Origin of the sequence: Amycolatopsis sp. A133 (assembly GCF_031082405.1) — a bacterium.
Taxonomy (GTDB): Bacteria; Actinomycetota; Actinomycetes; order Mycobacteriales; family Pseudonocardiaceae; genus Amycolatopsis.
This window is the reverse complement of the sequence record NZ_JAVHJU010000054.1, coordinates 23,776-80,411: the sequence shown is the minus strand read 5'-3', so window position 1 is coordinate 80,411 and position 56,636 is coordinate 23,776. Positions and strand designations below refer to the sequence as shown.

The following is a 56,636-nucleotide window of genomic DNA, read 5'->3' as shown; positions in this document are numbered from 1 at the left end:
CGTGAGTGGTAAAGCGGGTTAGAACCCGCTTTACCACTCACGACAGCTGCGGCAGACCCGGAACGTCAGGTGGCCCGGAAGCAGCCCGCGACGTGGTCGTCGACCATGCCGGTGGCCTGCATCAGCGCGTAGCACGTCGTCGGGCCGAGGAAGACGAAGCCGCGCTTCTTCAGCTCCTTCGCCATCGCCTTGGACTCGTCGGTGATGGCCGGGACGTCGGCCATCGTCGCGGGACGCCGGTGCGCAGCGGGCGCGAACGACCAGAGCAGGTCGTCCAGCGGCCGGTCCAAGACCGCGATGGCCTGCGCGTTCTTGATCGCGGCCAGGATCTTCGCCCGGTTCCGCACGATCGACGCGTCCTGCATGAGCCGCTCGACGTCGGCGTCGCCGAACTTCGCCACCTTCGCCGGCTTGAACTGCTTGAACGCCTTCCGGAAGCCCTCGCGCTTGCGCAGGATCGTGATCCACGACAGCCCCGACTGGAACGACTCGAGGCAGAGCCGCTCGTACAGCTCGTCCTGCCCGTGCAGCGGCGTGCCCCACTCCTTGTCGTGGTAGTCGGCGTAGTCCGGGGCCGAATTGCCCCAGCTGCACCGCGCGACGCCGTCGGCGCCGATCAGCTCACTCATCCCCACCCACCGAATAGTTCTCCGCGAACCGCGCGAACCGCCGCAGCGACTGGCGCACCCCCAGCGCGAACGCCGGCCGCACGACCGGCCAGCCGAGCCGGCCCAGCGGCCCGAACGGCAGCCGCAGGTGCTCGGCCCAGACGAACGTCGAGCGCGTCGCGCCCTTCGGGACCACTTGGAACACGCCGGTGCCCTGCACAAAACTGCCGAGGTGCCGGACGCCGCACCGCAGCGGCGGCTCCCAGCTGGTGATCTCCATGGTGTCGGTGAACCCGAGGCCGGCCACGCCGGTGAACGCCGACAGCCGCGACCCGACGCTGCGGCCGTTGCCCTCGACCACCGCGACCTCGGTGCCGAGCATCCACTCGCCCTGGCGCGCCCAGTCCGTCAGCGCGAGCCAGGTCGTCCCGGCCGGGGCGCGGACCTCGACCGAGAGGATCAGGTCCGTCACGGGGAAGCCTCGGGCGAGCTCTCCCGCTCGCGCTCCCGCTGCTCCAGCTCGGCGACACGGGCGCGCAGCTCGTCCAGCTCGACGCCGAGCCGCCGCATCACCCAGTCCACTTCGGACATCTTGTAGCCGCGCAGCACCAGCTGGAAGCGGACGTCGGCCAGATCCTCGCCGGTGATGTCCTCGGCGGGCAGCCGCGTGGGCGAGCTGCCCGGCGGCAGCGGGGCGAGCTCCTCACCCCGGCCGAAGACCACGGCGGCGAGCAGGAACACCACGGCCGCCACCAGCAGCATGACTACGAGGTAGATCAGCGCGGTCGTCACGCGACGATCGTGGCATACCCACCCCAGGAACGTCTCGCGAGCACGACGAGCCGGAGGGAAAGCAGCACCCAGGCGACCATCAGCAAGGCGCACGGGACGCTCAGGAACAGCCGCGAGACGTCGACGAACCCGGTCGCCGAGATCAGCAGCCCGACCGAGGCGAGGTTGACGCCGACGGCCACGGCGATCAGCACCCCGCAGAACCGGGCCAGCCCGGTGCCGTCCAGCCGCCGGCTCAGCCAGCGGATGCCGAGCAGCGCGAGCAACCCGATGACCGGCACGACGAACACCGCGCCGTGGGCGGCGTGGGTGACGACCTTGTACCACTCCGGCGTCGGCGTCGAGAGCCGCGTCCACTCGCCGAAGGTGAGGATCCTCGCGTAGTCCCACGCGGTCTGCATCGCCGGGACGCCCAGCACCAGCTTCCACAGCGTGCGGACGCCGCTGAGCATGCCCAGTTCGGCCTGGTAGTCGCGGGCGACGACCGCCGCCGGGCCGAAGTCGGCGACGGCGCGACGCTCGGCTTCCTCGTCGGTCCACCCGCCCGCGCGGTACGCGTCGGCGGCGTCGTGCAGCCCGTCGCGGGCCTCGGCCAGCAGGTCGGCCTTGAACCGGCCGCAGCCGTGCAGCCGCCGGTCGAGGTCCCCCAGGTACGCGTCGATCATGCTTCCAGCACTCCCCCGATGACCGCGGTGAACTCCCGCCATTCCGTGCGTTCGGCGGCCAGTGCCTGCTCGCCGGAGCGGGTGAGCCGGTAGGTGCGGCGCTTGCGGCCGGACACGACGTCCCATTCGCTGGACAGCCAGCCGGCCCGCTCGAGGCGGCGCAGCGCCGGGTAGACGGTGCCGGTCGGCAGGTCGAGCGCGCCGTCGCTGCGCAGCTGGAGCGCCTCGATGATCGCGTAGCCGTGCAGTTTCCGGCCGTCGAGCACGGCCAGCAGCAGCGCGTCGAGGTGTCCGCGCAGGGTGTCCGCCTTCATGGGTAAGCAGTCTACACGTCGCCTTGCTACATGTAGCCAGTCTATGTGTAGCCTGCCTACATGAACGCTCTTCCGATCGCGAGACTCCAGTTCGCGACGACGACATCGCTGCACTTCCTGTTCGTGCTGCTCACGCTGGGGCTGGTCACGCTGGTGGCCGTGATGCAGACGCGCTGGACGCTCGGCGGCAAACCCGAGCTCCTGCGGATGACGCGGTTCTGGGGCCGCCTGTACGTGATCAACTACGCGCTGGGGATCGCCACGGGCATCGTGATGGAGTTCCAGTTCGGGCTGACCTGGACCGGGCTCTCCGCCTTCGCAGGCGACGTCTTCGGTGCGCCGCTGGCCATCGAGGCGCTGGTCGCGTTCTTCCTGGAGTCGACGTTCCTCGGTCTGTGGATCTTCGGCTTCGGGCGGATGAACAAGTGGCTGCACCTGACGCTGCTGTGGCTGGTCACGCTGACCGCGTACGCGTCGGCGCTGTTCATCATGCTGGCCAACTCGTTCCTGCAGAACCCCGTCGGCAGCCACGCCGAGGGCGGCACGCTGCGCCTCGACGACTTCGGCGCGCTGTTCGGCAACCCGGCACTGGCGGCTTCGCTGCCGCACATCGTCGGCGCGGCCGTCCTGACCGGCGGGTTCTTCGTGGTCGGCGTCAGCGCCTGGCACTTCCTCAAGCGCACGCCCGAGGTCGAGTTCTTCCGCCGGTCGATGCGCGTCGGCGTGGTGGCGGCGCTGCTCGGCGCGATCTTCGTCGTCAACCAGGGCTTCGCGCAGTTCGGTGAGCTGCGGAAGTACCAGCCCGACAAGCTCAAGGACAGCGCGGTCGGCCTGCCGCTCGGCCTGATGATCGTGCTCGGGTTCGTCATGCTCCTCTGCGCCCTGCTGGGCGCGCTGCTGCTGATCCGGAACCGGGTCACCAAGGCGCGGTTCCTGCACCACCTGATGGTCGCGGCGATCCCGCTGCCGTTCGTGGCCGCGATCCTCGGCTGGCTGGTGCGCGAGCTCGGCCGCCAGCCGTGGCTCGTCTGGGGCGAGCTGCGCACCGCCGACGCGATCGCGGACGTCCCCGCCGGCCAGATCCTGTTCTCCTTCATCGCTTTCTCGCTGCTGTTCGCCGCGCTCGCGGTGGCCGACTGGGTGCTCATGGCGCGGGTCGCCAAGCGCGGCCCGGACCCGGCCGACGAGCCCGCCGAGCTGCCCGTCCTGAGCGGAGTCTGACCGTGGTGACCTTCTGGTGGTGCGTGCTGGGCCTGCTGACCTGCGGGTACTTCGCCCTCGCCGGCTACGACTACGGCGTCGGCATGCTCCTGCCCGGTTTCGAGGCCGGCGAGCGGCGGCGACGGCAGACCCTCGGCGCGCTCGGGCCGTTCTTCCTGGCCAACGAGGTGTGGCTGGTGGCCGCCGTCGGCCTGCTCTTCGGCGCGTTCCCGCACCTGGAGGGCAAGGTGTTCGCCGGGGCGTACGTCCTGGTCGTCACGCTGCTGCTCGGCCTGGTGACGTTCACCGCGTCGATGCAGCTGCGCAGCCGCCGCCCGGACGCGCGGCGCGGGGCCTGGACGGCGGGCATCGTCGGCGGCGCGCTGGTGACGGCGCTGTCGTGGGGCCTGTTCCTCGGCAACCTGGTGCTCGGGCTGCCCCTGTCGCCCGACGGCTCGCCTTCGGGGGACGTGCTCGCGTTGTTCGGTCCGTACCCGGTGCTGTGGGGGCTGGGGTTCGTCGCGCTGTTCTGCCTCCAGGGTGCGGTGTTCCTGGCCGTGCGGGCGCCGGCGGAGCTGACCGGCCGCGCGGTGCGGCTGGCCCGCGCGTTCTCGGCGCCGGCGTTCGCTTTCCTGGTGGTCGCGACGGCCTGGGGGTTCTTCGCGCTCGACGGCGGTTCCGTGCTCGGCGGGGTGGTGGCCGGGCTGGCCTTCTTGGCTTTCGCCGTCACGCGGGCCGGGCTGGCGGTGCGGCGGTACCGGGTCGCGCTCGCCGGTTCGATGGTGCTGTCCGCCTGCCCGGCCCTGCTCGCCGGCACGCTGCGGTTCCCGCAGGTGCTGGTGTCGCCGCACTACGCGCTGACCGTCGACCAGGCGGCGACGGCGCCGGGAACGTTCGCGGTGCTGGCCTGGTTCGCCCCGCCCGCGGTGCTGGTGCTGCTGGTGGTGCAGTGGCTGACCTGGCGCGCGCACCGCCGTCCCGTCGACCAGCGCTCGCTGCTGCACTTCTAGGGGGACGCCGTGCCTGCGCTGCCCGGACTCCGGCGGTACCTCTTCGCTTTGGCCCTGCTCGCGGTGCTGACCGCGGTTTCGGTGCTCCTCCAGGCCGAAGGGCTCGCCACCCTGCTCACCGGTGGCGGTGTTTCGCTGTTCCTGGCCGTGGCCATCGCGGCGCGGGTGGCGCTTTCGTGGGGCCACGGCGTCCTCAGTGGACGGTTCGCGGCATCGGTGCGCGGTGCCTTGCGCCGTCGGCTGCTCGGCTCGGCTTCGGACCGCGCGGGCGTCGTCGCGACGCAGGTGACGCGCGGGGTCGACGCCACCGACAGCTACTTGACGGGGTACCTGCCGTCGCTGGTCGTGTCGGTGGTCGTGCCCGCGGCGGTGCTCGTACGGCTGGGCACCACGGACCTGGCCTCGGCGCTCGTCGTGGTGGCCACCTTGCCGCTGATCCCGGTGTTCGCGGTCCTGGTCGGGAAGCACACGAAGGCCTCCGTCCAGTGGCAGCTGCTGACGAAGCTCGGCGGCCACTTCCTCGACGTCGTGCGCGGGCTCGGGACGCTGAAGGTGTTCGGCCGGGCGGCCGCGCAGGCGTCGACGGTCCAGGCGATGGCCCGGGCGCACGCCGACGCGACCATGAAGACGCTGCGGGTGGCGTTCCTGTCGGCGCTGGTGCTGGAACTGGTGGCGACGATGTCGGTGGCGCTGGTCGCGGTGCCGATCGGGTTCCGGTTGCTCTCGGGCGGGCTGGACGCGCGGACGGCGCTGCTGGTCCTGCTGTTGACGCCGGAGGCCTACCTGCCCCTGCGGGCGGCCGGCGCGAAGTTCCACGCGGCGGCGGAAGGGCTGGCCGCGGTGCGGGAGGCGCTCGCCGTGCCGGTGGTTCCGGTGCCGTCCGGGGCGCGGTGCCGGCGGCGGGGCGCGCCTTCCGTGGTCTTCGAACGGGTCTCGGTGTCCTACGACGGGGTGCCCGCATTGTCCGAAGTGGACTTCTGTGTGCCTGCCGGTGCCCGCGTGGCGCTGACCGGACCCAGCGGGGCGGGGAAGAGCACGGTGCTGGCGGTGCTGCTGGGGTTCGTGACGCCGTCGTCGGGACGCGTGCTCGTCGACGGCGTCGACCTGCGTTCGCTGTCGCCCTCCGGCTGGCTCGCCGACGTGGCCTGGGTGCCCCAGCGGCCGACGCTGTTCCGCGGATCGCTGGCGTCGAACATCTCTCTCGGCGTTCCCTCGGCCGACGTGCCGTCGGCGGCCCGGGCGGCGGCGTTGGACGCCGTGGCCGCGGGGTTGCCTGCGGGGTACGCCACACCGGTGGGCGAGCTGGGTGCGGTCCTGTCGGCCGGGCAGCGGCAGCGAGTGGGCCTCGCGCGGGCGCTGGCCCGGACTTCGGCGGGGCTGCTGCTGTTCGACGAACCGACCGCCCGGCTGGACACCAAGACGGAGGAAGCGGTGCTGTCGGCCACCCGGCGGCTGCTGCCCGGGCGGACGGCACTGCTGGTGGCCCACCGCCCCGCGATGGTTTCGCTGGCCGACCGGGTGCTCGAGCTCCGCGGCGGCCGCCTCTGCCCGGAGGTGGCCGCGTGAACCTCTGGGCCGTGTCCGCCAAGGACCTCCGCCGCCTCTTCCGCGCCGCCCTCCTCGGCGCCGGCGCCGAACTCGCCGCCCTCGCGCTCATGGCCACGGCCGCCTGGCTGCTCCTGCGCGCCGCCGAACGACCTCCGCTCGGCGCGCTCACCGTTGCCATCGTGGCCGTCCGCACCCTCGCCCTCCTGCGCGGCGGCCTCCGGTACGCCGAACGGCTCGCCGGGCACGAAGTCGTCCTGCGCTGGCTCGGCACCCTGCGCACCCGCGTCTACCAGGCCCTCGTGCCCGGTACGCGGTACTCCGGCGGGGACCTCGTCACCCGGCTCGTGTCCGATGTGGACGCTCTGCAGGACGCCGTCCTGCGGTGGCTGCTGCCCGCCGGGGTGGCCGCGCTCGTCGGGGTGACCGCCGTCGGCGTCACCGCCACCGCGTCGGCTCCGGCGGCCGCCGTGCTCGCCGCCGGGCTGCTCACCGCCGGCGGGCTCCTGCCGTGGCTGGTCGTCCGCACCACCCGCGCGGCCGCCCGGGACGGCGCCCCGCAGCGCGCCGAACTGGCCGAACGCGCGGTCGAGCTCGTCACCGGGCACCGGGAGCTCGTCGCCGCGGGCGTATTCGGCGAACACCGGGACCGGGCGACGCACCTGGTCGACCGGATCGCCGCCCGCGAGCGGGCGACCGCCGGCCGGACCGCCCTGCTCACCGCCGCCGGCGTGCTCGTCCAGCTGGTCACGGCCGTCGCCGTCAGCCTGCTCTGCCACGCCTCCGTGCCGTGGACCGCGGCACTGACCCTGGCCGCCGTGACGGCGTTCGAGGTCGTCCTCCCGCTGATCGGCGCCGCCCGGCGCGTGCCGGAGATCCGCGCGTCCGCCGCGCGCGTGCGGGCCGTGCTCGCCGAGCCCGCCGTTGCGGAAGGCACCCGCACCGCGCGGGACGGCCACTTCCGGCTCGGCAAGGCCGGCGTCCGCCACCCGGGCCGTCCGCCGGCGCTGAAGGGCATCGACCTCGACCTCCCGCCCGGCAAGCGCGTCGGCATCCTCGGCCCCAGCGGGGCCGGCAAGACGACGCTGCTCCGCCTCCTGCTCGGCCGCGAAACCCCCACGGACGGCGAGGTGACCCTCGACGGCCACCCGCTCGCCGAGTACGCCGACCTGCCGGAAATCATCTCGGGCGCCGAAGCCGACGCCCACGTCTTCCACACGACCGTCCGCGAGAACCTCCTGCTCGCGAAGCCCGGGGCGAGCGACGAAGAGCTGCGGGAAGCCTGCGCGACCGCCGGGTTCGACCTGGACCTCGACCGCGGCACCGGCCCGGACGGCGAAGCGCTGTCCGGTGGTCAGCGGCAGCGGCTGGTCCTCGCCCGTGCGGTACTGGCGGCACCGCCGGTGCTGGTGCTCGACGAGCCCGTCGAAGGTCTCGACCCGGACCACGGCGACGCCGTCCTCAAGCGGGTGCTGGGGCAGGCGAAGGGCAGTGTCGTCCTCGTCACCCACCGCCCCGCGCACCTCGACGGCTTCGACGAGGTCGTCACCCTCGAGGACGGGCGAGCACTTCCCGCATCGGCGGCCGATCGGCGACGCGGACGTTCGTGACGTCCGGCAGCCACTCCTCGTCCACCTGCACGAACTGCGTGAACGGCGCGTCGGCGGCCGGGACGCCGCAGCGGGCCAGCGCCGTGCCGAGGATCTGCCGGGACATCACACCCAGCTGTGGCAGCGACCGGTTCCGGTGCTTGCGGACGCCGAGGTTGACCTGCGCGAGCCCGTCGAGGCCGTAGCGAGCCTCGGCGTCGAGCAGCAGCCCGATCTCGACGCCGTACCCGGCGGCGAACGGCACCGAGCCGAGGAACTCACGCGTGCCCGCGTACTCGCCGCCGAGGGGCTGGATCAGCCCGCCGAGCGCCGGGCGCAGCGCCGCGAGCACCGGCCGGGCGAGCAGCTCGGTGACGCGCCCGCCGCCGCTGCTCTCCAGCCGCAGCGGACGGCGGTAGAAGCCCTTGACCAGGTGGACGCCCGGTTCGGAGACCAGCGGACCGAGCAGCGACGGCACGAACGCCGGATCCGGGTCGACCAGGTCGGAGTCGAGGAAGACGACAAAATCGCCGCTGGTCGCGGCCAGCGAGCGCCACAGCACCTCGCCCTTGCCGGGCACCGGCGGCAGGTCCGGCAGGACGTCCTCGCGGCGGACCACCCGCGCCCCCGCGGCTTCGGCGGTCGGCACCGTGGCGTCCGTGGAACCCGAATCCATGACGACGAGCTCGTCGACGACCGAGCCGACCAGGGGACGCACCGACGCGACGACGTCACCCACGGTCCGCTCTTCGTCCAGGGCCGGTAGCACGACCGAAACCGTCCGGTCACCCTTCGCGGCCAGGATGTCTTCGGGCGTCCACCCGGGCTCCTGCCACGTACGCCGCTCGAACCAACTCACGAGTAACGATCGTGCCATGCTGGTGGCACCGTCACCGAGGAGGAGGACCACTTGATCGCGCTGCTTGTCCGGTTCGTGCTGGGCCCGCTGGCCAGGGCGGTGTACCGGCCCGAAGTGCGCGGGGTGGAGAACGTGCCGCTCACCGGCCCGGTGCTCCTGGCGGCCAACCACCGCGCCGCCCTCGACACCGGCGTGATCACGTTCGCGACCCCGCGGCAGGTCAAGTTCCTCGGCAAGGCGGAGTACTTCGCCGGCAAGGGCCTCAAGGGCAAGGCGCTCGCCGGGTTCCTCGGCGGCCTCGGGTACGTCCCGGTCGAGCGCGGCAACGCCCAGGCCGGGCTGGCCGCGCTCGAGGCGGCCCGCAAGGTGCTCGACGCGGGCGGTGTCTTCGCGATCTACCCCGAAGGCACCCGCTCGCTGGACGGCCGGCTGCACCGCGGCCACACCGGCGTCGGGGCGCTGGCCCTGGCGACCGGCGCGAAGGTGGTGCCGGTCGCGCTGACCGGCACCGAGCACCTCCAGCCGCCGGGTAAGAAGATCCCGCGCCCGGCGAAGATCGGCATCACGTTCGGCAAGCCCCTGGACTTCTCGCGCTACGAGGGCCAGGACTACGCGCCGGCGATCCGCCGGTCGGTCACCGACGAGGTCATGTACGCGATCCTGGAGCTCTCGGGCCAGGAGTACGTGGACACCTACCACAAGCGGCCGAGCGAAGGCGTGGCCTAGTTCACGAGGTGCTCCGCGTGGCCGTAGCCGATCGTGCGCGATGGCCGGCCCGGCGGCCGGTAGTAGTAGCCGATCCCGTTCGCGGCGACGATCACGCCGGGGCTGAGGCCTTCGGCGTTGAGCTTCCCGCGCACGCGGTTCACCAGGACCGCCAGGTAGCGCTTCGACGAAGTCCCGGATCCGCCGCCCACGTGCGCGATGATCGCCTCGGCGGGCCGGGCGGTACCCGCCTCCCTGACCAGGAACTCCAGCAACCGGTACTCCCGCGGCGACAGCGGCAGCTCGCTCCCGGCGGCCTGGATCCGGCGCAGCGCGAAGTCCACCCGGAGCACCCCGTCGTCGTAGACGTCGTCCGGCCGGGGCGCGCGGTGCCGCAGGACGCTGCGCATGCGGGCGAAGAGCTCCTCGACGTGGAAGGGCTTGACGAGGTAGTCGTCGGCGCCGCAGTCGAGCCCGCGGATCTTGTCGTTGTCCGCCCCGCGCGCGGTCGTGATGATCACCGGCAGGTCGCTGACGTCGCGGAGCTTGCGCAACACCACCAGGCCGTCGGTGTCGGGCAGGCCGAGGTCCAGCAGCACCAGGTCGGGGCGCCGTTCGAGCGCTTCGCGCAACCCGGTGGCGCCGTCGGCGGCCCGCCGGACTTCGTAGCCCCTGCTCCGCAGAACGGCGCCGAGGGCCGCGGCCACGGGCTCGTCGTCCTCGATGAGCAGCACGGTCCCGCACTCGGTGGGCCGCGGCGCGGGGTCGCGGTCCGGGGTGGCGATGCGCCGCGTCTCGACGGCCGTCGCGGCCGCGCCCTGGCCGACCAGGAACGACAGCGCCAGCTCGCGGCAGGCCGGGCAGACCTTCAGCTCGCGCCCGTCCACCGCCAGCACGAACACCGCGCCCCGCGCGCACCGGCTCCCGGCCACCTCGATCTCGCACCGGCGGGCCAGCCGGGCCTGGGCCCGCCCGGCTTCGCGGGCGCGGACGCGGTGGGCCTTCGACCGGCACTTGTCGGAGCAGAACTTCCGCGGGCGCCCCGTGTCGGTCACCTCGGGCAGCGGCTCGCCGCAGACGGTGCAGGAGGTCGTCATCGGGTGGCCCCCTCCCCGATCCGCCGCAACAAAACCACTTTTGTGCCGCCCCCAGGATATCGGCGCTTGGCGCGCGTCCGCCGGTGCTGTTCCCTGGTGGGGGAAGGCCCGGCCGCCTCGCGACGGCCGGACCGGTGTCACGATCGCCCGTGCTTGCCGGCGTCGACGATCGTGTCACCCACCAAGACGAGCGCCCTCGCCGCAACGGCGAGGGCCTCGTCCTTTCTCAGCGGCGCCACGACGACCTCCACGACCACGAGGACCACGCGCACCGCCCGCCAGGCCGGGCGGGCCCGGCCGTGACACCACTTCGCGACCCGGCGCAGCTTCGACCGGGCCGTCCGGTTCGGGGGAACGACCACTTCGGCGACCTCCTCTCGACAGCGGACGCGACCATCGCGGGCTGTCGCGACGAGCCCCGCGGCAACGGAAGCTGCGGGAGGAGATCGTCGGCTGTTCCTCGGGGACCGGGTGGTGGAGCGAGCGTGCCGCGCCGGGAGCGGGGCGCACAAGATCAGGCGAACAAGATAACGAGCGGCGGCCTAGATCCCCGGCGCTTCCTTCGCCCACTTCGGCGGCGCGGGCGGCTCGTACCTCTCGAACTCGTCCAGCAGCGCCGCCGGGTCGGCGTCGGTGAGCAGCAGGTTGCGGTAGTCCGCTTTGACGAACCCTTCGGTCACCATGTGGTCGGCGAAGGCCATCAGCGGTGCGTAGTACCCGTCGACGTCGACCAGGCCGATCGGCTTGCCGTGCAGGCCGAGCTGGGCCCACGTCCAGACCTCGAACAGCTCCTCCAGCGTGCCCGCGCCGCCGGGCAGCGCGAGGAAGCCGTCGGACAGCGCCGCCATCTTGGCCTTGCGCTCGTGCATGTCCGCGACCACGTGCAGTTCGGTCAGCCCGGCGTGCGCGATCTCGACCGACGACAGGGCCTGCGGGATCACGCCGATCACCTCGCCGCCGGCGGCCAGTGCGGCGTCGGCGACCACGCCCATCGTGCCGACGCTCGCGCCGCCGTAGACCAGGCCGATGCCGCGCTGGGCCAGCAGCTTGCCGAGCGCGGCCGCCTGCTCGGCGTAGCGCGGCGAGAAACCCATCGACGACCCGCAGAAGACACAGATCCGCCGCATCAGTGCGTGTCCTCCCACGCCTGGTAGGACTCCTGCACCACGCGGACGGCGTCGTCGATGTCGTCGGTGACGTGCAGCAGGTCCAGGTCGTGCGGGCTCACCTTGCCCTCGGCCTGGACGGTCTTGGCGATCCAGTCGTAGAGGCCGCCCCAGTAGTCGCTGCCGAACAGCACCACCGGGAACTTCGTGACCTTCTTGGTCTGCACCAGCGTCAGCGCCTCGAACAGCTCGTCGAGCGTGCCGAAGCCGCCGGGCAGGCAGATGAAGGCCTGCGAATACTTGATGAACATCGTCTTGCGGGCGAAGAAGTAGCGGAAGTTGACACCGAGATCGACCCACGGGTTCAGGCCCTGCTCGAACGGCAGCTCGATGCCCAGCCCGACGGAGAAGCCGCCGGCCTCGGCCGCGCCGCGGTTGACGGCCTCCATCGCGCCCGGTCCGCCGCCGGTCATCACGGCGAACCCGGCGTTGGCCAGCGCGCCACCGATCTTGCGGCCGAGCTCGTACTCCGGGTGGTCGCGCTTGGTGCGCGCCGAGCCGAACACCGTGACCGCGCGCGGGACCTCGGCGAGCGCGCCGAAGCCCTCGACGAACTCGGCCTGGATCCGCAGGACGCGCCACGGGTCGGTGTGCACCCAGTCGGTCGGCCCCCGCGAGTCGAGCAGCCGCTGGTCGGTCGTGCTGCCCTGGTCACGGCGGTCGCCGCGCAGCACGACCGGGCCCTTCTGGCGCTCGACCGGACGTTCGGGGTACTGGCCGTCGGGAAATTCAGACTGTTCGCTCACTACGCCATGCTACGGCCTGCCCGCCAGCGAAAATGCGAGAAGCGCGGTAGCGGTGAAGTCGATGGCGGGCTCGTTGCTGGGCCATGAACTCAGGTCGTCGGCGTAGCGGCTTCCCCGGCCGTCGAAGGATTCATACGGACGGGTGCATTCCTTGGCGCCCGCCGGGAACGGCAGGTCGGCGAAGTTGTCCGCGCCGTTCGGCCCGTTCACCACCGCGCCGTGGAGCACTTTCGACGGCCCGGCGAGGTTCGCGGCCTGGTGGTGCGGGCACTGCGGGAACGTCGTCCCGGCGCCGACCACGAGGGACACGCCCCAGGCGTTGGCCCCGAGGGTGAAGTTCCGTTGCTGCGCGCCGAACGCGGCGTAGCGGGTGTCGCCGGTGACGCGCTGGTAAAGACGAGCCGTCGCGGCGAAGCCGAAGCTCTTGCTGGCGGCGTCGAAGCCGGTCACGTCGACCGCCGTCCGGAATGGACTGGCCTTCGCCGACGCGACGCCGGAGTCCAGCTGGCGCCGCAGGTCGGCGGCCAGTTCACGGACGCCGAGCGCCGCACCCGGGACGCCGGTGCGCAGCAGCACGGCGAGGTCGGCGTGGGCGAGCGCGCTGGTGTCGTAGAGGTTCAACGTGCTCGTGTCGCCGCTGCCGATGTAGACCTTCGCCCACTTCGCCGCGTCGCGGGCCCAGCCGTCGGCGCGCGGGTCGTGGAGCGCCCGCGCCGCCAGCGCAAGCTGCGTCGCGCCCAGTTCCAGGTCGTCCGCCCAGCTGGACTCCGGGTAGTAGGCGTGCGGGAACGCGGTGACGAGCTCGCCGACGTCCGCCGTCCTGGCCTGCGCGAACACGGCCGCCGCTTCGGCGAGGTAGTGCCGGGCGAGCCGCGGGTCGCGGTGGGCCTGCACCTGGGCGCCGAGCGCGAACGCCGCCGCGACGCGGCCGGCGAGGTTCGGGGACAGCGGCGCGCCCGCCGGGGCCGCGGGGAACACCGGCCGGTGCTTGACGAAGTAGGCGGGATCGCCCGGCTTGACGTCGAGCGCGTCGTCGTCCTGCGGGTTGCGCCAGACGTCGTGGTCGCCGAGGAAGCCGAATTCCTCGCTGCCGGTGCCGATGCCGACCTGGGCGTAGAGGGTCTTGGTGCGGCCGTCCCACACCTTGTCGAGCCAGCCGAGGCCGAAGCGGACCTCCTTCGCCAGCACCGGATCGGGGTCCTCGCGCAGCACAAAACCCAGCTCGGCCAGCGAATACGCGGTGTTGGACGTGAACTTGACGAAGTCGCCGGCGTCGACCCAGCCGCCTTCGACGTCGACCGGGCCACCCTGCGGCTTCAGCGGTTCGACGATCTCGTCGCCGCCCTCGCCCTCGAACTTCGGTTCCGCGTAGACGGTCGCCGTCCGGTCGGCGAGGTGCGACGGCTTGCGGTCGAGGCGCCCCGGGATGACGTCGTGGCCGTCTCGCTGGGCCTGGAAGAACTCGGTGGTGGCGCGCACGAGCGGGCGGAACAGACGCCGGGCGGTGTCGATCCGGAACGGCGGCGACGTCGCACCGGCCGCCGTGATCCGGTAGGTGCCCGGTCTCTCCAAAGTGGACAGTTCGAGGTCGAACACCGCCGGATAGCGGTCGTTCCAGGCGCCGAGACTCGCCCCGGTGCGGCCCTCGCGGACCGTGCGCCCCCGTTCGTCGACGACGGCGAACTTCCCCGGCGCGCCACCGAGCAGGTATGCGTGCTTCGCCTCGCCCAGCGCGTAGCCGACCTGGTCGACCCGCACGGCGGCCGGTGCGGTGGCGGCCTCGGCCGGGGCCGCGGCGAGGGGCACGGCGAGCACCGCCGCCGTCAGGAGGGGAAGCGGGCGCATGATCGGCCTCCACTTTGTTAGGAAAGTTTCCTATTTAGCGCGAGAACGCTATCCCGGTGCGCGGCGGCCCGTCAATATGTCCGTTTCCGCGACGGCGGGCGTGATGACCTACCGTGGGGAGATGACCGAACCGCTCGGCGCGCGGATCCGGCGGTTGCGCACCGACCGCGGCTGGACCCAGCGCGAGCTGGCCGAGCCCGGCTACGACCGGGGGTTCCTGGCGAAGGTCGAGACCGGCAGCCGCCCGCCGTCGGAGGAGATGCTGGCCTACCTGGCCGAGCGTTTCGGGCTGACCGTCGACGAGCTGCGGTTCGGCCGTCCCCCCGGCGTCGCCGACGAGCTGCGGGCGGCGCTGGACGAGGGGTACCGCGACCTGGAACAGGGCCGGATCGCCGACGCGGAGACGCGGTTCGCGTCCGTGGCGAAGCAGGCGGCGGGCTACCACCTCGACGACGTCGAGTGCTACGCGCGGTTCTGCCAGGCCGAGGTGAAGTGGCAGCTCTTCGACGTTTCGGGAGCACAGAAGGCGCTGGAGCACGCCGGGGAGCTGGCCGGCGCGGCGCCGCCGTGGCTGCGGGCGATGATCGTGCACCGGTGGTCGGGCTGCCGGTACCTCAGCGGCGACGCCGGCACGGCGATCGCGCGGGTCGAGGACGAGCTGGCGACGCGGCCGTCCGACCCGGACGCCCAGTTGTGCCTGCTCACGGCATTGATCCACCCGCTGATGGAGATGGGCGGCCTGCACCGGGCCCGCCGCGCGGCCGACGACGGGCGGCGGCTGGCGCGGGCGGCGTCGCGGCCGGACTTCGTCGCGCGGTTCCACCGGCAGGCGTCGCAGGTGTGGCAGGCGATCGGCCGCGCGGACCGGGCCGACGAGGACCTGACCGAGGCGTGCCGGCTGTTCGCGTCGGTGGGGTTCGACCGCGACGCGGCCCGCTGCCGCTGGGCCCGCGGGTACCTGCTGCGACGGCTGGGCCGCCTGGACGAGGCCCGCGCGGAGCTGACCGCGGCGCGCGACCAGCTCGCCGCGATCGGTGCGGAGGAAGGCGTCGCCGGGGCGACGCTCGAGCTGGCCGAGGTCCGGCTCCGGCAGGGGGCGGCCGCCGAGGCGGCGTCGCTCGTCGCCGGCGTCCGGGACCTGCTGTCCCGCGACGTCGAATCCCTCGGGGAAGCGACGAGCCTGCTGGGCCAGATCGCCCGAGCCCAAGGGGATCCGGAGACGGCGGCTCGCCTGCTGCGCGAAGCCCTCGACGTCCAGACGCGGGCGTCGCTGCACGGCGCCGCGGTTTCGACGGCCCTGCGGCTCGGCGACACGCTCCGACAACGTGGTCATCTCGCCGAAGCCATCGCGGCCTACCGCCGCGGGCTCGACTCGGCAGCGGGCACCGACCACTGAGCGGCGGACCACCGGGCTCGGTGGTCCGGACCAAAGCAACTTTCCTACGAAAGTCTGTGAATTGGTTCAGACCAGTCCGGGCTACCCCGCCGGCCTGCGCTTTCACCCCGAACCGAACGATCACTCCCGGGCCGCACTGCTCCGTTCGGCCCATTGACCCGTCCGCGGGCGGAACCTTTACTCGGACGCGTCCGGCGCAATAACAGCAGTTATTCCTCCGGGCACACTGCTCCCCCGGTCCCCCCGGAAAGGTTCCCCATGAGATCCCCACGTGGGCTGGCGGCGATCGCCGGCCTGGCCCTGACCCTCGCGGTGCCGGCGATCCCGGCCGCCGCCGCTCCCGCACCTCCCGCCGCCACCCCGCCCGAGGCGCTCGCCGCCCGCGCCGCCGACCAGGCCGCCCTCAGCGGCGCCGACCGGCTCGCGAAGGGCACGGGGGAGGCCTTCGTCCGCACCGGAGTCACCCCGGGTGGCGGCGGGCTCTACTACGCCTCCTACCAGCGCACCTACCACGGCCTGCCGGTCGTCGGCGGGGACGCGGTCGTCGTCGCCGACGGCGCCGGGCGCGTCCGCGGCACCGAAGCCGCACGCACCGCGCCGATCACCGTCGGCACGCAGGCCGGCCTGAAAGCCGAGCAAGCGACGAAGATCGCCGCCGCGCGGGTGTCCACGGTGGACCGCACGGATACCCCGAAGCTGGTCGTGCTGGCCGGGGACGCCCCGAAACTCGCCTACGAGGTCGTCGTCAGCGGCCGTGATCACGGCAAACCCACCCACCTGCACGTCTTCGTCGACAGCGTGACCGGCGCCGTCCTCGACACGCGTGACGACGTCCGCGAGGCGGGCACCGGCAACTCCTACTACGCCGGAACCGTCTCGATCGACACGTCCGGCTCCGGCAGCTCGTACTCCATGACCGACCCCGGCCGCCGCGGCATCGCCTGCGGCCGCGAAGGCGGCTCGATCTTCACGAAGAGCACCAACACCTGGGGCAACGGCTCCGGCACCGACCTCGAAACCGCCTGCGTCGACGCGCTCTACAGCGTCCAGACCGAGTGGAAGATGCTCGCCGAGTGGCTCGGCCGCAACGGCATCGACGGGGCGGGCGGCGGCTTCCGGGCGAGCGTCGGCCTCAACGACGTCAACGCGTACTGGGACGGCTCCTCGACGCACTTCGGGCACTCGCAGGACAACCGCCGCCAGGCGACGCCGATGGACGTCGTCGGCCACGAGTACGGCCACGCCATCTTCCAGACCACGCCGGGCGGGGCCGGCTCGGGCAACGAGAACGGCGGCCTCAACGAGTCCACCGGCGACATCTTCGGCGCGCTGACCGAGTACTACGCCAACAACCCGAAGGACACGCCCGACTTCAGCGTCGGCGAAGGCGTCAACCTCGTCGGCCAGGGCCCGATCCGGTACATGGACAACCCGTCGAAGGTCGGCGACCCGAACTGCTACTCGGCGTCGATCCCGAGCACCGAGGTGCACGCCGCGGCCGGCCCGCAGAACCACTGGTTCTACCTCCTGTCCCAGGGCAGCGGCGCCAGCCCGACGTGCAACAACTCGACCGTCAGCGGCATCGGCATCCAGAAGGCGGGCAAGATCTTCTACAACGGCCTGCTGAAGAAGACCTCGTCGTGGAACCACCGCGCGGCCCGCAAGGCCACGCTCGAAGCCGCGGTCGCGCTCTTCCCGGGCAGCTGCGCCGAGTTCGCCGCCACCAAGGCCGCGTGGGACGCGGTGAGCGTCCCGGCCGTCAGCGGGGAGCCGACCTGCAGCGGGCAGCCGCCCGCCGGCAACGACTACTCGCTGACGCTGTCGCCGACGTCGGCGTCCGTCCAGCCCGGACAGTCCGCGACCACCACGGTGACCACCCGGATCACCTCGGGCACCGCCCAGACCGTGCAGCTGCTGGCCACCGGCCTGCCCGAGGGCGCGAAGGCGACCTTCAGCCCGTCGAGCATCTCCTCGGGCGGCACGGCGACGCTGACCATCACCACCTCGGCGACCACACCGCAGGGCACCAGCCAGGTGACGGTCACCGGTGACGGCACCGAGGCCGACCACACCGCGCAGTTCTCGCTCACCGTCGGCACCGGCACCCCGCCGACCGGCTGCGACGGGCTCGCCGAGTGGGACGCCGCCCGGGCGTACGCGCCCGACGATGTCGTGGGCCACAACGGTCACAAGTGGACGTCGCTGTGGTACTCGACCGGCGCGGAGCCCGGCGCACCCACCTCCTGGGCGGTGTGGAGCGACAGCGGCGCCTGCTGATCCCGGCCGCGCGGTGGCGGACGACGCCACCGCGCGGCTTACCCTGGACGTCCACGGCGGAAAGGCACCTGTGTGAGCGAGAGCGTCGGCGAACGCCTGCGTGAGCTGCGCACCGAACGCGGCCTCACGCAGCGCGCACTCGCCGGGCCGCAGTACTCCGCGGCGTACGTGTCGTCGGTCGAGACCGGCGCGCGGACGCCGTCGGGGGACGCGCTGCGGTTCTTCGCCCAGCAGCTGGGCGTCGATCCCGACGAACTGCTCGGCGGCCGGTCGCCGCGCGAGCTGATCGAGCTCGACCTCGAGCTGATCGAGACGGCGGACCGGTTCCTGGCCGGCGACGCCCGCCGCGCGACCCCGCGGATGCAGCGGATCCGGCGCCGGGCCGAACGTCTGGACCGGCCGCGGCAGGCCGGCATCGCGCTGCTGTGGCTGGCCGGGTATTCGACCGGCGACGTCCGCACGAAGTACGTCTCGGACGCCGAAACGGCCCTGTCGGGCGAGCCGCCGCCGGTGCGGGCGATGGTCGTGCCGCTGCGCGCGGCGGTGCTGACCGGCTGGGGCGAGGTGCAGTATTCGGTGCACCTGCTGGAAACCTGCCACGCCGAGCTGCTGCGCGACGGCTACCCGCAGCCGTCGATGCTGCTGACGCTGCGGGCCTGCCTGGCCGAGCGGCACCTGCGCCAAGGCGACCTGGAGCGGGCCGCGGAGTACGCCGATGCGGCGTTGCGGCTCACCCGCGGCAGCCCGGCGGTGCTCGCGGAACTGACCCGCAGCCACGTCGAGGTGTGCCGCAGCCACCTGGCGGCGGACCGGTTCGCCGACGCCGCCGCGTCGGTCGCCGCGGCCTACGACCTGATGCAGGAACGGGCCCTGCACCCGGCGATGGCGTACTGCCTGCTGGCCAGGGCCCGGGTCCGCGGCCGGTCGGGCGACACCGAGGGCGCGCTGGCCGACCTCGCGGCGGCGCGGGAGACGGCGTGGCCGGACGACGTCCCGGCGATCACCGTCGAGCTCGCCGGGGAGTACCTCGCGGCGGGGCGGCTGGAGACGGCGGCCGCGCTGCTCGACCAGGTCCGGCCGGCGGTGGTGGCGGGCACGGCGCTGGCCGCGGAGCTGAAGCTGCAGCTGGGATCGCTGGCCCGGGCGCGCGGCGACGCCCGGCGCGCGGCCGAAGACCTGCGGGCCGCCGTCGAGCTCGCCACCGGCCTCGGCGCCCACGGCGTCCTGGTGCGCGCGTTGCGGCCGTTGAGCGAGCTGCTCGGCGAGACCGGGAAACCGGCCGAGGCGGCGGACGTGCTGCGGAACGGGCTGATCGCGCTCGGCGCCGAAGCGGACTGAAGCGATTCTGAGCGGTACTAACGAATCCCGTTGATCGAGATCGTCCGGCGTTCGGATGGTGTCACCGACAATCCCTACGAAAGTCGTTCCGCCGCGGAACGCGGCGAGAATCCCCTGCTGCGGCGGGGTTTGTACGAATTGATTCGATAATCCGGAACGCGCCGTTGGTCCGTTCGGCGCATTGACGGCCTGTTCCGCTGATCCTTTACTCGGATGCGTCCGGACGCATACCTCGAGTTAGCACCCCGGACACGTCTCCCCCCTCCCCTTCACGGACCTCGATTCTGCCTTCATGGAAGGAAGACCTCGATGACCCATCGTGGGTTCAGCACGGGCTTGGCGGCTGCCGCCGGGCTCGCCATGACACTCGCGCTACCGGTGACCCCGGCAAGCGCAGCGTCCCCAGCACAGCCCGCCGCTCCCGAAGCGGCGGCCGCCCGCGCGGCCGACCAGGCCGCCGCCAGCGGCCTTGACGCCCTTCGCCGCGGCCCGGCCGAATCGTTCCGGCGCATCGGCCTGACCGCCGGCGGCGGTGGCCTCTTCTACGGCGCCTACCAGCGCACCTACCAGGGCCTGCGGGTCGTGGGCGGGGACGCGGTCGTCGTCGCCGACGGCGCCGGGCGCGTCCGCGGCACCAGCGCGGCCGAGACCGCGGCGATCTCCGTCGGGACCCAGGCGCTGGTCGACGCGGCCAAGGCCGCCGCCACCGCCCGCGCTCAACTGCCCACTGTGGACAGTGTGAGCACGCCGGAGAAGGTGGTGCTGGGCGGGACGAGCCCGAAGCTGGCCTACGAGGTCGTCGTCGCGGGGCGCACCGCCACCGCGCCGAGCAACCTGCACGTGTTCGTCGACGCGGCGACCGGTGCGGTGCTCGACCAGCGGGACGACGTCAAGACGTTCGCTTCCGGGGCGCAGCGACAGACCCGGCCCGGCACCGCGGACCTCTTCGGCGCCGGCAACAGCTTCTACGTCGGCAACGTTTCCATCGACACGACCCAGTCCGGCAGCACGTACACCATGCGTGACCCGGGCCGCCCCGGCATCAGCTGCGGCCGCGAGGGCGGCTCGGTCTACAGTGGACCGGACGACAACTGGGGCAACGGCTCCGGCACCGACCTCGAAACCGCCTGCGTCGACACGCTCTACGGCGTCCAGACCGAGTGGAAGATGCTCGCCGACTGGCTCGGCCGCAACGGCATCAACGGCAGCGGGACCGGCTACCCGGCTTCGGTCGGCTTGTCCGACGTCAACGCCTACTGGAACGGCTCGTCCACGCACTTCGGCCACTCGCAGGACAACAAGCGCCAGGCCACCTCGATGGACGTCGTCGGCCACGAGTTCGGGCACGGCATCTTCCAGTTCACCCCGGGCGGCGCCGGCTCCGGCAACGAAAACGGCGGCCTGAACGAGTCGACCGGCGACATCTTCGGCGCGCTCACCGAGGCGTACGCGAACAACGCCAAGGACACGCCGGACTACGAGGTCGGCGAGGGCGTCAACCTGGTCGGCCAGGGCCCGATCCGCTACATGTACCAGCCGTCGAAGGTGGGCGACCCGAACTGCTACTCGTCGTCGATCCCGAGCACCGAGGTGCACGCGGCGGCCGGCCCGCAGAACCACTGGTTCTACCTGCTCGCCGAGGGCTCGAACCCGGGTGGCGGCAAGCCCGCCAGCCCGACCTGCAACAGCTCGAGCGTCACCGGCGTCGGCATCCAGAAGGCCGGCAAGATCTTCTACAACGGCCTGCTGAAGAAGACCTCGTCGTGGAACCACAAGGCCGCCCGCAAGGCGACCCTCGAAGCCGCGATCGCGCTCTTCCCGGGCAGCTGCACCGAGTACAACGCCACCAAGGCCGCGTGGGACGCCGTTTCGGTCCCCACCGTCAGCGGTGAGCCGACCTCCTGCAGCGGTGGTGGAGCGGACTTCTCGGTCGCGCTGAACCCGGCCTCGGGTTCCGTGCAGCCGGGCGCCTCGGCGACCACCACGATCAGCACCGCGATCACTTCCGGCGCGGCGCAGTCGATCACGCTGTCCGCTTCGGGCCTGCCCGCCGGCGCGACCGCGACGTTCAGCCCGGCGACCATCTCCTCGGGCGGTTCCTCGACGCTGACCATCGCGACGACGTCGTCGACCCCGACCGGCAGCTTCCCGATCACCATCACCGCCGACGGGGCCAGCACCGACCACACCGCGACGTACGCCCTGACCGTCGGGACGACCTCGTCGTGCGCCCCGGTGACCAACTCGACGCGACTGGACATCCCGGACTACCCGGGTGCCGCGGTCAGCAGCACCAGCACCGTGGCGGGCTGCGCGCGCAACGCGTCGGGCACCACCAAGGTCGAGGTGCACATCACCCACACCTACAGCGGTGACCTGGTCCTCGACCTGATCGCGCCGGACGGCACCAGCTACCGCATGAAGAACTCCAGCAGCAGCTCGACGCCGAACATCAACACCACCTACACCGTCAACGCCTCCTCGGAAGCCGCAAACGGCGCCTGGAAGCTCCAGATCCGCGACGTCGGCCCGGCCGACACCGGCTACCTCACCACCTGGACCCTGACCGTCTAACGCACGCACTGGGAGCTTTCACGTGAAAGCTCCCACCTGGGGGCGGAGCTTTCACGTGAAAGCTCCGCCTCCGGAGTTCTCCCCAACCCCCACCGAAGGAATTCACCGCCATGAAGTGGAAGACACGACTCGGCGCCGGGGTCACCGCCCTGGCGGCCGTGCTGGGTGTCGTCAGCGCCCCCGGTGGCGCTACAGCCACCGCCGCGCCCGCCACCGCGCTCGCCGCCCCGGACATCTCCCTGGCCAACGTCAAGGCCCACCTCAACCAGCTGCAGACCATCGCGAACAACAACGGCGGCACGCGTTCGCCGCGCGGCTCCGGGTACGCGGCCTCGGTCTCCTACGTGGAAAATCTGCTGAAGAACGCCGGCTACACCACGACCCGGCAGACCTGCACCAGCTGCATCGGGCAGTCGCAGAACCTGATCGCCGAGTGGCCGCAGGGCGACGCGAGCCAGGTCATCATGCTCGGCGCGCACCTCGACAGCGTGAGCGCGGGCCCCGGCATCAACGACAACGGCTCGGGCAGCGCGTCGATCCTCGAGACCGCGCTGACGCTCGCCCGCACCAACCCCGCGATGGCCAAGCGCGTCCGGTTCGGCTGGTGGGCCGACGAGGAGTCCGGCCTGGTCGGGTCGAAGTACTACGTCAACAACCTGCCGAGCACCGAGCGCACGAAGATCAAGACCTACCTCAACTTCGACATGATCGGCTCGAAGAACTGGGGCTACTTCGTCTACGACGACGTCGCTTCGATCAAGGCGGTCTTCGACGAGTACTTCGCCTCCATCGGCATCCAGACCGAGGGCGACAGCGAAGGCGACGGCCGGTCCGACCACGCGTCCTTCAAGAGCGCGGGCATCCCGGTCGGCGGCCTGGCCACCGGCGCCGGCGACATCAAGAGCTCCGCGCAGGCGCAGAAGTGGGGCGGCACCGCGGGTTCGCCGTTCGACAACTGCTACCACCGCGCCTGCGACACGATCTCCAACATCCCGGACGCGCCGCTGGAGAAGAACAGCGACGCCATCGCCTACGCGCTCTGGAAGCTGGCCGTCGCGACCACGCAGGGCAACGACTTCTCCGTCTCGCTGAACCCGGCGTCCGGGACCGTCCAACCGGGACAGTCGCTGCAGGTCGCGGTGAGCACCGCGACGACGTCCGGCTCGGCGCAGTCGATCTCGCTGTCCGCTTCGGGTCTGCCCGCGGGCGCGACGGCGACGTTCAGCCCGGCCACCGTGCAGTCGGGCGGTTCCTCGACACTCACCATCACGACTTCCGCGTCGACGCCGACCGGCACCTTCCCGATCACGGTGACCGCGGACGGCACGAACGCCGACCACACGGCGTCGTTCTCGCTCGGGGTCGGCAGTTCGTCGTGCGCGCCGGTGAGCAACTCGACGCGGCTGAACATCCCGGACTACCCGGGTGCCGCGGTGAGCAGCACGGCGAACGTGGCGGGCTGCGCGCGCAACGCGTCCGGCACCACCAAGGCCGAGGTGCACATCACCCACACCTACCGCGGTGACCTGGTCATCGACCTCGTGGCCCCGGACGGCACGGCGTACCGGCTGAAGAACTCCAGCAGCGACTCGACGCCGAACCTCGACACCACCTACACGGTCAACGCCTCCTCGGAGGCCGCGAACGGCGCCTGGAAGCTCCAGATCCGCGACGTCGGCCCCGCCGACACCGGCTACCTCTCTTCCTGGACCTTGACCGTCTAACGCACCACCGGGAGCTTTCACGTGAAAGCTCCCACCTGGGGGCGGAGCTTTCACGTGAAAGCTCCGCCCTCGCCGGGTTGTCTAGACCACCCGTTCGTAGGTAGTCAGTGCTTTCCCCCGGCCCATATCGTGGGCGGACACGCCGCGTTCGCCCTTCAACGACGATGGGAGCCGGTATGTCCGGTCGCTTGTTCGCAACCCTGCTGGCCACGGTGCTGGCCGTTCCGCTGTTCGTGTCGGCCCCCGCGCAGGGGGCGGTGCAGGCCGACACGTGCGCGGTGAAGTCGCGGCCCGCGGGCAAAGTCCTGCAGGGCTACTGGGAAAACTGGGACGGCGCCGCGAACGGCGTCCACCCCGGAATGGGCTGGGTCCCGATCACCGACAGCCGCATGGCCCAGCACGGCTACAACGTCATCAACGCCGCCTTCCCCGTCATCCGCTCCGACGGGACAGTGCTTTGGGAGAACGGGATGGACGCCGGCGTGAAGGTGTCCACACCGGCCGAGATGTGCGCGGCGAAGGCCGCGGGCGCAACGCTCTTGCTGTCCATCGGCGGTGCCGCCGCCGGGATCGACCTGTCGTCTTCCGCGGTCGCCGACCGGTTCGTCGCCACGGTCGTGCCGATCCTCAAGCAGTACAACTTCGACGGCATCGACATCGACATCGAGACCGGGCTGACGAACAGCGGGAACATCAAGACGCTTTCGGCGTCGCAGAGCAACCTGATCCGCATCATCGACGGCGTGCTCGCGCAGATGCCGTCGAACTTCGGGCTCACGATGGCACCCGAGACCGCGTACGTGACCGGCGGCAGCGTCGCCTACGGCTCGATCTGGGGCGCGTACCTGCCGATCATCAAGAAGTACGCGGACAACGGCCGCCTGTGGTGGCTGAACATGCAGTACTACAACGGGTCCATGTACGGCTGTTCCGGCGATTCCTACCAGGCCGGGACCGTGCAGGGCTTCACCGTGCAGACGAACTGCCTGAACCAGGGCCTGGTCGTGCAGGGCACGACGATCCGCGTCCCCTACGACAAGCAGGTCCCCGGCCTGCCCGCCCAGCCCGGCGCGGGCGGCGGGTACATGTCGCCGAGCCTGGTTTCCCAAGCGTGGCGCTCGGTTCCCGGCCTGAAGGGCCTGATGGACTGGTCGATCAACTGGGACGGCTCGAAGGGCTGGACGTTCGGCAACAACGTCAAGGCCCTGCAGGGCCGCTGACGCGGTCGTGAGTGGTAAGGCGGGTTCTAGCCCGCGTTACCACTCACGAGTCGCCCGCCGGGATCGGGTCGTCGTACTCGCCCGGCGGGCCGGCGTATTCGCGGCCGCCGCCGTCCGGGAACGGCCAGGGGTTCGGGACGCAGCCGTGCAGCCCGAGCGTCTGCTGCTCCATCACCGGCGCCGGCTTTCCCGGGCCGGGGCACAGCTCGTGGCCCTGCCCGAGCCGGTGCCCGGTTTCGTGGGTCACCATGTACTGCCGGTAGACCTCGAGCGGTGCGCCGTAGTCCGGGACGGCGTTGGCCCAGCGGGCGACGTTGAGCACGACGTTGCTGCCGTTGCGGCAGGAGGTGTAGCCGTCCGCCGTGCCGCCGCACAGCTTGTCGCGGCTGGCCGGCGTCGCGAGGTAGACGGTGAAGTCGGCCATGTCGGCCGGCCCGACCTGCTGCAGCCGCCACTGGCCGCCGGCGGTCCAGCCGCGCGGGTCGCCGAGGATGCCGCGGATGTCCTTGGCGAACCCGGCGGGCCCGACGCCGTCGATGTCGGTCTCGATGGCGATCCGGTAGCGCATCAGCCGTCCGCGGCTGCCGGCCACTTCGTCGCTGCCGGGGGTGAACATCCACTGCCCGGACCCGGTCCGCGGGAAGCTGATGGCGACCTCGACGGGCGCGCTCTGCGTCACGGGCTCCCGCTCGGCCGGCGGCGGCGGGACGGAGGTCGCCTCCCCGATCGCGGTGAGGACCGGCCCGGCCGCGGGCGCGGCCACGGGCTGTCTTTCCCCGCCGCACCCGCCCACCGCCAGGGCGAGCACGGCCACGGCCGCGGCTCGTCTCGCGGTTTTCGGCATGGGTCCTCCCGGGTGCGCGGCTTCAGAAGGACATACGGGCCGCGGCCGGGAAAAGTTGCGGTGACCTGCGGTGGCGGAGCGTCACCGCAGCTCAGGGGCCTAGATGTGACTACCGCCACAGCGGACTCAGCCGAGGAACTTGCGGAGGACTTCCGTCACCTGGCGGATCTCCGCGGCCCGGACGTTTTCCTGCTTCGTGTGCGCCAAAGTCGGGTTACCGGGGCCGAAGTTCACCGCCGGCATGCCGCGCGCCGCGAAGCGGGCGACGTCGGTCCAGCCCAGCTTGGCCGCCGCGCGGCCGCCCGCCGCCGCCACCAGTTCGGCCGCCGCCGGGGCGGACAGGCCCGGCAGCGCTCCCGGTGACAGGTCCACAACGGACAGGTCGAAACCGTCGAACACCTCGCGCAAGTGCTGCTCGGCCGCCGCCGCGTCGCGGTCCGGGGCGAACCGGTGGTTCACCGTCAGCACCGCCGCGTCCGGGACGACGTTGCCCGCGACGCCGCCGCTGATCGAAGTCGCCTGGAGGCCCTCGCGGTAGGTCAGCCCGTCGATGTCGACGATCCGCGGTGTGTACTCCGCCAGCCGCCGCAGCGGCTCGGCCAGCGCGTGGATCGCGTTCTCCCCCATCCACGCCCGCGCCGTGTGCGCGCGGGTCCCGGAAAGCCGCAGCTCGACGCGCATGGTGCCCTGGCAGCCGGCCTCGATGACGCCGTTCGACGGCTCGCCGACGATCGCCAGGTCGCCGGCCAGCCACTCCGGCAGCTCGCGCTCGATCCGGCCCAGGCCGTTCTTGACCGCTTCGACCTCTTCGTTGTCGTAGAAGACGAACGTGACGTCGTGCTTGGGCGACGGCAGCGTCGCCGCCAAGTGCAGGAAGACCGCGTCCCCGCCCTTCATGTCGACCGTTCCGAGGCCGTGCAGGATCTCGTCGTCAGCGGTGCCTTCGCGGCGCGAGGGGAAGTTGCCGTTCTCCGGCACCGTGTCCAGGTGCCCGGCGAGCACGACCCGCGACCCGCGGCCGAGGTTCGTCCGGGCGAGGACGGCGTCGCCGTTGCGGACGACCTCGAGGTGCGGCGCCTGCGTGCGCAGCGCTTCCTGCACCGCGGTCGCGAGCTCGGCCTCGGCGCCGGACACGCTGAACGTGTCCACCAGCGCTGCGGTCAGGTCCACGGGGTCGGCGTGCAGGTCGAGGCTCATGCTCCGCACGCTACCGTGGGGGTGTGCGTAGGTTGCCGGTCGCCGTGAGCGGCGCGTTGCTGGTCCTGGTCCTGTCCGGCTGCGGGAACGAGGCCGGCCCGGCGCCCAGACCGCAGGCCGGCGAGCCCGGCCCGGACGCACTCCCGACGAAGCTGGCCGCGCTGACCGTGGACCAGTGCTACGCGAGCCCGCGCACCCAGCTGCCGAAGGGCTGCGAGAAGTACGTCACGGAGGTCGCCAACGTGCCGGGTGCGGCCCGCAAGCGCGCGGCCGACCGAGACCCGCAGCTGGTCGCCGAAGCCGGGAAGCTGGAGCAGGCCGTCGGGGCGTTCCGGAGCGCGGGCTGCACGACCGTCCCCGCCGCGGGCGGTCCCTGCTCGCAGGCGCTCGTCGACATCGCCGGCGCCCTCGCGGGCCTGAAGAAGCAGGTAGACGCGCGGCCCACGAGTGGTTGATCCGCGTCACTCCACTACGGTGAAGGCCGTGAGCGAGCAGAGCCCGAACCCCGAAACGACCGGCGCCAGCGGCGTCGGGCTGGCCACCGTCACGACCGACGGGACGGTCCTCGACACCTGGTACCCGCACCCCAAGCTGACCGACAGCGGCACCGCCGGCACCGAGCGCCTGAGCGCGGCCGAGGCCGAGGAGCTGCTCGGCGAAGCCGCCGCGGCGCTGCTCGGGCCGGACACCGACCGCGGGGTCGAGGTCGTCGCCGTCCGCACCACGATCGGCAGCCTCGCCGAGGCCCCGGCCGGCACGCACGACATCTACCTGCGGCTGCACCTGCTCTCGCACCGCCTGGTCCGCCCGCACGGCCAGAACCTCGACGGCCTCTTCGGCCTGCTGGCGAACGTCGTGTGGACCAACCACGGCCCGTGCCCGGTCGAGGGCTTCGAGACGACCCGGCTGCGGCTGCGGGCGCGCGGCGCGGTGACCGTCTACAGCGTCGACAAGTTCCCGCGGATGGTCGACTACGTCCTGCCGTCCGGGGTCCGGATCGGCGACGCGGACCGCGTCCGGCTCGGCGCGCACCTGGCGACCGGCACGACCGTCATGCACGAAGGCTTCGTCAACTTCAACGCCGGCACGCTCGGCGCGTCGATGGTCGAGGGCCGCATCTCGGCCGGCGTGGTCGTCGGCGACGGCTCGGACGTCGGCGGCGGCGCGTCGATCATGGGCACCCTCTCCGGCGGCGGCAAGGAGACGATCTCGCTGGGCGAGCGCTGCCTGATCGGCGCGAACGGCGGTGTCGGGATCTCGCTGGGCGACGACACGGTCGTCGAGGCGGGCCTGTACGTGACGGCGGGCACGAAGGTCGTCGTCGAGGGCAAGGTCGTCAAGGCCCGCGAGCTCAACGGCATTTCCGGCGCGGTGTTCCGCCGGAACTCGGCGACGGGCGCGGTCGAGGTCGTGCCGCGGACCGGCTCCGGCGTCGAGCTGAACGCGGCGCTGCACGCCAACGACTGAGCGCGATCGTTCACCTACCATTCAGGGGGTGACCACCGAATCGCCGCCCCGCACGCCGGGGGAACTGGGTCTGCCGGAGCTCCCGATCGAGGTGGGCCCGGCGGATCCGGCGGGCCACCACGTGCGGGCCAAGCTCGACCGGGAGATCCGCGCGCTGCTGGCGCGCGAGCCGGGCACGCGCTCCGGCGCCGCGGAGGACCTGCACCAGATGCGCGTCGCCCTCCGGCGGATGCGCAGCGTGCTGAAGCTGTCCGGCAAGCTGGTCGGCGACGGCGCCGAGCCGGTGCGCGCGGAGCTGGGCTGGCTCGGCCAGTCCCTCGGCGAGGTGCGCGACCACGACGTGCTGATCGGGCACCTGCGCGAGGTCATCGCCGGCTTCGAGGTCCGCGACCAGCCGGCCGGGCGCCGCCTGGTGTCCCGGTTCGTGACCCGGCGCGCGGCGGCGAAGCGGCGGCTGACCCGTGCGTTGTCCAGCGCGCGGTACTCGACGCTGCTGCACGAGGTGAGCCTGCTGACCCGGTCGCCGGCCGAGGTGCCCGCCGAGCCGCACGACCTGATCGCCGGGCTGGCGAAGCCCCACCGCAAGCTGGCCAAGGCGGTCCGCGCGCTGCCCGCGGACCCACCGGACGACGCCCTGCACGCGCTGCGCATCCACGGCAAGAAGCTGCGGTACGCGGCCGAGCTGGCCCAGACGTCGGCGAAGAAGAAGCAGGCGGCGAAGCTGAAGAAGCTGCTGAAGGCGACGAAGGACTTTCAGACGGTGCTGGGCGATCACCAGGACGCGGTGATCGCGGCCGAGCGGATGCGCACGATCCTGGAATCGGCGGACGGCCCGATGGGGTTCGTGGCCGGCCGCATCGCCGAGCGCGAGCTGGCCCGCCGCGCCGAGGCCCGCGCGACCTGGCGCGCCTCCTGGGCGGCGGTCGACACCGCCGCCCGAGCCCTCCACGCCTGAGCCCGCCCGCCCCCAAAGAAGGTCCCGAATGACTCATTCGGGACCTCCCACGTCCCGAATGAGTCATTCGCGACCTCTGGCGGCCCGTCAGGACATCGACCAGACGTAGCCGTCCGGGCGGACCAGCACCTGCCGCCCGCCGTCGGCCTCGTACGCCGCGTACGCGTGGCCGCCTTCGTCGACCAGATCCGGGCCCGTCGCGACGCTGTCCGCCGGCAGGATCCGGTAGCCGTTCTCGCCCACCGGGCCGTCGCCGAAGACCAGCCGCGTCGCGTGCGGTCCGCGGAACAGCTCGAACAGCCGGACGCGCTTGCCGTGCGCGTCGAGCAGCGGCGAGTCGGGGGCGCGGTCGCCGGGGCGCACGGCGCCGGTGCCCGCCGGGGACAGCGGGCCGCCGCGGTAGCTGATGTCCAGCTGCTGGGTGTCCTCGCCGCGCTGGTGCGCGTCCTCGTCGCCGTCGACGTACTTCTGCATCAGCGCGGTCGAGACCCCGAGCACCCGGGCCGCGTTGGTCCGCCGCTCGGCCTCGTAGCTGTCGAGCAGCTCGGGCGCGCCGTCCGCGAGCTTCCAGCCCAGGTTGTAGCCGTCCTGGACGCCGGTGTTCAGCCCCTGGCCGCCGGTCGGCGGGTGGACGTGCGCCGCGTCGCCGGCCAGGAAGACCCGGCCCTCGCGGAACTTCGCCGCGAGCCGGACGTTCGGCCGCCACACCGTCGACCAGGCCAGGTCCGACAGCGTGATCCCGCCGCCGGAGAGCGCGTCGAGCCGGGACTGGATCGCCGGCAGCGCCGTCTCGGCCTCGAGCTCGCCGTCGCCGAGCGGGGAGACGAACTGGAACCACGGCGTGCCCGGCAGCGGGCTGAACATCATGCCGCGCATCGGGTCGTCCGCCGCGCCGAACCAGTGCCCGAAGCCGCGGTCCAGGCCCTCGGCGTGGACGTCGCCGAGCAGCATCCGGATCGAGTCGTCGGTGGTGCCCTCGAACGCGATCCCCAGCGCCTTGCGCACGAAGCTCTTGCCGCCGTCGGCGCCGACCAGGTACCCGGCCCGGACGGTCTCGCCCGTGCTCAGCGTGGCGGTGACCCCGGCCGCGTCCTGCTCGAAGCCGGTCAGGGCCGTCGCCGGCTCGACGCGGACGCCGAACTCGGCCAGCCGGTCGCGCAGGATGCCCTCGGTCTGCGACTGGCCGAGGCACCACGCCCCGGGGTACGGCACGGTCGGCGACGGCTCGACCGGCTCGAACATCAGCCGCTCGTCGACCTGGCGGCCGCCGACGTAGACCCGCGTGGGCACCGGCGCGGCCCCCGCCGCCAGCACCGCGTCGAGCACACCGAGGTCCTCGAACACCTCCAGCGTGCGGGGCTGGAGCCCGTCGCCGCGCGAACCGGCGAAGAACGTCTCGGCCTTGTCGATGATCCGCACGGCGACGTCGCGCCGCGCCAGCTCGATGGCCAGCGTCAGCCCGGTCGGCCCCGCCCCCGCGATCAGCACCCATGTGTCCATGTCACCCTCCCGGTGAATTGAAATTCAGTGAATCTGGATTCAGAATGACGCTGCTAGCTTCTGCTGTCAAGGGAGGTGGCGATGACGGCGACGAGCCGCAAGGAGAAGGCCACGGAGACCGAGAGCGCGCTCAAGGCCGCGGCCAAGCGCGTCTTCGCCCGGAAGGGCTACCTGAACACGAAGATCACGGACATCACCGCCGAAGCGGGCCGCGCCGCGGGGTCGTTCTACAACCACTTCGCGAGCAAGGAAGAGCTGCTCGAAGCGCTCCTGGCCGACATCGCGGCGTCAGGCGACGAGAGCGCCGACAGCGAGAACCACTCGGCCGACTTCAGCGACCCCGCGGCCGTGCGCTGGCACGTCAAGCAGTACTGGGACTTCTACCGGGACAACGCGGCGACCATGCTCGCCCTGCGCCAGGCGGCGATGGTCAGCGACTCGTTCGCGCGCACGGTGGCGCAGTTCGGCGCGTCCCAGGCCGCCGACCTCGACGACCACCTCGTGTACATCACCCGCGCCGGGATGCGGCTGCCGGCGGACCCCGGTCGCTGCGGCATGCTGATCTACCACCTCGTGGACTCGTTCGCGGCGAGGTGGCTGCACGGTCCGACCCCAGACGGGGATCCGCCGGCCGACGAGGAAGCCGTCGAGATGCTCACGCAATTCGTCTACCGGGGCCTCACCGGCCGCGATTACTGAGTCAGGCGCTCCACGGCGGCGTCGACACGCTCGTCGGTCGCCGTCAGCGCGACCCGGACGTGCTTGCCGCCCTTCGGGCCGTAGAACGTCCCGGGCGCGACCAGGATCCCGCGCTCGGCCAGCCAGCCGAGCGTCGTCTGGGCGTCCTCGTCCCTGGTGGCCCAGAGGTAGAGACCCGCTTCGGAGTGGTCGACGCGGAAGCCGTTGTCCAGCAACGCCTTCCGCAGCACGAGCCGGCGGCGGGCGTAACGCTCGCGTTGCGCGCGCAGGGCCTCGTCGTCGGTCAGTGCGGCGACCATCGCCTCCTGGACCGGCCGCGGCACGATCATGCCCGCGTGCTTGCGGACCTCCAGCAGCCGCGCGATCAGGCGGGGGTCACCGGTCAGGAACCCGGCGCGGTAGCTGGCCAGGTTCGCCGACTTCGACAGCGAGTGCACCGCGATCAGCCCGTCGGTCCGGCCGTCGCAGACGTCCGGGTGCAGCACCGACAGCGGGTCGGTCTCCCAGCCGAGCGCCAGGTAGCACTCGTCGGAGACCACGACGACGTCACGCTCGCGCGCCCACTCGACGACCTTGCGCAGGTGCTCGACCGGCAGCACCTTGCCGGTCGGGTTCGACGGCGAGTTCAGCCAGATCATCGCCGGCTTCTGCGGGCCGAGCGCGGTCAGGCCGTCGGCCCGCAGGATGGACGCGCCCGCCAGGAGCGCGCCGACCTCGTACGTCGGGTAGGCCAGCTCCGGGATGACGACGACGTCGCCGGGACCGAAGCCGAGCAGCCGCGGCAGCCAGGCCACGGCCTCCTTGGACCCGATCGTCGGCAGCACGGCGTCCGGCTCGATGCCGTCGACGCCGTGACGCCGCGAGAGCGCTCCCCGCGCGGCTTCCCGGAGGGCCGGGATGCCGTGCGTGGTCGGGTACCCGGGGATCTCCGAGACCGACGCGAGCGCCTCGCGGATGCCGGCCGGGACCGGGTCGACCGGCGTGCCGATGGAGAGGTCGACGACCCCGCCGGGATGCGCCTGCGCCGTGGCCTTGACCTCGGCGAGCGAATCCCAGGGGAAGTCGGGCAGCGCGACCGGGCTCATTCGCCCTGCGGGGGCAGCGCCTTGATGAAGGCCGGGTCGTGGGCGGTCTTGCCCACCTTGGACGCACCGCCGGGCGAGCCCAGCTCGTCGAAGAAGTCGACGTTCGCCTTGGTGTAGTCCGACCAGTTGTCCGGGACGTCGTCCTCGTAGTAGATCGCCTCGACCGGGCAGACCGGTTCGCAGGCGCCGCAGTCGACACACTCGTCCGGGTGGATGTACAGCATCCGCTCGCCCTCGTAGATGCAGTCCACGGGGCACTCGTCGATACACGCCTTGTCGAGCACGTCGACGCAGGGCTCGGCGATCACGTAGGTCACTGCGTACTCCTGCTTTTCTCTGCAAACAGCCAGTCGTGGCCGACACTACGCGGTTCGGCCACCCGTTCGGTCGGTGAGGCAAGCCTTAGCCATACCCCGGGTATGGGGCTCACTTCGGCCGGCGGCGCGGGGGCGGGGTGGCCCGGGCGTCGCCGGTGATGACGAAGCGCGGCTTCGGTGCTTCGTCTGTGTCACTTTCGGCCTTCTTCTCCCCCACAGCCCGGTTGAACCCCTCGGAGATCTCGTCGACGAGCTTCTCGCTGTGCCGCTCGTCCTTGCGCTGGACGCCCACCGCCACCTCCAGAAGAAATCCGCTCCCGCGACTTTCACCGCCTCCGTCACAATCTAGCGGTGAACACCCCCGAAAGGCTCGAACTCACCTGCAGCAGAGCATGGCCACCACTGGTCGAGGAACCCCTAGGTGAGTGGTCTCTGCGCTGGGCGGACGGGTTCACCGGCCGCGCGAACAGCGCACTCGCGGTCGGGGACGCCCGCCGCCCGGTCGGCGACGCCCTGCGCGCGGTGTGTGACTTCGCCCACGATAGGGGGATCACCCCCATGGTCCAGGTGGTCCGCGACAGCCCCAACGAACGCGCGATCGCCGCGGCCGGCTGGGTCCCGGCCACCGGCCACGGCGCCGGCCACGAGGTCGTCGTCCTCACCACCCCGAGCTTTCACGTGAAAGCTCGGGCCCCAGGTCGGAGCTTTCACGTGAAAGCTCGGGGTGGGAGCTTCGACGTGGCAGTGGCGGATGAGCCGGGGCTCGGGTGGTGGGAGCTCGCGCTGCGCCCCGGCGAGGACTTCCCCGCCGCCCGGCAGGTCCTGGCCGGCGGGAAGGTCGGTTACGGCGTCGCGAGCACCGGGGACGGCGTCGCCGGTGTCGTTCGCGGGGCGCTGGTCGACGACTGGCTGCACGTCGGACGGCTCGAGGTCGCCCCCGCCTTCCGCCGCCGCGGGCTGGCGTCGGCGCTGATGGACGCCGTGCAGGCCTGGGGTGCGGAACACGGGGCCGACCACGCGGTGTTGCAGGTGGCGGAGGGGAACTCGGGCGCGCTCGCGCTCTACGCGGGGCTCGGCTACGCCCCGCACCACAGATACCGGTACTGGGTGCCCGCACCCGGCTCGTGCGAGGATTCGACGTCGTGAAGATCGTGGTAGTGGTCGGTGGAGTGGGCGGGGCCCGCTTCCTGCTGGGTGTCAAGGCTGCTTTGGGCATGTCCGCCGAAGGTGCGACGGAGTCGCCGCACGAGGTGACGGCGCTGGTCAACACCGGCGACGACGTCTGGATGCACGGCCTGCGGATCTGCCCGGACCTGGACACCTGCATGTACACCCTGGGCGGCGGGATCGACTCCGAACGCGGCTGGGGGCACTCGGGCGAGACCTGGGTCGTCAAGGAGGAGCTGGCGGCCTACGGCGCCGAGCCGACCTGGTTCGGTCTCGGCGACAAGGACATCGCCACCCACCTGATCCGGTCGCGGATGCTGCGCGCGGGCTATCCGCTCTCGGCGGTGACCGAAGCCCTGTGCGACCGCTGGCAGCCCGGCGTCCGGCTGCTGCCGATGTCCGACGACCGCGTCGAGACGCACGTCGTGATCGACGACCCGGAGCAGGACGGCCAGCAGAAGGCCGTCCACTTCCAGGAGTGGTGGGTGCGCTACCGCGCCGAACCGAAGGCGCACTCGATCGTCGCGGTGGGGGCCGACGAGGCCAAACCGGCGCCGGGCGTGCTGGAGGCCGTCTCCGGGGCGGACGCAGTGCTGTTCGCGCCGTCGAATCCGGTCGTCTCCGTCGGGACCGTGCTGGGTGTGCCGGGGGTCCGGGACGCGCTGCGCAAGACCTCGGCCGGCGTCGTCGGGGTGTCGCCGATCATCGGCGGCAAGGCGCTGCGCGGGATGGCCGACGCGTGCCTGACCGCGATCGGCGTCGAGACGTCCGCGGAAGCGGTGGGCCGGCACTACGGCTCCCGCAAGGACGGCGGCGTGCTCGACGGCTGGCTGATCGCCGAGGGCGAGACGGCCGACGTGCCGGGCGTGACCGTCCGCGACGTCCCGCTGCTGATGTCCGATGTGGACGCGACCGCGGCGATGGCCCGCGCCGCCCTGGAACTGGCTGGAGCCCCTGTTGACTGACACCGCCGACCACGCCGCACCCAAGCTGGAAATCCTGCCCGTCACCGGGCTGCCGGAGTTCCGCCCGGGCGACGACCTGACCGGCGCGATCGTGGCCGCCGCGCCGTGGCTGCGCTCCGGTGACGTGCTGGTCGTGACCAGCAAGATCGTGTCCAAGGCCGAGGGCAGGCTCGTCCGCGTGCCCAGCGACCCCGAAGCCCGCGACGCCGCGCGCCGGAAGCTCGTCGAGCAGGAGGCCGTGCGGGTGGTCGCGCGGATCGCGCGCACGGTGATCACCCAGAACCCGCTCGGCATCGTGCAGGCCGCCTCCGGGATCGACGCGTCCAATGTGGCCGGTGACGAGGTCGCGCTGCTGCCCGCCGACCCGGACGCTTCGGCGCTCGCGCTGCGCAACGGGCTGCGGGAGCGGCTCGGCGTCGAGGTCGCCGTCGTCGTCACCGACACCATGGGCCGCGCCTGGCGGGTCGGGCAGACCGACGCCGCCATCGGCTCGTCCGGGCTGCGCGTGCTGCACGCCTACCGCGGGCAGGTCGACCGGCAGGGCAACGAGCTCGCCGTCACCGAGGTCGCCGTCGCCGACGAGCTCGCCGCGGCCGCCGACCTGGTCAAGGGCAAGCTGGGCGGCACGCCGGTCGCGGTGGTGCGCGGGTTCTTCCCCGAAGACGACGGCTCGACCGCGCGCGACCTGATCCGCCCGCTGGAGGAGGACCTCTTCCGGCTGGGCGCGAACGAAGCCGTCGCCCAGGGACGGCGCGAGGCCGTCCCGGCCCGGCGTTCGGTGCGGCAGTTCGCGGACGAGCCGGTCTCGCCCACCTCGATCCGGCGGGCGGTGGGCTCCGCGCTGACCGCGCCCGCGCCGCACCACACGCACCCGGTGCGGTTCGTCTGGCTGCGCGATCCGGGTCTGCGGCAGAAGCTCCTGGACGCGATGCGCGAGTCGTGGCGGGCCGACCTGTCCGGGGACGAGTTCACGCCGGAGCAGATCGCGAAGCGGCTCAGCCGCGGCGACATCCTGTACCGGGCGCCGGAAGTGGTGATCCCGTTCCTCGTCCCGGACGGCGCGCACACCTACCGCGACGACCGCCGCAACGACTGCGAGAAGACCATGTTCACCGTGGCCGGCGGCGCCGCGGTGCAGGGCCTGCTGGTCGCGCTGGCCGCCGAAGGGCTCGGTTCGTGCTGGATCGGGTCGACGATCTTCGCCGCCGACGTCGTCCGCGACGTCCTCGGCCTGGACGACAGCTGGCAGCCGCTGGGCTCGGTCGCCATCGGGGTGCCGCTCACCGAGCCGGAGCCGCGTGGACCGGCACTGGCCGGGGAAGGGCTGCTGGAGCTGTGAGCCTGCACGCGGACGCCGTCGCGACGCTGGCGGCGTGGCGGCCCGCTCTCGCTTCTCAGGAGTCGCTGCGCCAGGCTTTCCTCGGTTTCCTGGCCGCGCGGGAGGACAGCTGCCAGCGGTCCTGCGCGGCCGGGCACCTGACGGCGTCGGCGGTGGTGCTGGACCACACGGGCACCCAGGTACTGCTGACGTTGCATCCGCGGGTCGGCCGGTGGCTGCAGCTCGGCGGGCACTGCGAGCCGTCGGACACCTCCCTGTCCGGGGCGGCGCTGCGGGAGGCCACCGAGGAGTCGGGGATGCCCGGGCTGCGGCTTGCGCCGGAGCCGGTGCACCTGGACGTCCACCCGATCACGTGCTCGCTGGGCGTGCCGACGCGGCACTTCGACGTCCGGTTCGCGGTGCACGCGCCGCCGGGTGCGGAGCCGGTGCGCAGCGACGAGTCCGACGACCTGCGGTGGTGGCCGGCGGACGCGCTGCCCGCCGGTTCGGAAGATCTCGCCGATCTGGTGAAAGCGGCCGTTCCTGTCGGTGCCGGACGATAACCTGGTTCGCGGACAGGGAGGGACCACATGGCTACACAGTTCCCGGAGCGGGTGCACTACCACTCCGGCGGTGGCGGCGACACCGGCGTGTTCGGGTACATCGTGCTCGGGTTGATCGTCCTGGGCATCATCGTGTTCGTCATCGCGGTGATCGTGCGGGTGTCGAAGATGCGCCGCGAAGAGGCGATGAAGAACGCCGGGCAGTTCCCGGGCTTCCCGCCGCAGCAGCAGGGTTTTGCGACGGCGCAGCAGGGGTTCGCACCGCCGCCGCAAGGATTTCCGCCGCCGCAGGGATTCCCGCCGCAACAGGGGTTCGCGCCGGCGCAGCAGGGTTCGCCGCCGTCGCAGGGGTTCGCGCAGCCGCAGCAGCACTTCCCGCCGCAGCAGCCGGGGTACCCGCCTTCGCCGCAGCAGGGTTTCCCGCAGCAGCCCGGGTACCCGCCCGCGCCGCAGCAGTACGCGCCGCAGGGTCCGTCGTTCCCGCAGCAGCAGCTGCCGGGCCCGGGAGCGGGTCCGCAGAGCTGGTGATCGTCCCCTTCGACAGCAGTTCGCCGGTCCCGCCGTTCGAGCAGGTCCGGAGCGGGCTGGCGACGCGGATCAACGACCGCAGCCTGGCCGTGGGCACGAAGCTGCCCACGGTCCGGCAGCTGGCGGCCGATCTCGGCATCGCCCCGAACACGGTGGCGCGGGCGTACCGCGAGCTCGAGGAAGCGGGCCTGATCGAGACCCGCGGCCGAGCGGGCAGCTTCGTCGCGGCATCCGGCGACCAGAGCCGCCGCCGCGCCCAGCAGGCCGCGGCCGAGTACGCGAAGACCACCCGTAAGCTCGGCCTCGACGACGCCGAGGCGCTGTCGATCGTCCGCGCCGCACTCGACGAGGGGGAGAGCTGATGGTGAGCGTGCTGATGCTGCTGATCATCGTGGTGGTGATCGCCGGCATCGCCGGGGTGGTGCTGCTCATCGTCAACGCGAACAAGCCGAAGCAGCCGCCGTACCCGCCGCAGTACCCGGGCTATCCGCAGCAGGGTCACCCGCCGCAGCAGGGTTTTCCGGGACAGGGCTTTCCGGGACAGGGCTTTCCGGGGCAGGGCTTTCCGGGGACGCAGCCGCCGGGTTACCCGCAGCAGGGCTACCCCGGCCAGCAGCCGCCGTACCCGCCCCGCCGGGCGGTTATCCCCCGCAGCAGTAGGCCGACGCCTTCGGAGGCCATCGGCAGGGCACTGGACACCTGGTGGTGGCCTTCGGCGTTTTCAGGGGCCAGTAGTCGCACGGCTCGACCCGCCGTGTTCGCGGGCACGCGTGCAGGTGCCGGGCGCAAGCGCTTCCGCAGCGGCCACCCGCCGCACCCCGTGGCTGCCGTGGACTGCGGCGATCCTTACATCGCGCGGTAGTCGCGCAGCTCGATCCGCGGCCCGAACCGGGGCCGCGTGTGTCCCGCCGCCTCCAGGTACCGCACCGCCCGCTGCCGCTGGGGTGCGTACGGCGCCAGCACCTCGGCCATCCCCGCGTCGTCCAGCTTCGTGCCCGTCAGCGCGTGCCCGACCATCGACGGGATGTTGTAGTCCCCGAAGCTCACCGCGTCCGGGTCGCCCCAAGCGCGCTGGGCGATCTCCGCCGCCGTCCACACGCCGATGCCCGGGACCTGGCGCAGCCAGTGCCGCCCCTCGAGCCCGCCCAGCTCGACCGCGCGCTCCAAGTGGTGCGCGACGCGGGCCGCGTTCACCAGGGCCGTCCGGCGCTTGATGTCGACGCCCGCGCGGTGCCAGTGCCAGTCCGGCAACGCCCGCAACGCCTCCGGGGTCGGCGGCACCCGCAACCGCTCGGGCGCCGGCCCGGGCGGGCGGGAGCCGAACCGGCGGCACAGCTCGGCCCAGGACCGGATCGCCTCCTTGCCCGTCACCTTCTGCTCCAGCACCGCGAGGACAAGCCAGTCCCACACCACTCCGGTCGCGCCGAGCCGCAGGCCGGGATTCGCCCGCCGGGCCCGCGCGACGACGTCGTGGTGGGCGGTGAACCCGGAGTCGTCGTCGTTCGCGCCCAGCAACGCGGGCACGCCGCTGAGCAAGCGGTCCTTGGCCTCGCCCCAGGCCGCGGCCTCGATGCGGCCGTCGGACAGGCGGCGCAGCGCCAGCGTTCCCGGGCCGTCGGGGGTGTTCGACGCGAGCCACGTGATGCCGCGCTCGTCGGTGAGGATGTTGAGCGACCCGCGGCCGCGCTTCAGCGGACCCAGGACCCGGCCCAGGTCGACCTCGTACGCGGGGCGCCAGAACATCGGCTACGCGTCGCTCGAGAAGCGGACGGATCCGTCGGGCAGGACGACGTCCGGCCAGACGCGGGCGCCGTCCAGCAGCTCGCAGCCGGCCCCGACGGACACGCCGTCGCCCAGGACCACGCCGCGCAGCACCGCGCCGGCGCCGACCCGGGCGCCGTGCCCGAGCACCGAGCGCTCGACCACCGCGCCCTCGGAGACGGCCGCGCCGTCGAACAGGACCGAGCCGTCGATCTTCGCGCCCGAGCCGACCACGGCGGCGACGCCGACCGTCGAACCGCCGCTCAGCTGGGCGTCCTCGGCCACCGACGCGCCGTCGAGCACCAGGAATTCGCCGGGACGGCCGGGCAGCGCCGACGTCGGCGCCGCGCCGCGCACGAGGTCGGCCGAGCCGCGCACGAACGCTTCCGGCGTGCCGACGTCCAGCCAGTAAGAACTGTCGACGAACCCCTGGATGTGCGCGCCCTGCTCCAGCAGCTGCGGGAACGTCTCCCGCTCCACCGACACCCGCCGCCCGGCCGGGATGGCCTCGATCACCGGACGGCGGAAGATGTAGCAGCCGGCGTTGATCTGGTCGGTCGGCGGGTTCGGCGACTTCTCGAGGAACGCCTGGACGCGGCCGGTTTCGTCGGTGGGCACCGACCCGAAGCGGCTCGGGTCCGGCACCCGCTGCAGGTGCAGCGTGACGTCGGCCCCGGACTCGCGGTGCACCCGCAGCTGCTCGCCGAGGTCCGCGCCGGAGAGGATGTCGCCGTTGAAGACGATCACCTGCTCGGCGCGCAGCTTGTCGTGGACGTTCCGGATGGCGCCCGCGGTGTCGAGCGGCTCCTCCTCGACGACGTACTCCAGGTCCAGGCCGAACGCCTTGCCGTCGCCGAAGTACTCCTCGAACACCTCCGCCCGGTAGCTCGTGCCCAGCACGACGTGCCGGATGCCGGCCTCGCGGATGCGGGAGAACAGGTGACTCAGGAACGGCGTCCCGGCTGTCGGGAGCATCGGCTTCGGCGCCGACAGCGTCAATGGACGGAGGCGGGTGCCCTTGCCCCCGACCAGCACGACGGCGTCGACAGCGTCGCTTCGGACCTCGGACGTCACGGAAATCTCCTCTTTTATCACGCACCGCTGAGCGACAAGCCGCGGGAAACCCTCACGGAGGTCGCCCGGAGGGCCTACCCTAGACAGGAAACAGGCGGGCCTTTCCCCAGAGGGCCCCGGGTCAGTCGGGAGGCCGAGGGGATGGACCCCCGCGATCGGGCGGACGCCCTGCTCGCACGAGCCCAGGCGCGCGGTGTGTTCGTCGTGACACCCGACAGCGCGACGTCACCGATGGACTCGTCGAACACCCAGCAGATCCCGCGCGCGCAGATCGACGGGCTCGACCGCAGCCAGGACCCCGACACGACGACGCAGCTGCCGGCGTCGCTGATCGAGGAGAACGACCACCCGCTGGCCGGCTCGGCGCCGACGCGGCGGATGGAGGTCCAGGGCGGCCGCCGCCCGCAGCAGACCACGCCGCTGAAGACGCCGACGCCGACCACGCCGTTGAAGACGCCGTCACCGACGACGCCGATGCCGACCCCGCTGTCCCGCCGTCCCCAGGCCGAGCCCATCACGAGCCCGCTGAAGGAGCCCGGCCCGGAGGACACCGGCCTGGTGCCGACGGTGACGCAGAACATCGGCAAGTCCGACCTTTCGCGCCGGCTCGACGGGATCTAGCGGGTTTCCAGCTTCAGCCGCAGCGCGAGGCCGAGCTTCACGGCGGCCAGCACCGGCTTCCAGGCGAGCCCCTGGTGGCGGTCGGCGAGGTAGCGGTAGGCGCTGGCGTGGTGGGCCGCGAGCATCTTCTTCGACGCCTGCGACGTCGAGTGCCCGCCCAGGTGCATGACCCCGGCGGAGGGCACGTAGACGTTCAGCCAGCCGGCCTTGCCCAGCCGGTCGCCGAGGTCGACGTCCTCGAAGTACATGAAGTACCGCGAGTCGAAGCCCCCGACCGACTCGAACGCCTCCCGGCGCAGCAGCAGGCACGAGCCGGACAGCCACTCCGCGACGCGTTCGACGGGCGTGCCGGTCTCCTGCCGGTACTGCCGCGTCCACGGGTTGCCGGGCCAGACCTTGCCCAGCGCGGCGTGGCCGATGCCGCGGCCGAAGGAGGGCAGCAGCCGCGCGGAGGGGTAGACGGTCCCGTCGAGTTCGTGGATCAGCGGCCCGAAGGCACCCCCGCGCGGCCACCGCCCGGCGGCGTCGAGCAGGGCATCGAGCGAGCCGGGCTCCCATTCGAGGTCGGGGTTGGCGATGACGATCCAGCCGTACCGATCGTCGAGTTCGGCGACCCCGCGGTTGCAGCCGGTCCCGTACCCGACGTTCTCGCCGATGCTGAGCAGGTGCACGTTCGCGCGCTTCGCGGCCTTCTCGGGGGCCCCGTCGGTGGAGACGGTGTCGGCCACGACCACCTGGACCTGGCGCTCGGTGGCCTTCTCCAGGGTGTCGAGGAAGCGCTCGAGGGTGTCGCCGGAGAAGTACGTCACGGTCACGACGCCGAGTTCGTCGCCGTAGCGGGATGGCTCAGTCACCCGGCCATTGTCCACTCGTCACCCAGCGCAACCCGGCCACCCCGGGAGCCGTACACAGCGGGTCGGCTCAGCGGGAGCGGAGATGACGGGACCAGGCCTTCGCGTAGGCCTCCCGGTGCCGTTCCGCCGTCGTAGCCCACGAGAACTCCTTCGCGCGCTGCTGCGCCGCCGTCGCCAGCTCGGCGCGCCGGCCGGGGTCGTCCAGCAGCTCGCCGAGAGCCGCCGCGACGTCGCCCGCGCCCACGCCGCAGTACGCCACCGCGTCGCCGCCCACCTCCGGCAAGGACAGCCGGCGCGTGGTCAGCACGCACGCGCCGCACGCCATCGCCTCCAGGACCGGGAGGCCGAACCCCTCGCCCAATGACGGGTAGGCGACGAGCGAAGCGCCGCCGAGGAAGCCCGCCAGCGTGCCGAACGGCAGGTAGCCCGCGCGGATGACGCGCAGCCGGTGCGGGACCGCGTCCAGGGCGCGCTCCACCTGCGTGTCCCAGCCCGGCTGGCCGGCCAGGACCAGCGCCGGCGCGTCCGGGCGGCCGGCGACCGCCCGGGCGAACCCGCGGATCAGCGCGGGCACGTTCTTGCGCGGCTCCAGGGCACCCAGGAACGCCACGTACGGCGTCCGCCCCAGGCCGACGGCCGCGCGAGCCGCCGCGATCTCCGCCGGGGACGGCGGGTGGAAGCGCTCGGTGTCGACGCCGTGGTGAATGACTTCCAAAGCAGCGTGCCGGACCGGGCCGACGCGGGCCAGCTCCGTGGCCGTCGCCGCCGAGGGCACCACGCACAGCGTCGCGCGCCGGAGCGCCGTCGCGGTCCACGCGCGGAAGAAGCGGGCCTTGACCGACGAGTGCAGCACCGCGTCGGTGAAGAACGTCGCGTCGTGCAGCGTGACCACCGACGCGGCCGACGTCGCGAGCGGCATCGTGTAGTGCGGCGAGTGGACGACGTCCGCGCCGAGGCGGCGCGTCAGCCGCGGCAGGGTCGCCTGTTCCCAGGTCAGCCGGGCGGTGCGGGTGGTCGTCGCGGGCGAAGCGGGCACGACGCGCGAACGCGGCGCCAGCCGATCGTAAAGCTGCAGGTCGCGGGGCTGGCAGACGACGGTGATCCGCGCCCCGTCCGCGTCGAGGGCGGCGACGAGCGAATCCACGTACCGGCCGACCCCGCCGCGGTCCGCGGGAACCGCGGTCGCGTCGATCAGCACCCGGGGGTCATCGCTCACCCGTGCAGCGTACGGCGGGACCCCCGCGCCATGGTGGGGAACTGGCAAACCGGGCAGGTGGGAGCCTCAGTCGTGCGCCCGCCGGTGGATCGCCCAGACGGCTTCCGCCGCGCGGCGCCAGGTGAAGGCCCGGGCCCGCTCCCGTCCCGCCTTGACCAGCTCCGCCGCCCTCGGCGGCGAACCGAGGACCGCACGCAGGGCGGCCGCCAGCGCGGCCGCGTCACCGCGGGGCACCACGACGCCGGCGCCGCCCGCCACCTCGGCCAGCGCCGGGACGTCGGTGTGCACCACCGGGACCCCGGCCGCCATCGCCTCCAGCAGGCCCAGCCCGAACCCTTCCGCGAGGCTCGGCACGGCCAGCACGCTCGCGTGGCGCAACGCGGTCGCCAGCTCCGCGTCCGTCACCTTCCCCAGCACCCGCAGCCGGTCCGCCGGCAGGCCGCGCTCGGCCGCCAGGGCCACCGGGTCGACGCCGCCCCAGCCCGGCTGCCCGGCCAGCACGAGCGCCGTGCCGTCGAGCGCCGCGACCGCGTCGACCAGCACGTCGATCCCCTTGCGCGGCTCGATCGTGCCGACCGCGAGCACGTACTGCGCCGGCAGCTCCAGCGAAGCGTCCCCGGACGGCACGCGCACGCCGTGCGGCACCACCCGCACCGGGACGTCGACGTCGATGAGCACCGCCAGCTCGTCGGCGACCGCCCGCGTCGGCACGACCAGCCCGGACGCCCGCCGCGCGGCCCGCGCGATCATCGACCGGTGCCAGCTGACCCCGCGCGCGGTGAGCGTCTCGGGGTGGGTCCACGGCACGGTGTCGTGCACGGTCACGCTCAGCGTCTTCCCGGCCGGGGCGCGCGGTGGCGCGAACGGCGTCGGCGCGTGCACCGCGTCCCCGCCCGGCCACCAGCGCAGGCCCAGCTGCCACGCGGCGACCAGCGCCCGCGGCGGGATCCGCAGCACCCGTGGGCCCTCGACACCCGCCAGCCGCGCCGCGGCCACGTCGGCGTGCCGCGCGACGACGCTGGACACCGTCCAGCCCGGCGGCGCGGTCTTCGCGAGCGCGGGGAGCAGCTCGGCCGTGTAGCGCCCGGTGCCACCGGGCACGGGCGCGAGGAGCTGCTCGGCGAGCACGACCAGTTCGGGCACGCGGCTATTGTGCGGGACGTGACCGCGAATCCCGCCACCACGGTGGTAGTCGTGACCTGGCGGGGTGCCGGGCACATCACGGCGTGCCTCGACGCGCTGGCCGCGCAGCAGCGTCCACATCGGACGCTCGTGGTCGACAACGCCTCCGGCGACGGCACCGCCGCCCTGCTCGCGGCCCATCCTTCGCATCCGGAAGTAATCCGGCTGCCGCGCAACACCGGCTACGCGGGCGCGCTCGCCGTCGCTCTCGAAAAGGTCCAGACCCCGCTCATGGCGTGGCTGAACGACGACGCCGAACCCGCACCGGACTGGCTCGCGACGCTGGAGGACACCCTCGAGAAGGCGCCGCTGGCCGCCGCCGCGACGTCCCGGCTCGTGCGCCCCGACGGCACCACGCAGTCCGCCGGCGTCCGGCTGACCCCCGACGGCCACGGTGCCGACGTCACCGAGCCGACCGGCGAGGTGTTCGGCTTCTGCGGCGGCGCGGCCCTGCTCCGCACCGACGCGCTGAAGAGCGTGCACGGCGTCCCGGCCGGATTCTTCTGTTATTACGAGGACACGGACACGGCGTGGCGGCTGCGGCTGGCCGGGTGGGACGTCGTCGCGGCGCCGGACGCCCGCGTCCGGCACGCCCACGGTGTCAGCAGCGAGCTGGGCTCGCCCCTGTTCCACCGCTGGAACGAGCGCAACCGGCTGCTCATGCTGCTGCGCTGCGCACCCCGGGGCGTCGCGGTGAACCAGCTGGTCCGATTCGCCGTGTTGACGGCGGTGCTGCCGCTGCGTCCCGGGCGGCCGAAGGCGGCGAACTTCCGCTTCGGCCTGCGCTGCCGGGTGCTCGCCGAGGTGGCCGCGCGGCTACCGGCGACGTTGCTCGCCCGGCGCCGGATCAGCCGTCGCGCGGCGCTCGGCCGAGGCGCGGTTTGGGAGGCATGGGCAGGCCTTTAAGCTTGCTGGCATTCCGACGACAGGAGCCGGCTTTGGTGCAGGGGGATCCGCAACCGCTGGTCTCGGTGATCGTGGTCAACTACCGCGGCGCCGACGACACGATCACCTGCCTGCGCGCGCTCGCCGAGCACGACTACCCCGAGCTCGAGCTGATCTGCGTCGACAACTCCGACGAAGCCGCGCGCATCCGCGAGGCCGTTCCCCAGGCCCAGGTCGTCGAAGCCGGGCGCAACACCGGCTTCGCGGGCGGCTGCAACCTCGGTGCGAAGCACGCGAAGGGCACCGTCCTCGGCTTCCTCAACAACGACGCCCGCCCGGCGCCCGGCTGGGTCGCCGCCGCCGTCGCCGAGCTGCGCGCGCAGCCCCGCGTCGCCGCGGTGGCCAGCAAGGTCCTCGACTGGGACGGCACCGGCACCGACTTCGTCGACGGCGGGCTGACCTGGTTCGGCATGGGCTACAAGCGCCACGCCGGCTCGCCGCTGGCCGACGTCCCGGCCGCCGAGCACGAGGTCGCCAAAGACGTCCTGTTCGGCACCGGCTCCGCGATGTTCGTCCGGGCGGGCGTGTTCGCCGAGCTCGGCGGCTTCGACGAGCGGTTCTTCATGTTCTACGAGGACGTCGACCTCGGCTGGCGGCTCAACCTGCGCGGCTGGCGCGTCCGGTACGTCCCGGAGTCGCAGGCGTTCCACCGCCACCACGGCACGATGGCCTCGGTCGACGCCCCCGAAACCGGCCGCGAGACGTTCCTGCTGGAGCGCAACGCGCTGGCCGCGCTGTACAAGAACCTCTCCGACGAGACCCTGGCCCGCGCGCTGCCCGCGGCGCTCGCCCTGGCCGTGCGCCGCGCGACCGCCCGCGGCGAGCTGGACGCGACCCAGCTCGACCTCGAACACGGCGTCGGCCCGATCGAATCCGGCGACGTCGCCATCCCCCGCACCACGCTCGCCGGGCTGCTGGCCATCGACCAGTTCGTCGAGCAGCTCCCCTCGCTGGCCGAGTCGCGCGCGGTCGAACAGGCCGCCCGCGTCCGCACCGACGCCGACCTGCTCCCGTTGCTGCGCAAGGCGTTGGAGCCGGCTTACCCGCTGCCGCGCTACCTGGCCGCGCACGACATCCTGGTCGAGGCGTTCGGCATCGAGAAGGCCTTCGGGCAGCGCCGGAAGATCCTCGTGCTCACCGGCGACGCGCTCACCGAGCGGATGGCGGGCCCGGCGATCCGCGCCTGGAACATCGCCCTCGCGCTCGCCGCCGAGCACGACGTCCACCTCGTCACCACCAACCCCCTCGCGACGCCGCCGCCCGCGCCGTTCCGGGTCAGCGCGGGCAAGCACCGCGAGCTGGACGCGCCGATCGCCTGGGCCGACGTCGTCGTCCTGCAGGGACACGTGCTGGAACTGGCGCCGTCGCTGAAGAAGCAGCACAGCGGCAAGATCGTCGTCGCCGACCTGTACGACCCGATGCACCTCGAGCTGCTGGAGCAGGGGAAGGGCGTCCCGGACGACCAGCGCGCGGCCGACCTCGCCGGCGTCACGAAGGTCCTCGACGCCCAGCTCGAACGCGGCGACTTCTTCCTCTGCGCGTCGGAGCGGCAGCGGCACTTCTGGCTCGGGCACCTCGCCGCGATGGGCCGGCTTTCGCCGCGCCTCTACGACGCGGACCCGACGACGCAGTCGCTGCTCGCGGTCGTCCCCTTCGGCCTGCCGCCGGAGCCGCCGGTGCGCACCGGACCGGGGCTGCGCTCGTCACTGGGCATCGGCGGCACCGACCACGTCGTGCTGTGGGCGGGCGGGGTGTACAGCTGGTTCGACCCGCTGACGCTGGTCCGCGCGATCGAGAAGCTGCGGCGCCGCCGAAGCGACGTCCGGCTGGTGTTCCTCGGCATGAAGCACCCGAACCCCGAGGTCGCCGAGATGGACATCGGCGCGCGGACGATCCGGCTGGCGGATTCGCTGGGGCTGACCGGCAAGCACGTCTACTTCAACGAGCAGTGGGTGCCCTACCACGAGCGCCAGAACTGGCTGCTCGACGCGAACTGCGGCGTCACCACGCACTACGAGCACGTCGAGACGACGTTCGCGTTCCGCACCCGCGTCCTCGACTACCTCTGGGCCGGCCTGCCGATCGTCACCACCGACGGCGACTCGTTCGCCGACCTCGTCCGCGCGGAAAAGCTCGGTGTCGTCGTCCCGGCCGAAGACGACGCCGCGTTGGCCGACGCGCTCGAGAAGGCGTTGTACGACGAGGAGTTCGCCGCGGGCTGCGTCGAGCGGCTCGCCGTCGTCGCGCAGCGGTTCGCGTGGCCCGAGGCGCTGAAGCCGCTGGTGGAGTTCTGCCGCGACCCGCGGCCGGCGGCCGACCGGCTGCCCGGATCCGCGGACCTGGTGCGCACGCCGGCGGTGCGCGGCCGGGCGATGCTGCGGCGGGACGTGGACCTGATCCGCGAGTACCTCGACGCGGGCGGGCCCGCCGAGCTGGCTCGCCGCGTCGGCGGTCGTGCGTTGAAAGTCGCGAAGCAACGGCTCCGCCGTGGCTAGGTCACTGAGCGTCCTCCTGGACGGCACTCCGCTCCTCGGCGCGCGCACCGGCATCGGCCGGTACACGTCCGCGCTGATCGAAGAGCTGGTGTCGATCCCGGAGGTCGACACGCGCGCGGTGGCGTTCACGCTGCGCGGCTGGCGGCGGCTGCGGCACGTGCTCCCCTACGGGGCACGGGCCCGCGGGATGCCGGTGGCGGCGCGGCTGCTGCGGCTGGCGTGGCTGCGCTCGGACTTCCCGCCGGTGGAGCTGTTCGCCGGGCCGACCGACGTCGTGCACGGCACGAACTTCGTGCTGCCGGGCCGTTTCCGCGCGGCCGGCGTGGTGACGATCCACGATCTGGCCTTTTTGGACCATCCCGCGGAGCTCGCCCCGAGCGACCGCGACCTCCCGGTCCTGGTCCGCCGCGGCGCCCGCCGGGCCAACGTCATCTGCACCCCGACGGCGGCGGTGGCGGACGCGGTGGCGGAGCGCCTCGACGTCTCCCGCGACAAGATCGTGGTGACGCCGCTGGGGGTCAACCCGGCGTGGTTCACCGCGCGTCCCCCGGACGACGAGCGGCGCGCGCGCCTGGGACTGCCGGCTCGCTACCTGCTGTTCGCCGGGGCCGCGGGTCCGCGGAAGGGCCTGGACTGGCTGACCCGGACCCACGACGCGGCACCGGACCTGCCGGACCTGGTGTTCGCGGGCCCGGGCCCGTTCCCCCGGGGTCCCCGGCGCTCCCAGACCGGCTATCTGTCCGATGTGGATCTGCGCACCGTGGTGGCCGGGGCATCGGCGCTGGTGCTCCCCTCGCGCGACGAGGGGTTCGGGCTGCCGGTCCTGGAGGCGATGGCGTCGGACGTCCCGGTGGTCTGCACGGACCTCCCGGCCCTGCGCGAAGTGGCGGGCGAGTGCGCGAGCCTGGTCCCGTACGGGGACGTGGACGGCCTGGCCGAAGCCTTGCGCACGGCCGTGACGGACCCGCACGCGGTGGCGACCTCGGCGTCCCGGCGCGCGCACGCGGCGAACTTCACCTGGCGGACGTGCGCGGAGCTCACGGTCGGCGCGTACCGCCTGGCCTCCGGGCGGCACTGACCCGCTCCGAGACCACCGCGGCCCGGGCGTCGCCCGGGCCGCGAGGTCGGTCACGTCACCGGGTTCTCCACCAGGTAGACCTCCGGCGACGGCGCACCGCAGGTGATCGGCAGCTCGCCCGCGTTGCCGTTGAAGGTGATCGTCGCCGCTGCCGAGCCCAGCGAGACGGCCACGCTGCTCGCGCCGGCGTCGGGCCGGAACGGGCCGGCGGACAGCGTTCCGGTCGACGGCAGCGGGAGGACGATGTCCTTGTCCCGGACCAGCGGCGTCGGCGGGATCCCCAGGTTCGCCGCGACGTTCTGCACCGCCGGTGTGCCGCCGCGCACGACTAGGTTCAGCTCGGTGACCCGGCCCGCGAAGCTGCCGGAGAACCCCTTGTCCAGCAGCTTGTTCACGGTGGCCTTCGGGATGGTCAGCGCACCGGAGGCGCCGGTGAACGACATCGAGCCGGACCGGGGCACGGTGAGCGGGATGGTGCCGCCGACCGCGATGCCCGCGTCGAGCTGTTCGCCGCCGAAGGAGCACCGGTAGGGCGCGTTGATGATGCCGTTCAGGTAACCCGGTGCCACCGCGGGGAAGTTGAGCGGCGCGCCGTGGATGAGCGAAACCGGCTGACCGGGCGGACCGCCGACGGCGATCGTCAGCAACGCGTTGCCGCCGGTCGGTTTGCACGTGGCGTCGACCTTGAGCTGGAACCCCCACGACGCCTTGAGGGTCACGTGCGCGACCGCCTGCTCGAACTTGAGCGTGACGGTCCCGCTCTGCGGTGCGGTGTACGGGCCGACGTCGAACGTGCCCTGCAGCGGCAGGCCGACGGACAGCGGCTCGCCGGGTTTGATGACGATGTCCTTGATGGTCTGCGGGGCTTCGGTGACGTTGATGCTCGGCGGGGTCGCGTTGGTGGCCCCGATCGACAGCTGCGACACGGTCGCGTCGGCGCGGTCGATGCCGACCGTGCCGGCGAGCCCGGTCAGCCAGGTCGGGAACGTGATGGCCCCGGACCCCTGGGACAGGTAGAATTGCTGGCCGGGGCCCAGGCTGGTGGCGACGACACCCTGGACGTCGACGCTGGTCCCGAGGTCGAAGACCTTGGCGCCGCCGAGGTCCGGCAGCGAGATCGCGCAGCTGATGGGCAGGTGGAAGCGGCCGATGTCAACGCCGATCGCGGGCACGTCGGCCGGTTCCAGGGCTTCGGCGGGCACCGCGGCCGTCGCCAGGAGGGCCGCGGAAGCCGCGATGAGCACGCCGGTGCGCCACAGCGGTTGTCGCAACATGGCTTGCCTTTCGGATCAACGGGAAGAGGACGACCCATGGGATTCCGAAGTTAACCGCGCATCCGCGCGGGTGACCAGAGCAAACGTTGTGCGGACAGGGTTTTCGTCACGGCCGGAAGAAGCGCGGCCGGCGTTGTACTAACGGCCGGGAGCCCCGGGGCTACTCGGCCGCGAAGTAGGCGTCCAGTGCCTCTTCCCACGGCCGCATCGGGGTCAGCCATGCCTCTTTCCACGAAGCCGGGGACAGCACCGAGTACGCCGGCCGCGCGGCCGGGCGCGGGAACTCCGCCGTCGTGCACGGCCGCACGCGCTCCGGGTCCGCCCCCAGGTGCGTGAAGATCGCGCGAGCGAACCCGCACCAGCTCACCGCACCCGCGTTCGTGCAGTGCAGGATCCGCCGCTCCGGCCCGTCCCCGGCCGCCACGCGCGAAGCCAGCTCCAACAGGCCCGCGGCCAGGTCGGCCGTCCACGTCGGACCGCCGATCTGATCGTCCACAACGGACAGCGTCTTCTGCGAGGACTCCAGCCGCGCCATGGTCTTCACGAAGTTCGAACCGGACCGCCCGTACAGCCAAGCGGTCCGGACCACCCACGAAGACGCACCCGACCCGAGAACCGCGTCCTCCCCGGCCGCCTTCGTCCGGCCGTACGCCGACCGCGGACCCAGCTCGTCGGATGGCTCGTACGGCTGGGAAGCGTCACCCGGGAACACGTAGTCCGTCGACACGTGGATCAGCGGCACCCGCCGCGCCGCGCACGCCGCCGCCAGGACCCGCGGCCCGTCGGCGTTCACCGCGAACGCGCGTTCCTCGTCCGTCTCCGCCGCGTCGACCGCGGTGTACGCCGCCGCGTTGACGACGACCGGCGCCGAACCCGCTTCCCGCGCCCGCTCGGCCAGCGCCCCGACCGAGGCCAGCACCTGGCCGGTCAACGTGACGTCCAGTTCGGCAGAACCCGGAGCCACGACCTCCACCGCGGGGGACGCCAGCGCGGCGAGATCCCGCCCGAGCTGCCCGGAACCCCCGGGCACGAGCACCGTCAGCCGCACAGAAAACCCCTACTTCTTCAGCGCGGCCCGCTCGGCCAGCGGTTCCCACCACGCGCGGTTGTCGGTGTACCAGGCCACTGTCGCGGCCAGACCGTCCTCGAAGGACACGCGCGGAGCGTACCCCAGCTCTTCGCCGATCTTCGTGATGTCCACCGAGTACCGGCGGTCGTGGCCCTTGCGGTCCTCGACCGGCTCGACGCGGTCCCAGCCCGCCCCCACCGCGGCCAGCAGCTTCTCCGTCAGCTCGCGGTTGGTGAGCTCGGTGCCGCCGCCGATGTTGTAGATCTCGCCCGGCCGCCCCGACTCGGCGACCAGCTGGATGCCGTGGCAGTGGTCGTCCACGTGCAGCCAGTCACGGACGTTGAGCCCGTCGCCGTAGAGCGGCACCTTCCGCCCGTCGAGCAGGTTGGTGACGAACAGCGGGATGACCTTTTCCGGGAACTGGTACGGACCGTAGTTGTTGGAACACCGGGTGATGCACACCGGCAGCCCGTGGGTGCGGAAGAACGACCGCGCCACCAGGTCGGCCGACGCCTTCGACGCCGAGTACGGCGAGTTCGGCTCCAGCACGTGGTCTTCGGTCCACGAACCGTGCTCGATCGAGCCGTACACCTCGTCGGTGGACACGTGCACGAACTTGCCCACCCCCGCTTCCAGCGCGGCCTGCAGCAGGTTCTGCGTGCCCAGCACGTTCGTCAGCACGAAGTCGGCGGCGCCGAGGATCGAGCGGTCCACATGCGACTCGGCGGCGAAGTGCACGACGAGGTCGATCCCGCGCACGACGTCGGCGACCAGCGCGGTGTCGCAGATGTCGCCGCGGACGAACTCGAGCCGCGGGTCGGCGGCGACCGGGGCCAGGTTGGCCTCGTTGCCCGCGTAGGTGAGTTTGTCCAGCACGACCACCTCGGCGTCGTCCAACGCCGGGTAGGCGCCGGTCAGCACCTGCCGGACGTAGTGCGACCCGATGAAGCCGGCACCACCGGTGACCAGAACCCGCATCTTCCCGCCTTTCCGCACGCCCCCGGGCGGGGCAATCCGCCCCCAGCCTACGGAGGTCCCACAACACCCTCAGTAGAGTCTGCGGTGGAGACACACAGGTGTCCTGGGGGAAGCACGGGGTTCACAGGGGAGGAAGCGCGTGACCGAACAGGCTGCGCCGACCATCCCGGCACGCCGGAGGCAGGACACCAGCCACGGCGCCGCGGTCTTCGCCCGCCGCGGCGGCAAGGTCGTGCTTTCCCTGCTGTCGGTGGTCGTCCTGGCCCTGACCTGGTACGGCTGGCAGTTCATCGGCGACCCGAACACCGGCCTGACCACCACGAACGTCTTCGCCGACACCGAGGCGCACGCCAAGCCGCTCGACGGCGCGATCGACATCCTCCTGGTCGGCCAGGACAGCCGCACCGACGCGCAGGGCAACCCGCTGCCCCGCGAGGTGCTGGACATGCTGCACGCCGGCGTCTCCGACGGCGAACTGAACACCGACACGATGATCCTCGTGCACATCCCCCAGAACGGGAAGCACGCGATCGCGATCTCCTTCCCCCGCGACTCGTGGGTGGAGCTGACCGGCGGCTTCGGCAAGCACAAGCTCAACAGCGCGTTCGTCTACGCGTACACGGACACTTACAAAACGTTGCAGCGCCAGGGCATGACCGACCTCAAGGAAGCCGACGCGCAGGCGAAGGTCGCCGGGCGGAAGAACCTCATCGCCACGCTCGAGAAGTTCATCGGCAAGCCGGGCATGATCGACCGCTACGCCGAGGTCAACCTGGCGAGCTTCTACGAGATCACCAAGTCGATCGGCGGCGTCGAAGTCTGCCTCAAGGGGCCGGTCAAGGAAGTGAAGTCCGGCGTGGACCTGCCGGGCGGGCGGCAGACGATCGAAGGCGTGCAGGCGCTCGCGTTCGTCCGGCAGCGCTACGGCCTGCCCAACTACGACCTCGACCGGATCGCCCGCCAGCAGGCGTTCCTGTCCGGGCTGGCCCGCAAGGTGATTTCGACCGACGTGCTGACCAGCCCGGCGAAGATCGCCGACCTGGTCTCGGCGGTGAAGAAGTCCGTCGTGGTGTCCCAGGGCTGGGACCTGACGGAGTTCGCCGAGCAGATGCGCGGCCTGAGCGGCGGCAACATCGAGTTCCGCACCATCCCGACCCTCGGCAACGCGACCATCGGGGGCGCCGACGTGCTGCGCGTCGACCCGGCCCAGGTGGCGGCCGAGGTGGCGCGGCTGACCTCGGACGGGGACACCCCGGCGGCACCGACGTCGGCGCAGCTGCCCGGCGCGAAGGCCGTCACGGTCGAGCTGTTCGACGGCTCGGGATCGCCGTCGGTGGCCGGCCAGACGCACACGATGCTGCAGGGCAAGGGCTTCACGCTGGCCGCCGACCAGCGGCTGAGCACCCGCAACAGCACCGTCGTCCGGTACAACCCGGCCGACGGCACCGCGCTCGAGCTGGTCAAGCAGGCGCTGGGCGCCGGAGTGCAGGCCGAGCCGGACCGGGACGTCCCCGCCGGGCACGTGCGCGTGCTGCTGGGCAAGGACTTCCGGAACTCCGCCGCCGGCGCCGGTGGCGCGCCGACGTCGACGGCCGCGAAGCCGCCGGCCGTGCCCTCGACGGCTTCCACCCCCGCCGCGCCGCCGATCACGGCGGGCGACGTCCCCTGCGTCAACTAGACTGCGTACGCAGGGTGTTCGGGGGAGGAAGGCCAGCGTGGCAGCGGACCAGGAAAAACCGGAGAAGACCGCCGATCCGGTGACGGAGAGCGACGAGTTCAAACCGTCGCCGTTCCCCCGGCCGGCGGGTTCCCCGGCCGCGCCTTCGCGGGTGCGCCGCGCGGGGCGGGTGACCCGCCGGGTCGCGGTCGGCCTGGTGTCCGTGCTCGCGCTCGGCGCCAGCGGCTACGCCTACGTCACCAAGGACCAGCTCCAGAGCACGGTCCCGACGACCGACGCGCTGACCCCGCGCGCCGGCGAGCCCGCACCGCCGCCCGCGGACGACGGCGCGGACGACATCCTGCTCGTCGGCAGCGACGCGCGCACGGACGCCCAGGGCAACGCGCTGCCGGCGCGGGTGCTGCGGCAGCTGCGCACGGAAGCCAACAACGGCGCGGTGAACACCGACACGATGATCCTGCTGCGGGTGCCGAAGAACGGCGCCAAGCCGTCGGCGGTCTCGATCCCGCGCGACACGTGGACGGCCGTCCCGGGCCGGGGCCAGGCGAAGATCAACTCGGCGTACGGCATCGCGAAGGCGCACTTCGCGCAGGCGTTGCGCGGGCAGGGCGAGCGCGACCAGGCGAAGATCGAGCGTGATTCCGACACCGAGGGCCGCCGGGTGCTGGTGCAGGCGCTGCAGGACCTGACGCAGGTGCGGATCGACCACTACGCCGAGATCAACCTGCTGGGTTTCTACCTGCTGACCGAGGCGCTCGGCGGGGTCAAGGTGTGCTTGAACCACGCGACCGAGGACAAGGACTCGGGGGCGAACTTCCGCCGCGGCGAGCAGACGGTCTCGGGCGGCGAGGCGCTGTCGTTCGTCCGGCAGCGCAAGAACCTGCCGCGCGGCGACCTGGACCGGATCGTGCGGCAGCAGGCGTTCCTGTCGTCGGCGTTGCACCAGGTGCTGTCGGCGGGCACGCTGGCCAGCCCGGGCACGCTCAACGACCTGATGGACGCGGTCCACCGGTCGTTGACCCTCGACCCGGGCCTCGACCTGCTGCAGTTCGCCCAGCAGGCCAAGGGCATCGCCTCGGGCAACCTGGCGTTCGCCACGATCCCGGTGATAACGGCCAACGGCCGCAGCGAGGACGGCCAGAGCATCGTCCAGATCGACCCGAAGTCGGTCCGCGACTTCGTGGCAGCGTTGGCAGGCCGCCCGGCCACCCAGCCCCCATCAGGCGGCGGCTCCGCCCCCGCCGCCTCGGCCCCCCTGCTCCAAGCCGCCCCCGACGCCCCCTGCGTCAACTGACCAGAGGCGCCACTTTCCCTACGAAGTGACGCCCCCACCCCCTCCAAGCGTCACTTTCCCTACGAAAGTGACGCCCTCGAAGCCGAGCTTTCACGTGAAAGCTCGGGCCCCTCGTCAGGCGAAGTCGGTGCGGTGGTCCTCGGCCCACTGGTGGAACTTGCGCGGCGGGTTGCCCGTCACCTCGCGCACCAGGTCCGTCACCAGCGACGGCTCGCGCGACGTCCGGGCCCAGGCCCCGAGGACCGACTTCGGCACGTCCGGCGGCCAGCCCAGCGCCAGCATGCGCTCGATCGCCTGGTCCTCCGTCAGTTCCTCGACCCGCAACGGCCGGCCGAGGACGTCCGCGAGCACCTCGGCCTGCTCCCGGAACGAAAGGGGCTCCGGGCCCGTCAGCGCGAGCGACTCCCCGTCGTGCGAGCCGTCGATCAGGATCCGGGCGGCTACGTCGGCGATGTCCCGCTCGTGGATCGCCCCGATCCGCGAGTCCGGGTACGCCGTGCGGACCACTCCCTCCGCGACGTCCGCGCGCCAGCCCAGCGTGTTCGTCGCGAACGCGCCCGGGTTCAACGCCGTCGAAGCGAACGACCCCGCGGCCAGGGCCTGCTCGACCGCGCGGTGCAGTCCCGCGATCCGGCTCTGCGCGGCATCCGGTTCGAGCGTCGCGGCCGAGGACAGCAGCACGACGTGCCGCACCCCGGCCGCTTCGGCGGCCTTCACGAAGCCGTCGATCCCCTGCGGCCGCGTGTACAGGAAGACTGCGGAGACGCCGTCGAGCGCCGGCTCCAGCGTCGAGGCGTCCTCCAGGTCCGCGCGCACCTTCGACACGCCGTCCGGAACGTCGAGCCTCGCAGTGTCGCGGCTCGACGCACGGACCTCCTGACCTGCGGCGACGAGCGCGTCGACCACCGCGCGCCCGACGTGTCCCGTGGCCCCGGTGACGAGAATCGTCATGTATCCCCCAGCGTCCAGAATAAGTTTGCTTTCAAAGCAAACGTACTGAGGTTCGCCATCCGGTGTCAACCGGCGCACCGCGTGGTCCGCGCTTTAGCCTTGTCCACATGAGCCTGACCGACGAGCTGCTGCGCCCGCTGCCGGCCGCCCAACCGTTGATCACCCACTACGACGACCAACTGGGCAGCCGCGTCGAGCTGTCCGTCGCGACGACCGCCAACTGGGCGGCGAAAACGGCCAACTGGCTGACCGAGGAGTTCGACGTCGAACCGGGCGACGCCGTGGCGGTGCAGCTCCCGGCGCACTGGCAGACGGCGGGCGTGCTGCTCGGGGCGTGGTGGTGCGGGGCGCGCGTCGTGACCGAAGGCGCCGGCGCGCGGGTGGCGTTCGTCGGGCCGGACGATCCGGAACCGACCGGCGCGGCCGCCACCGCCGTCGTGACACTGGACCCGATGGGACGCGGCCTCGCCGAGCCGCCGGGCGGCGGCGCGTTCGACTACCTGACCGAGGCACGGCTGGCGGGCGACCAGTACCGGCCGCTCTTCCCGATCCCCGGCACCACGGCCGCCCTCTTCGAGTCCACTGTGGACGAGGTGCTGACCGAAGCGAGGGCCCGCGCGGCGAAACTCGGCCTCACCGCGAACGACCGGGTGCTGTCCACACGGGACTGGAGCGGACCGGAGGGCATCCTCGACGGTCTGCTCGTCCCGCTGGCCGCGGGCGCCCACCTGGTCCACGTGAGCAACGCGGACCCGGCGAAACTGGCTGCCCGCCGTGACGCGGAACGCACCACGGCGAACCTTCCGGCGTGAACGCAGTCTGCCGCGGCCGGGCGTGAGTGGTAAAGCGGGTTAGAACCCGCGCGCCGAGGACCTGCTGTCGGCGGTGGGC

Annotated in this window: 55 protein-coding genes; 29 read left to right on the top strand and 26 right to left on the bottom strand. The window is 72.5% G+C overall.

Annotated elements, in window-relative coordinates; translation table 11 throughout:
* Window positions 1–65 precede the first annotated feature (65 nt).
* From Q5425_RS32015 to Q5425_RS31995, 5 genes are read right to left on the bottom strand one after another with little or no spacing between them, the layout of a single operon-like run.
* The gene (locus tag Q5425_RS32015; RefSeq protein WP_308676074.1) at window positions 66–629 is read right to left on the bottom strand and encodes a DNA-3-methyladenine glycosylase I; all 564 of its coding nucleotides are present in this window, start codon (window positions 627–629) and stop codon (window positions 66–68) included.
* Window positions 622–1,080 (bottom strand): SRPBCC family protein, encoded by a 459-nt coding sequence (locus Q5425_RS32010; RefSeq protein ID WP_308676073.1) that lies wholly within the window; start codon window positions 1,078–1,080, stop codon window positions 622–624. The genes Q5425_RS32015 and Q5425_RS32010 overlap by 8 nt, the downstream gene beginning before the upstream one ends.
* Entirely contained in the window at window positions 1,077–1,400 is a 324-nt protein-coding gene (locus Q5425_RS32005) for a DivIVA domain-containing protein (protein ID WP_308676072.1), read from the bottom strand. The genes Q5425_RS32010 and Q5425_RS32005 overlap by 4 nt, the downstream gene beginning before the upstream one ends.
* The gene (locus Q5425_RS32000) at window positions 1,397–2,065 is read right to left on the bottom strand and encodes a permease prefix domain 1-containing protein (protein WP_308676071.1); all 669 of its coding nucleotides are present in this window, start codon (window positions 2,063–2,065) and stop codon (window positions 1,397–1,399) included. The genes Q5425_RS32005 and Q5425_RS32000 overlap by 4 nt, the downstream gene beginning before the upstream one ends.
* A complete protein-coding gene (locus tag Q5425_RS31995; protein WP_308676070.1) occupies window positions 2,062–2,379 on the bottom strand; it encodes a helix-turn-helix transcriptional regulator in 318 nt (105 codons plus the stop codon). Before Q5425_RS31995 ends, Q5425_RS32000 begins: the two co-directional genes overlap by 4 nt.
* 60 nt (window positions 2,380–2,439) lie before the next feature.
* On the opposite strand from Q5425_RS31995, the gene Q5425_RS31990 reads away from it, so the two are divergent.
* From Q5425_RS31990 to cydC, 4 genes are read left to right on the top strand one after another with little or no spacing between them, the layout of a single operon-like run.
* Window positions 2,440–3,600, top strand: coding sequence for a cytochrome ubiquinol oxidase subunit I (locus tag Q5425_RS31990; RefSeq protein WP_308676069.1), 1,161 nt, complete (start codon window positions 2,440–2,442; stop codon window positions 3,598–3,600).
* A gap of 2 nt (window positions 3,601–3,602) precedes the next feature.
* Complete coding sequence (locus Q5425_RS31985) at window positions 3,603–4,589, top strand: cytochrome d ubiquinol oxidase subunit II (protein WP_308676068.1); 987 nt, start codon at window positions 3,603–3,605, stop codon at window positions 4,587–4,589.
* Window positions 4,590–4,598: 9 nt separating this feature from the next.
* A complete protein-coding gene (cydD, locus tag Q5425_RS31980; protein WP_308676067.1) occupies window positions 4,599–6,155 on the top strand; it encodes a thiol reductant ABC exporter subunit CydD in 1,557 nt (518 codons plus the stop codon).
* Entirely contained in the window at window positions 6,152–7,744 is a 1,593-nt protein-coding gene (cydC, locus tag Q5425_RS31975) for a thiol reductant ABC exporter subunit CydC (RefSeq protein WP_308676066.1), read from the top strand. The genes cydD and cydC overlap by 4 nt, the downstream gene beginning before the upstream one ends.
* Here the strand turns inward: cydC and Q5425_RS31970 are convergent.
* Complete coding sequence (locus Q5425_RS31970) at window positions 7,680–8,582, bottom strand: glucosyl-3-phosphoglycerate synthase (protein ID WP_308676065.1); 903 nt, start codon at window positions 8,580–8,582, stop codon at window positions 7,680–7,682. The genes cydC and Q5425_RS31970 overlap by 65 nt on opposite strands.
* Window positions 8,583–8,633: 51 nt before the next feature.
* Between Q5425_RS31970 and Q5425_RS31965 the strand changes: the two genes are divergently transcribed.
* On the top strand, window positions 8,634–9,308 hold the full coding sequence (locus tag Q5425_RS31965; protein ID WP_308676064.1) for a lysophospholipid acyltransferase family protein: 675 nt from the start codon (window positions 8,634–8,636) through the stop codon (window positions 9,306–9,308).
* Here the strand turns inward: Q5425_RS31965 and Q5425_RS31960 are convergent.
* The 5 genes from Q5425_RS31960 to Q5425_RS31940 form a co-directional block, all read right to left on the bottom strand.
* On the bottom strand, window positions 9,305–10,384 hold the full coding sequence (locus Q5425_RS31960; RefSeq protein ID WP_308676063.1) for a response regulator transcription factor: 1,080 nt from the start codon (window positions 10,382–10,384) through the stop codon (window positions 9,305–9,307). The two genes, Q5425_RS31965 and Q5425_RS31960, sit on opposite strands and share 4 nt — an antisense overlap.
* A 137-nt stretch (window positions 10,385–10,521) precedes the next feature.
* Window positions 10,522–10,746 carry a hypothetical protein gene (locus Q5425_RS31955; RefSeq protein WP_308676062.1) on the bottom strand — a complete coding sequence of 75 codons (225 nt, stop codon included), beginning with the start codon at window positions 10,744–10,746 and terminating at the stop codon, window positions 10,522–10,524.
* 180 nt (window positions 10,747–10,926) lie between these two features.
* Window positions 10,927–11,511, bottom strand: coding sequence for a TIGR00730 family Rossman fold protein (locus tag Q5425_RS31950; RefSeq protein WP_308676061.1), 585 nt, complete (start codon window positions 11,509–11,511; stop codon window positions 10,927–10,929).
* Window positions 11,511–12,296, bottom strand: a complete 786-nt coding sequence (locus Q5425_RS31945) for a TIGR00730 family Rossman fold protein (protein ID WP_308676060.1) — start codon at window positions 12,294–12,296, stop codon at window positions 11,511–11,513. Before Q5425_RS31945 ends, Q5425_RS31950 begins: the two co-directional genes overlap by 1 nt.
* Before the next feature lie 9 nt (window positions 12,297–12,305).
* The gene (locus Q5425_RS31940; RefSeq protein WP_308676059.1) at window positions 12,306–14,141 is read right to left on the bottom strand and encodes a glycoside hydrolase family 9 protein; all 1,836 of its coding nucleotides are present in this window, start codon (window positions 14,139–14,141) and stop codon (window positions 12,306–12,308) included.
* A 103-nt stretch (window positions 14,142–14,244) separates the two neighbouring features.
* Here Q5425_RS31940 and Q5425_RS31935 point away from each other — a divergent pair, with 103 nt between their 5' ends.
* The 6 genes from Q5425_RS31935 to Q5425_RS31910 all read left to right on the top strand — a co-directional run bounded on the left by Q5425_RS31935 (window position 14,245) and on the right by Q5425_RS31910 (window position 24,670).
* Complete coding sequence (locus Q5425_RS31935; RefSeq protein WP_396135281.1) at window positions 14,245–15,537, top strand: helix-turn-helix domain-containing protein; 1,293 nt, start codon at window positions 14,245–14,247, stop codon at window positions 15,535–15,537.
* Between the two features lie 258 nt (window positions 15,538–15,795).
* The gene (locus tag Q5425_RS31930; RefSeq protein ID WP_308676057.1) at window positions 15,796–17,814 is read left to right on the top strand and encodes a M4 family metallopeptidase; all 2,019 of its coding nucleotides are present in this window, start codon (window positions 15,796–15,798) and stop codon (window positions 17,812–17,814) included.
* A gap of 72 nt (window positions 17,815–17,886) precedes the next feature.
* Window positions 17,887–19,152, top strand: coding sequence for a helix-turn-helix domain-containing protein (locus tag Q5425_RS31925; RefSeq protein ID WP_308676056.1), 1,266 nt, complete (start codon window positions 17,887–17,889; stop codon window positions 19,150–19,152).
* Between the two features lie 309 nt (window positions 19,153–19,461).
* Window positions 19,462–21,726: a M4 family metallopeptidase gene (locus Q5425_RS31920; protein WP_308676055.1), complete on the top strand. Its 2,265-nt coding sequence runs from the start codon at window positions 19,462–19,464 to the stop codon at window positions 21,724–21,726.
* A gap of 110 nt (window positions 21,727–21,836) precedes the next feature.
* Window positions 21,837–23,450 (top strand): M28 family peptidase, encoded by a 1,614-nt coding sequence (locus Q5425_RS31915; protein WP_308676054.1) that lies wholly within the window; start codon window positions 21,837–21,839, stop codon window positions 23,448–23,450.
* A 176-nt stretch (window positions 23,451–23,626) separates the two neighbouring features.
* Window positions 23,627–24,670, top strand: coding sequence for a chitinase (locus Q5425_RS31910; RefSeq protein WP_308676053.1), 1,044 nt, complete (start codon window positions 23,627–23,629; stop codon window positions 24,668–24,670).
* 43 nt (window positions 24,671–24,713) lie between these two features.
* Here the strand turns inward: Q5425_RS31910 and Q5425_RS31905 are convergent, their stop codons facing one another.
* Entirely contained in the window at window positions 24,714–25,514 is an 801-nt protein-coding gene (locus Q5425_RS31905) for a DUF3152 domain-containing protein (protein ID WP_308676052.1), read from the bottom strand.
* Window positions 25,515–25,640: 126 nt separating this feature from the next.
* The gene (dapE, locus tag Q5425_RS31900) at window positions 25,641–26,711 is read right to left on the bottom strand and encodes a succinyl-diaminopimelate desuccinylase (RefSeq protein ID WP_308676051.1); all 1,071 of its coding nucleotides are present in this window, start codon (window positions 26,709–26,711) and stop codon (window positions 25,641–25,643) included.
* Window positions 26,712–26,755: 44 nt separating this feature from the next.
* Here dapE and Q5425_RS31895 point away from each other — a divergent pair, with 44 nt between their 5' ends.
* From Q5425_RS31895 to Q5425_RS31885, 3 genes are read left to right on the top strand one after another with little or no spacing between them, the layout of a single operon-like run.
* Entirely contained in the window at window positions 26,756–27,166 is a 411-nt protein-coding gene (locus Q5425_RS31895) for a hypothetical protein (RefSeq protein ID WP_308676079.1), read from the top strand.
* A gap of 28 nt (window positions 27,167–27,194) precedes the next feature.
* Window positions 27,195–28,178, top strand: a complete 984-nt coding sequence (gene dapD, locus Q5425_RS31890) for a 2,3,4,5-tetrahydropyridine-2,6-dicarboxylate N-succinyltransferase (protein ID WP_308676050.1) — start codon at window positions 27,195–27,197, stop codon at window positions 28,176–28,178.
* Window positions 28,179–28,206: 28 nt separating this feature from the next.
* Window positions 28,207–29,133 (top strand): CHAD domain-containing protein, encoded by a 927-nt coding sequence (locus tag Q5425_RS31885; RefSeq protein ID WP_308676049.1) that lies wholly within the window; start codon window positions 28,207–28,209, stop codon window positions 29,131–29,133.
* 87 nt (window positions 29,134–29,220) lie between these two features.
* Here the strand turns inward: Q5425_RS31885 and Q5425_RS31880 are convergent, their stop codons facing one another.
* A complete protein-coding gene (locus Q5425_RS31880; RefSeq protein ID WP_308676048.1) occupies window positions 29,221–30,633 on the bottom strand; it encodes an FAD-dependent monooxygenase in 1,413 nt (470 codons plus the stop codon).
* Between the two features lie 81 nt (window positions 30,634–30,714).
* Between Q5425_RS31880 and Q5425_RS31875 the strand changes: the two genes are divergently transcribed.
* The gene (locus Q5425_RS31875; RefSeq protein WP_308676047.1) at window positions 30,715–31,332 is read left to right on the top strand and encodes a TetR/AcrR family transcriptional regulator; all 618 of its coding nucleotides are present in this window, start codon (window positions 30,715–30,717) and stop codon (window positions 31,330–31,332) included.
* On the opposite strand, the gene dapC is transcribed toward Q5425_RS31875, so the two are convergent.
* The 3 genes from dapC to Q5425_RS31860 form a co-directional block, all read right to left on the bottom strand.
* Complete coding sequence (gene dapC / locus Q5425_RS31870; RefSeq protein WP_308676046.1) at window positions 31,326–32,417, bottom strand: succinyldiaminopimelate transaminase; 1,092 nt, start codon at window positions 32,415–32,417, stop codon at window positions 31,326–31,328. The two genes, Q5425_RS31875 and dapC, sit on opposite strands and share 7 nt — an antisense overlap.
* Window positions 32,414–32,734, bottom strand: a complete 321-nt coding sequence (gene fdxA, locus Q5425_RS31865) for a ferredoxin (RefSeq protein ID WP_003083029.1) — start codon at window positions 32,732–32,734, stop codon at window positions 32,414–32,416. Before fdxA ends, dapC begins: the two co-directional genes overlap by 4 nt.
* Before the next feature lie 109 nt (window positions 32,735–32,843).
* Entirely contained in the window at window positions 32,844–33,026 is a 183-nt protein-coding gene (locus tag Q5425_RS31860) for a hypothetical protein (RefSeq protein ID WP_308676078.1), read from the bottom strand.
* A 59-nt stretch (window positions 33,027–33,085) separates the two neighbouring features.
* Between Q5425_RS31860 and Q5425_RS31855 the strand changes: the two genes are divergently transcribed.
* Genes Q5425_RS31855 through Q5425_RS31825 form a run of 7 tightly spaced genes read left to right on the top strand, consistent with a single transcriptional unit; the run spans window position 33,086 to window position 38,137 of the window.
* Window positions 33,086–33,880, top strand: coding sequence for a GNAT family N-acetyltransferase (locus tag Q5425_RS31855; RefSeq protein WP_308676045.1), 795 nt, complete (start codon window positions 33,086–33,088; stop codon window positions 33,878–33,880).
* Complete coding sequence (gene cofD, locus Q5425_RS31850) at window positions 33,877–34,866, top strand: 2-phospho-L-lactate transferase (protein WP_308676044.1); 990 nt, start codon at window positions 33,877–33,879, stop codon at window positions 34,864–34,866. The genes Q5425_RS31855 and cofD overlap by 4 nt, the downstream gene beginning before the upstream one ends.
* The gene (locus tag Q5425_RS31845; RefSeq protein ID WP_308676043.1) at window positions 34,859–36,205 is read left to right on the top strand and encodes a coenzyme F420-0:L-glutamate ligase; all 1,347 of its coding nucleotides are present in this window, start codon (window positions 34,859–34,861) and stop codon (window positions 36,203–36,205) included. Before cofD ends, Q5425_RS31845 begins: the two co-directional genes overlap by 8 nt.
* A complete protein-coding gene (locus Q5425_RS31840; protein ID WP_308676042.1) occupies window positions 36,202–36,747 on the top strand; it encodes an NUDIX hydrolase in 546 nt (181 codons plus the stop codon). Before Q5425_RS31845 ends, Q5425_RS31840 begins: the two co-directional genes overlap by 4 nt.
* Window positions 36,748–36,774: 27 nt before the next feature.
* Window positions 36,775–37,275: a hypothetical protein gene (locus Q5425_RS31835; RefSeq protein ID WP_308676041.1), complete on the top strand. Its 501-nt coding sequence runs from the start codon at window positions 36,775–36,777 to the stop codon at window positions 37,273–37,275.
* A complete protein-coding gene (locus tag Q5425_RS31830) occupies window positions 37,272–37,637 on the top strand; it encodes a GntR family transcriptional regulator (protein WP_308676040.1) in 366 nt (121 codons plus the stop codon). The genes Q5425_RS31835 and Q5425_RS31830 overlap by 4 nt, the downstream gene beginning before the upstream one ends.
* Window positions 37,637–38,137, top strand: a complete 501-nt coding sequence (locus Q5425_RS31825; protein ID WP_308676039.1) for a hypothetical protein — start codon at window positions 37,637–37,639, stop codon at window positions 38,135–38,137. The genes Q5425_RS31830 and Q5425_RS31825 overlap by 1 nt, the downstream gene beginning before the upstream one ends.
* On the opposite strand, the gene Q5425_RS31820 is transcribed toward Q5425_RS31825, so the two are convergent.
* The gene (locus Q5425_RS31820) at window positions 38,122–39,018 is read right to left on the bottom strand and encodes a DNA-3-methyladenine glycosylase 2 family protein (RefSeq protein WP_308676038.1); all 897 of its coding nucleotides are present in this window, start codon (window positions 39,016–39,018) and stop codon (window positions 38,122–38,124) included. The genes Q5425_RS31825 and Q5425_RS31820 overlap by 16 nt on opposite strands.
* A 3-nt stretch (window positions 39,019–39,021) precedes the next feature.
* Complete coding sequence (locus Q5425_RS31815) at window positions 39,022–40,110, bottom strand: NDP-sugar synthase (RefSeq protein ID WP_308676037.1); 1,089 nt, start codon at window positions 40,108–40,110, stop codon at window positions 39,022–39,024.
* A 141-nt stretch (window positions 40,111–40,251) separates the two neighbouring features.
* Between Q5425_RS31815 and Q5425_RS31810 the strand changes: the two genes are divergently transcribed.
* Window positions 40,252–40,731, top strand: coding sequence for a hypothetical protein (locus Q5425_RS31810; protein ID WP_308676036.1), 480 nt, complete (start codon window positions 40,252–40,254; stop codon window positions 40,729–40,731).
* Here the strand turns inward: Q5425_RS31810 and Q5425_RS31805 are convergent.
* From Q5425_RS31805 to Q5425_RS31795, 3 genes are all read right to left on the bottom strand, one after another.
* Window positions 40,728–41,585, bottom strand: coding sequence for a glycosyltransferase family 2 protein (locus Q5425_RS31805; RefSeq protein WP_308676035.1), 858 nt, complete (start codon window positions 41,583–41,585; stop codon window positions 40,728–40,730). The genes Q5425_RS31810 and Q5425_RS31805 overlap by 4 nt on opposite strands.
* Window positions 41,586–41,652: 67 nt before the next feature.
* On the bottom strand, window positions 41,653–42,783 hold the full coding sequence (locus Q5425_RS31800) for a glycosyltransferase family 1 protein (protein ID WP_308676077.1): 1,131 nt from the start codon (window positions 42,781–42,783) through the stop codon (window positions 41,653–41,655).
* A gap of 84 nt (window positions 42,784–42,867) precedes the next feature.
* Complete coding sequence (locus Q5425_RS31795; RefSeq protein WP_308676034.1) at window positions 42,868–43,944, bottom strand: glycosyltransferase family 1 protein; 1,077 nt, start codon at window positions 43,942–43,944, stop codon at window positions 42,868–42,870.
* Between the two features lie 9 nt (window positions 43,945–43,953).
* On the opposite strand from Q5425_RS31795, the gene Q5425_RS31790 reads away from it, so the two are divergent.
* The 3 genes from Q5425_RS31790 to Q5425_RS31780 are packed head-to-tail and all read left to right on the top strand — an operon-like array spanning window position 43,954 to window position 48,501.
* Complete coding sequence (locus Q5425_RS31790) at window positions 43,954–44,889, top strand: glycosyltransferase family 2 protein (protein ID WP_308676033.1); 936 nt, start codon at window positions 43,954–43,956, stop codon at window positions 44,887–44,889.
* Between the two features lie 32 nt (window positions 44,890–44,921).
* On the top strand, window positions 44,922–47,423 hold the full coding sequence (locus Q5425_RS31785) for a glycosyltransferase (protein ID WP_308676032.1): 2,502 nt from the start codon (window positions 44,922–44,924) through the stop codon (window positions 47,421–47,423).
* Complete coding sequence (locus Q5425_RS31780; protein ID WP_308676031.1) at window positions 47,416–48,501, top strand: glycosyltransferase family 1 protein; 1,086 nt, start codon at window positions 47,416–47,418, stop codon at window positions 48,499–48,501. Before Q5425_RS31785 ends, Q5425_RS31780 begins: the two co-directional genes overlap by 8 nt.
* 50 nt (window positions 48,502–48,551) lie before the next feature.
* Here the strand turns inward: Q5425_RS31780 and Q5425_RS31775 are convergent, their stop codons facing one another.
* The 3 genes from Q5425_RS31775 to rfbB form a co-directional block, all read right to left on the bottom strand.
* Window positions 48,552–49,775, bottom strand: a complete 1,224-nt coding sequence (locus Q5425_RS31775) for a hypothetical protein (RefSeq protein WP_308676030.1) — start codon at window positions 49,773–49,775, stop codon at window positions 48,552–48,554.
* 160 nt (window positions 49,776–49,935) lie between these two features.
* Window positions 49,936–50,823: a dTDP-4-dehydrorhamnose reductase gene (rfbD, locus tag Q5425_RS31770; RefSeq protein ID WP_308676029.1), complete on the bottom strand. Its 888-nt coding sequence runs from the start codon at window positions 50,821–50,823 to the stop codon at window positions 49,936–49,938.
* A 9-nt stretch (window positions 50,824–50,832) separates the two neighbouring features.
* A complete protein-coding gene (rfbB, locus tag Q5425_RS31765; RefSeq protein ID WP_308676028.1) occupies window positions 50,833–51,822 on the bottom strand; it encodes a dTDP-glucose 4,6-dehydratase in 990 nt (329 codons plus the stop codon).
* Window positions 51,823–51,961: 139 nt separating this feature from the next.
* Here rfbB and Q5425_RS31760 point away from each other — a divergent pair, with 139 nt between their 5' ends.
* Both Q5425_RS31760 and Q5425_RS31755 read left to right on the top strand, forming a co-directional pair.
* Window positions 51,962–53,500: an LCP family protein gene (locus Q5425_RS31760; RefSeq protein WP_308676027.1), complete on the top strand. Its 1,539-nt coding sequence runs from the start codon at window positions 51,962–51,964 to the stop codon at window positions 53,498–53,500.
* A gap of 37 nt (window positions 53,501–53,537) precedes the next feature.
* Entirely contained in the window at window positions 53,538–54,794 is a 1,257-nt protein-coding gene (locus tag Q5425_RS31755) for an LCP family protein (protein WP_308676026.1), read from the top strand.
* A gap of 114 nt (window positions 54,795–54,908) precedes the next feature.
* Here the strand turns inward: Q5425_RS31755 and Q5425_RS31750 are convergent, their stop codons facing one another.
* Window positions 54,909–55,745, bottom strand: a complete 837-nt coding sequence (locus Q5425_RS31750; protein WP_308676025.1) for an NAD(P)H-binding protein — start codon at window positions 55,743–55,745, stop codon at window positions 54,909–54,911.
* 107 nt (window positions 55,746–55,852) lie between these two features.
* Here Q5425_RS31750 and Q5425_RS31745 point away from each other — a divergent pair, with 107 nt between their 5' ends.
* Window positions 55,853–56,557: a TIGR03089 family protein gene (locus tag Q5425_RS31745; RefSeq protein ID WP_308676024.1), complete on the top strand. Its 705-nt coding sequence runs from the start codon at window positions 55,853–55,855 to the stop codon at window positions 56,555–56,557.
* The last annotated feature ends 79 nt before the right edge of the window (window positions 56,558–56,636 follow it).

Coding starts and splice junctions, on each gene's coding strand:
- Q5425_RS32015 (WP_308676074.1), bottom strand. CDS start 629: ATGAGTGAGCTGATCGGCGCCGACGGCGTCGCGCGGTGCAGCTGGGGC.
- Q5425_RS32000 (WP_308676071.1), bottom strand. CDS start 2,065: ATGATCGACGCGTACCTGGGGGACCTCGACCGGCGGCTGCACGGCTGC.
- Q5425_RS31995 (WP_308676070.1), bottom strand. CDS start 2,379: ATGAAGGCGGACACCCTGCGCGGACACCTCGACGCGCTGCTGCTGGCC.
- Q5425_RS31990 (WP_308676069.1), top strand. CDS start 2,440: ATGAACGCTCTTCCGATCGCGAGACTCCAGTTCGCGACGACGACATCG.
- Q5425_RS31960 (WP_308676063.1), bottom strand. CDS start 10,384: ATGACGACCTCCTGCACCGTCTGCGGCGAGCCGCTGCCCGAGGTGACC.
- Q5425_RS31950 (WP_308676061.1), bottom strand. CDS start 11,511: ATGCGGCGGATCTGTGTCTTCTGCGGGTCGTCGATGGGTTTCTCGCCG.
- Q5425_RS31940 (WP_308676059.1), bottom strand. CDS start 14,141: ATGCGCCCGCTTCCCCTCCTGACGGCGGCGGTGCTCGCCGTGCCCCTC.
- Q5425_RS31935 (WP_396135281.1), top strand. CDS start 14,245: ATGACCTACCGTGGGGAGATGACCGAACCGCTCGGCGCGCGGATCCGG.
- Q5425_RS31930 (WP_308676057.1), top strand. CDS start 15,796: ATGAGATCCCCACGTGGGCTGGCGGCGATCGCCGGCCTGGCCCTGACC.
- Q5425_RS31920 (WP_308676055.1), top strand. CDS start 19,462: ATGACCCATCGTGGGTTCAGCACGGGCTTGGCGGCTGCCGCCGGGCTC.
- Q5425_RS31915 (WP_308676054.1), top strand. CDS start 21,837: ATGAAGTGGAAGACACGACTCGGCGCCGGGGTCACCGCCCTGGCGGCC.
- Q5425_RS31910 (WP_308676053.1), top strand. CDS start 23,627: ATGTCCGGTCGCTTGTTCGCAACCCTGCTGGCCACGGTGCTGGCCGTT.
- Q5425_RS31905 (WP_308676052.1), bottom strand. CDS start 25,514: ATGCCGAAAACCGCGAGACGAGCCGCGGCCGTGGCCGTGCTCGCCCTG.
- dapE (WP_308676051.1), bottom strand. CDS start 26,711: ATGAGCCTCGACCTGCACGCCGACCCCGTGGACCTGACCGCAGCGCTG.
- Q5425_RS31880 (WP_308676048.1), bottom strand. CDS start 30,633: ATGGACACATGGGTGCTGATCGCGGGGGCGGGGCCGACCGGGCTGACG.
- Q5425_RS31875 (WP_308676047.1), top strand. CDS start 30,715: ATGACGGCGACGAGCCGCAAGGAGAAGGCCACGGAGACCGAGAGCGCG.
- dapC (WP_308676046.1), bottom strand. CDS start 32,417: ATGAGCCCGGTCGCGCTGCCCGACTTCCCCTGGGATTCGCTCGCCGAG.
- Q5425_RS31835 (WP_308676041.1), top strand. CDS start 36,775: ATGGCTACACAGTTCCCGGAGCGGGTGCACTACCACTCCGGCGGTGGC.
- Q5425_RS31825 (WP_308676039.1), top strand. CDS start 37,637: ATGGTGAGCGTGCTGATGCTGCTGATCATCGTGGTGGTGATCGCCGGC.
- Q5425_RS31820 (WP_308676038.1), bottom strand. CDS start 39,018: ATGTTCTGGCGCCCCGCGTACGAGGTCGACCTGGGCCGGGTCCTGGGT.
- Q5425_RS31810 (WP_308676036.1), top strand. CDS start 40,252: ATGGACCCCCGCGATCGGGCGGACGCCCTGCTCGCACGAGCCCAGGCG.
- Q5425_RS31775 (WP_308676030.1), bottom strand. CDS start 49,775: ATGTTGCGACAACCGCTGTGGCGCACCGGCGTGCTCATCGCGGCTTCC.
- rfbB (WP_308676028.1), bottom strand. CDS start 51,822: ATGCGGGTTCTGGTCACCGGTGGTGCCGGCTTCATCGGGTCGCACTAC.
- Q5425_RS31750 (WP_308676025.1), bottom strand. CDS start 55,745: ATGACGATTCTCGTCACCGGGGCCACGGGACACGTCGGGCGCGCGGTG.
- Q5425_RS31745 (WP_308676024.1), top strand. CDS start 55,853: ATGAGCCTGACCGACGAGCTGCTGCGCCCGCTGCCGGCCGCCCAACCG.